Raw genomic sequence first — 55,534 nt, forward strand, 5'->3', positions numbered from 1 at the left:
CCCGGCCCGCTGGCGCGAAGGAGATGCGCCCCTGCGTGACGGTCGAGCTCGAATCGGTTACCTGCGAAGGCCTTTCGATGAATCCGGGATGCGTGTCATCCCGGTCGACATCGAGTCCAGGGTCGCCTGCATGCCCGCCACCCATCCGCTGGCAGCACGCACCGAACTCACCATGGCCGATCTCGACCCCGAACCGATGCTCGACATCGCCAAACGCAAGACCACCTCGCTCGAGGAGAAATTCGAACTCGTCGCCTCCGGCCACGGACTGGTGCTGGTCCCGCTCAGCGTCGCCCGCGCCTACGTCCGCCCCGACCTGGTGCATCGTGCGGTCATCGACGCCCCCGGCACCGAAACGTGCCTGGTCGTCGCCGCGGACAATCGCGACAAGCTGGTCCGGGAGTTCCTCGATATCGCCCTGGCGATGCTGCGGTCTTAGCCGCGGGTTACGCGCTCTCCGAACCGAACTCGGGGAAGAGCGTCACCTGCGGTCGCGACGCCGCCCACTCGCGTACCCACGCCCCGGCCGGACCGTAGATCTCGGCCGAGACCAGCTCCGCGCAGTCGAAGACGATCTCGAGCCACTTCGCGCCCCGCTCGTTGTGCTCCATCGCGGCATCGGAATCGACATACTCCTCCAGCGCCACGTAGCTGCCCGGCACCGTGGAAAACCACCGGTACGTGCGGGTTTCGGGCTCTTCGGCCGCCTGCGCGCGCAGTGCGAGCGCGGCCTCCTCGAACTCCGCCTGCCGACCATCGCGCACATCGAAACGCGCGCACACGAAAAAGCTCATGGCTCATTGCACCAATGCCGCCGTGGAAGATCAACGGGCTAGGCGAGATCGGGGTTGCGGCGGCGCGGTCATCCGAATAGCGTAGACATTCATAATGAATGACGTAAATACTTCTGATTCGGGAATGGCTCGCGGTCCGGATGGCCTGATGTACGACCCGGGCACCCGGCAAGCGATGCAGACGCTTACCGCCGACGAGGCAGACGGCTCGATGGAAGCCGCCGCGGCCCTGCGCCTGGCCTGGCAGTCCGTGGACAAGCTGCGCTCCGCGGGCGCGGGTGGCCGCGGACTCAGCACTGGAGCCCTGGATGTGCTTGGGCGACTGGCGATTTCCGATCACAACCTGAGCATCGGTGAGCTGGCCCGGCTGTGCGGGGTCAGCTCGCGCAATATCACCGGCCTGGTCGACACGCTCGCGGCAAAGGGTTTGGCCGAACGCATTCCGGACCCACGCGATCGACGCGGGGTCCGGGTCGCGATCACGCGTACCGGACGCGAGTGGCTCGAGTCCTTCCGAGAACCGACGCGACGGGCGATGGACGCCATATTCGCCGGATTCACTCCCGACGACCTCGCACAGCTGCGCCACCTGTGCCTCCGGGTCGTCGAGAACCAACGCCGAATTCAGCAGTACCTCGACAACGCCAATCCCCCAGCGACATAGCACTATCCGAGGAGCAGCGATGGACGCATATCGGCGATCGAGCTGATCTTCGACGCGACGCCCTGGCACGCCATCATGGCGTCCTTGCCAAACATCGAATAAGACTGAGTACCAACGGGTTACGGGTCAGTGGCTCGGCAAGACGCTAGCGACGAATTCTTCGGTATCGGTGGCGGACTGCGTCAGGACCGTGAAGTGAGTGGCCGACGGGTAGACCCGAAGTCGGCTGTCGGTCCCACCCTGTTGGAGTTGTTGTTGCAGTGCCAGAGTCGTGGGTATGGGCTGCAACGTGTCCGCGGCACCTTGCAGAATCAGCACCGGTTGGCGATAGCCGCTCGCCGGGACCGCGAGGTAGTCGATCAAGGCCGCTGTGATCGCCGGATCGGAGAGTGGCCGGGAGAACATCTCCCCGATGGGCTGACCCGCCGCAGCCTCCTCGAGTGAGTCCTTGCAATCGATTTCGGCTTGGGCGATGTCCACCAGGTGTCGGCCCAGCGGGCTGAGATAGTCGGTGAGACGCAACTCGGGACGGCTGTGATCCAGCCCGGCCAGCACCATGATCAGCCGGGTCCTGAACCCGTCGAGCACCGACAGTTCCGGTAGGCCCGGTTGGGCCAGCGCACTGATGATCTGTTCGACATTGCTGGTCGGGGCGTAGGCCACGGTGCCGTGCAGATCGAGTTCGGGGGCATAGGTCGGCGACAAATGCGCGGCGAACAGCACCGAATGCCCGCCGATGGAATGCCCGACCAGTACATAGGATTCGGACAGTGCCGGATCCACCGCGTGCCCGGCTCGGACGATGTCGAGGACCGCGTGGCCATCCGCGCGTCCGGCGAGATAGTTGTAGAAGCCCGGTGCGCCGAGTCCGATGTAGTCCGTGGCTTCGACCGCGTATCCCTGGGACAGATAGTGCGTCAGTTCGGGTCGTTCGTTGAACGTATCGGCCATGCCGCCGGTCAGATTGGGCGCACAGCCCTGGGCGATACCGCTGGTGCCGTGCGCCCAGGACACCACTTTCCACCCGCCGGGCGGGGCGGTTCCGGCGGGCAGGAAGATGTTGCCGCCGCTTATCTGCGGCTCACCATTCTGCCCGGTGGTGCGGTAGATGACCCGATAGCTTTGGGCCGCACCGGGAATCAGCTCGGCTGCGGTCAGTGGCTGGGACGACACGATCGTGCCCGGTCCGCTCGATGTCACCGGCTGCGCCGCGGCCAGCGCGGGAACCGCCGTCGTTGCCACGGCGACCAGCGCCGCGAGAGCCATGCCTCGCATGGGAACTCCTTGTTGGAGAGAGATATTCAACTGTGAAGGTGGATAGAGGTCGGCGATGCAGCGGATCCGGTCAGCGACCGGCCGCGTAGCCCTGCATCCCACGGGGATTGGCCGCCGCGGACAGCACGCCCGTGCCGGGATCACGGGCCACGGCGCAGACGCGGCCTTCGGACCACGGCTCACCCACGGTGATCCGATGCCCACGCCTGCGCAGTTCGGCAATGACGTCATCGCCGATGCGCGATTCCACCCCCACGCCACCGGGATTCATCGCGTGCGGATAGAACGAGCCCGGGAAGCTGTCCTGATGCCAATTCGGCGCGTCGATGGCGCCCTGGAGATCCCAGCCGCCACGCACCGTCCCGCGCAGGGCCACCGCCAGGAAGAAGTGCAGGCTCCACTGATCCTGCTGGTCCCCGCCCGGGGTGCCGAACGCGAGCACCGGTTCACCATCGCGCAGCGCCAGCGACGGGCTCAGCGTGGTGCGCGGGCGGCGGCCGGGAACAAGCGAATTCGGCAGACCCGGTTCGAGCCAGGCCATCTGCAAGCGGGTGCCGAGGGGGAATCCCAGCTCTGGCACAACGGGATTGGATTGCAGCCAGCCACCGCTCGGCGTGGCGGCGACCATATTGCCCCAGCGGTCCACGACATCGATGTGGCAGGTGTCCCCGCGGGTCGCACCGGTGCGCGACACCGTGGGTTCCCCGGCTCCGAGTGGAATCGATTCCGCGACAGCGTGAGTGGCGTGCTTGCCGAGGACGGGAACGCGCCCGTCCGGCGAACCGGGCCGCAGCTGATGCGAAGCCTCCGGCCCGATCAGATCCCGGCGGGTGGCGCTGTAGGCCGGGTCGAGCAGTGCATCCAGGGTGATATCCGCGCTATCGCCGTACCAGGCTTCCCGATCGGCCATCGCGAGTTTCGAGCCCTCGATGAGCGCGTGGTAGTAGTCGGGTGTGCCGTACTCGAGCTCCTCGGGCAGCAGGGCGAGCTGTTGCAGGAAGACCGGACCCTGGCTCCACAGCCCGGGCTTGGCGATGGTCCATCCGTTCCAGGTGTAGGTGGCCGGATCCTCGTACGTCGCACGGTAATTGACCAGATCCGCGCCGGTGAGGGTGCCCGCGTGCCGCTGCCCCGAGGTATCCATGGCCGGATTCGCGGCGGAGGCGACCAGCGCCTCGGCGATGAAACCCTCGCGCCATACCCGCCGCGCGGCCTCGATCTGACCGTCGCGGTCCGTGCTCGCGGCTTCCGCCTCGGCGATCACGCGCCGCCAGGTCTGCGCCAGCACCGGGTTTTTCAGCAATTCCCCTGGCGCGGGTGGCTTTTCGCCGGGCAGGTACACCGGCGCGGACGTGGTCCATTCGCTCTCGAACAGGCCTTGCAGCGCCGAGATGGTGGCCGACACATTCTCGACCACGGGATGACCTGCCTCAGCATATCCGATGGCGTATTCCAGCACTCGCGCCAGCGATTTGCTGCCGTGGTCCCGCAGCAGCACCATCCAGGCATCGAAAGCTCCGGGCACCGCCGCGGCCAGCGGGCCGGTGCCCGGCACCATATCGAGGCCGAGGCCGGTGTAATGCTCGATCGTCGCGCCCGCCGGTGCGGGGCCCTGCCCGCACAACACTTTCGGTGACTGTCCGGCCGGGGCAAGGATGATCGGCACTTCACCGGCCGGGCCATTGAGATGCGGTTCGACCACATGGAGCACGAAGGCTCCGGCCACGGCTGCGTCGAAGGCATTGCCGCCGTCCTCGAGCACCGCCATCGCGGTCGCCGAGACCAGCCAGTGCGTGGAGGAGGCCATGCCGAATGTGCCCTGCAAGGTGGGGCGGGTAGTGAACGCGGTCATGTGCGCATCCTTCAGTTGCCGGTGTGATCGAGGATTTCCCGCGCGGCGCGCTGCCCCGATTCGATGGCGCCGTCGATGTATCCGGCCCAGCGGGTCGCGGTTTCGGTGCCGGCCCAGTGCAGTGGGCCGACCGGGCGGCGCAGCTCGGAACCGAAGCGGGTCAGCGTCATCGGGGTCGCGAACGCGCCGTAGCAGCCGAGGGTGTAGGGCTCGGCGGCCCAGTCCTGCTCGATGTAGTGGACCGGGTGGCGTGCCTTGGGGCCGAAATAGGCTGCCAGATCGTTCAGTACCAGTTCGCGACGCTCTTTCAGGGTCAGGCGTGCGGCGGCCTGAGCGTGACCGGCCTCCAGGAAACCCACCAGCACAGCGGGTTCGGCGTCCGGCGGGCTCGCGTCGAAGACGGTGCCGAGCGCGCGCAGATCACTGTTGGCTTGGCCGGACAATCCCTGTGCCCGCCAGAACGCCTCGTCATAGACGACATTGACCTTGATCGTCCAGCCCATCGGCAACCGTTGCAGCAGTTGGGTTCGCGCGGCGGGAAGGCCCGGGGAGAAGCGGATTCGCGACAGCAACGGAGGGGGCACCGCGAGGATCACATGCCGGGCTCGCCACTGCCGATTTCCTGCTCGCACAACAGCTTCGGTATCACTCCAGTCGATCTCGGTGACCGGAGCGTCGAGAACGACGCTGTCGCCGAGCTTTTCGGCCATGGTGATGGATAATCCCTGCGTGCCGCCGACCAGGCGGTCCTGTTGCGCGCCACCGGTCGTATTGATCAGCGCGTCGACGCCGCCGGCGGAGTTGATGTAGAACTGCGCCCACAGTGCCGACATCTCCTCGGGCTCGGCGCACCACACCGCATTGGTCACCAGGCGGAAGAACGCGCGACCGGTCGCGGTGTGCGCATGCTTTTCCAGCCAGGTGCCGAACGTCTGGCCATCGAGTGCGGCGGCGCGCGGGGCCGTCCACGGCGCATCCACCGGAACCTGTCGTGCGGCCCGGTCCAGTCGCAGCTGGGTGAGGCCGATATCGGCCAGTACCAACGGATTCAGCCGGGGTATGCGCCCTTGATAGCGGGTGATCCGCCCGCCGAATTCGCCCAGGTGCACGCCTGAATCATGGGTGGGATAGGTGTCGAATCCCAGTTCGGTTGCCAACCCCAGCACCCGATCCTGGCCGGGGCCGACCCACATGCCGCCCACTTCGACATACGAATCACCGCCCGGGACTTCGACATTGAGCGTGCGCCCGCCCACGCGATCGCGTGCCTCGAGCACGACCACCTCGTGCCCGGCCGCGGTGAGCGCGCGTGCGGCCGTCAGCCCGGCGGCCCCCGCTCCGATAACGATGACATCTTTGAGCTCTACCATTTGGCATACACCTTGCATCTCAAATACACGATGTATGTGAGAGTACTATTGCCGATGTGGCTGTCAAGGGACTACGCGCTGAATACGCCGAAGCGACACGATCGGCCCTGCTCGAGGCAGGGCGGCGGTTGTTCATCGAACGGCACTACACCGAGCTGTCCGCGGAGGAGATCGCCCGCGCGGCCCGCCTGACCCGAGGCGCGCTCTACCACCACTTCGGCGGCAAACAGGGCTTGTTCGAAGCGGTCTTCGAGGAAATCGAACAGGAACTGACCGTGCGCCTCACCGCCGCACTCACCGGCGGCGACCCCTGGCAGGACGGACTGCGCGCACTGGACGCGTTCCTGGATGAATGCACCAGCGTCCCGTATCAGCGGATCGTTCTCCAGGAGGGTCCGGTCGCACTGGGGTGGGCACGCTGGCGTGAACTCGACGAGCGGCACATGCTCGGCCTGGTCCGCGGTCTCGTCGACGAGCTGACCAAAGCCGGGGTCTTCCCGCCGCGTTCGCCGGATCTACTCGTACGCGCGATCTACGGCGCGCTCACCGAGATGGCTTGGGGCATAGCCGAATCGGCCGACACCGCGCTGGCGCGTCACGACGCCGGACTCATTGCCCTGGACATGATCAGCTCACTGCGCCTGAAGAACTCGTGAAATGACCAGCACCTGGCCATCGCGGCGGTGAAGTCAGTGCTTCCCTTGGGAATTGGCGCGCCCGAATCCCTCGCGCTGGGATCTCACGATGTCCAAGCCTGGGTGTCGGGCCTGTAATTCGGCGGCGATATCGTCCAGCGATATCGGGCGCAGCCAACGCTCGGAAATGGTCATCGGGTAGCCGGTGGTGAACCTGCCGACCGGGCCGTACACCCAACGGGACCAACGGCTTCCGGGGAATTTCCGGGTCGGCTGGACCGGCTCTATGGCCAGATATCTCGCGCCGTAGGCGGTGATCAGATGGACGCGGGATATGTCGGCGAGTGGAATCCGGCCGAATGGATTGAACGTCACCGCCTGATCGTCCACGACCAGATCGGGTGCGGGACGGACGATGTGCTGCAATCCGAGCAGCAGCGCGAGTGTTCCGGCAATGATCGGCGCGAGCACCGGAAACGTCAGCGGCGAGCCGGTGCTGGTCGTCATCAGCAACAATAGTCCGCCCGCGATCGCCATCACGCCAAGCACCACTATTTCGGCCCAGCGCACCCAGGACGATCGGAAGATAGTCGATGCTGCCGAAGGTTCCTGACGCTGATCCACGCCGTCGAGAGTAACGCCCATCATTGAGGCTTCCCGGGCGCGGGTTCATTGGAATCTCGTTGGTGGACCATTGGTCCGGCTGTGCATGCTCAGCGAGCCCTTTGGTTCTCAAATCGCTCGGAGCAGAACATGAGCCGCAAGATTCTCGGCGGTGCCATTCTGGCGCTGACCATTACCGCCAGCACCGCCGTCACCGCACTCCCGCACATTGCCGCGCCCGCCGCCGCGGAGTCCGGCTGCGCGGACGAGAAGCTGCCGGTGTACGGCTACGACCACTTCAAGAACATCTTCCCGAACAGCCCCGTGAGCGCGCTTGTCGCCCTGAACGATCAATTCGACAGGGTCCAGCGCGCGGTCTTCTGCCTCACCAATGTCGAACGTGCCAATGCCGGTGTCCCCGCATTGAAATGGAGCGACGACCTGTCCACCAGCGCCGCCGTTTTCGCCCGCCACGCCGAGGGCCGTCAATGGTGGACCGATGGCGCGAACTTCCACGACGACCCGGATCTCGCGGGTGTCCCGGTCAACACCCAGGTCCAGCGCCGCGTGCAATCCAACAACCCCTGCACTTACTACAAAGGCGACGGCCACGACGTCAACCGCTGGTCCGAAAACCTCTACGCAGGTTGGGATTCCACCGATTTCACCACGCCCCAGGCCGCCGTTACCTGGTGGATGAACAGCCCCACCCACCGCGCGAACATCCTGGACCGCAACGTCACCAAACTCGGCGTAGGCGTCCGTGCCGGCGCGGCCCGCCCCGGCATTGACCCCGCCAAGACCGCGGGCACCTTCGTCCAGCAGTTCGCCGGTTGCAGCTGACCTGATCCCGTTGCAGCCCTTGGTCCCCTCGCACGGTTCGCGGCTACGGTGGACGTGATCGTGTTCGCCCAACCGTGCGAAGGTGGTACCGAATGCTGGACTACGGCCTCGACCTATCCGAGGTGAACCGCGATATCGCGCTACCCGACCTGGTAATCGAAGGCCGGGAACTGGATGACCTGGTCTCCTCGCACTCCGACTGGACCCTGCCCACCCCGGCCGCGGGATGGACGATAGCTCACCAGATCGCCCATCTCGCCGCCGCCGACGCGAATGTCCTGATCGCCCTGCGTGACCCGCAAGCCTTCGACGCCGAGCTCAAACGCGCCGATGCCGACGGACCCGACCACGCCGATCTGGTCGCCGACGCAGGGGCGGCGCTACCGAGTTCAGACCTGTTGCGACAGTGGCGCACCGGCCGAACCGAGCTGGCCGCAGCCCTCGCCGAGATCCCTCTGACCCACGAATTCCCTTGGTACGGCTCTCAATTGACCCCGCAACTCATGGTGCCCCTGCGCCTCATGGAAACCTGGGCCCACGGCCAAGACATCTACGACACCCTCGGCGCCACCCACGCCCCGACCACTCGCCTCCGCCACGTGGCCGCCCTGGGCGTCGCAGGCATACCCCTATCCTTCTATGCCGCCCAACTACCCACTCCCCCAAACCCATTCCGAGTGGAGCTGACCGCCCCCACCGGTGAAACCTGGACCTGGGGCCCCGATGACGCCCGGCAACGCGTCCACGGCAGCGCCCTCGACTTCTGCCTCCGAGTCACCCACCGCAGACCTCTCTCCGCCACCGCTCTCACCGCCACCGGTCCCGACGCCCAACAGTGGCTCGAAATCGCCCGGGTGTTCCTGTGAGACGTCCTGAGTGGTCACGCATGCTTTTCCGACAATTGACGGGGACCAAGGTCGAGATCGTAGATCTGATTCTGGCGGAACCTTTCGACGGGATCGATCCGTCAGGGAATCCTATTCTCTCGTCCGAGCGTACGACCGTGTCGGATCCGCAAGAGCGCCAGCGAATTCAGCAGTTTCTGGATGGCGGCGCGCCGATCCTGTGGGCACGTGCCAAATCTCTCGATCTGGTCGATCGGAGCCAGGGCAGAGCTGTTCCGACGATTTTCCGATCCGATGGACAGTGGATTTGGCCAATGGGGATCGGGTACTACCTTCTGGAGTACGACGTGCCGCCGCAGACGAAATTTCTCCAGCACATCCGGGATTGCGGTTATGTAGCAACGGTTCCCGATATGCCACGGATCAAACAGGCGATAAAACTGCTGAACGAGATCAGTCGTTCCGAGTCGAAAAGAAGAGCTCGATAAGAGTCAACCGATCCGGTATCGCATCGACTACCAAGGAGCTTTGCCATGTCTGCCGAGCCATTCGAGGTCAGCATCACCGAAGCCGAGATCGCCGACCTGCGTGAACGATTGCGACGGACACGGTGGCCCGAGCCCGAGCCGGTGGACGACTGGTCACAGGGTGTCCCGCTGGCGTACGCACGGGAGCTGTGCCGCAGCTGGGCCGAGGATTACGACTTCGGATTCGCCAAGCGGCTGAACGCCTTCCCGCAGTTCCGCGACACAATCGACGGGCTGGGCATCCATTTCCTGCACGTCCGCTCGCCGGAACCGGACGCGTTCCCGCTCGTGCTCACGCACGGATGGCCGGGTTCGGTACTCGAGTTCCTGGAGGTCCTCGGCCCGCTGACCGACCCGCGCGCGCACGGCGGCGACCCGGCGGACGCGTTCCATGTGGTCGCACCGTCATTGCCCGGATACGGCTGGAGCGACAAGCCGTCCACGACCGGATGGGGTGTCACCCGCACCGCGCGCGCCTGGGACACGCTGATGGTTTCGCTGGGCTACCCACGCTACGGAGCGCAGGGCGGTGATTGGGGCTCAGCGGTGTCCGGCGCGCTGGGCGAGGTGGCACCTGAGCGGGTAGTCGGCGTGCACCTGAACCTGGGATCGGTGGCAGCGGGCACGTTCGACGACCCGACACCGGCGGAGCTCGCGAATCTGAAGTCCGAGAGGGAATTTCAGCGCACCGGCCGGGGATACTCGGCAATCCAGGGGACCCGGCCGCAGACACTCGGCTACGGCCTCACCGACTCCCCCGCGGGACAGGCCGCCTGGATCGCCGAGAAGTTCTGGGCGTGGACCGACAACAACGGCCACCCCGAAGACGCGGTGTCGCGACAAACCATCCTCGACGAAATCTCGGTCTATTGGTTCACCGCATCGGCCACATCCTCAGCCCGCCTGTACTGGGAGAGCTTCGCCAAGTTCCGAGACAAGGTAACCGCCCCCTCCGGCCTATCGATCTACCCACGCGACATCACCCGCCCGTCCCGGCGTGAAGCCGAACTGCGCTTCACCGACCTGCGCTGGTTCCAGGAACTACCGCACGGCGGCCACTTCGCCGCCCTTGAACAACCGGAGTCTCTGGTCGACCAGGTACGCGGCTTCTTCCGCCTATTCCGATGATCGGCTTGACCTGAACATTGGTTTAGGTAGCAGGATTGGTTTCATGATCTTGGTAACCGGAGCGACAGGCAAGGTCGGCCGTGCGGCCGTCAACCAACTACACGAGGCGGGAGTCGGTGTGCGTGCACTGGTTCGCCGGCCGGAGGCGGTGGATTTGCCGCCGGGGGTCGAGGTCGTTCGGGGGGATTTGTCGGACCCGGGCAGTCTTGATGCCGCGCTGGCGGGAGTGCAGGCGGTGTTCCTGGTGTGGCCGACGCTGGAGGCGGATTCGGTTGCGCCGAAGGTGATTGGGCGGCTGGCCGCGCAGGTGCGTCACATCGTGTACCTCTCCGCCAGGGGTGCGGATGAGCGGGTTGGTGCGGTGTTGGGGTCGCACGGCTATCTCGAACGGCTCATTCGGGAATCGGGGGTGGACTGGACCTTCGTGCGTGCGGGTGGGTTCGCGGGTAACGACCTCGGTTGGGCGGAGTCGATTCGCACGGAAGGTGTTGTGCGCGAACACTACGACCAATGGGCCAGGTCGGTGATCCACGAGCGGGATATTGCCGCGGTGGGTGTGGGGGCGCTGCTCGAGGGGCGGACCGGCACGGTTTATGACGTGACCGGACCCGAGTTGCTGACCGCCCCGCAGCGGGCTCGGGTTATCGCTGACGCGCTCGGGGTTCCGGTGCGGTTCGAGAAGATGCCCAGGGAGCAGATGCGGGCGTCGATGACCGCGTGGATGCCGGCCGAGGAGGTGGACAAGGCGCTGCTGGAGATGGACGAGCTGACCGCACGGCCGGAACCGGTGCTGGCCACCGTCGCCGAGGTCACCGGCGCACCCGCACACACCTATCGGGAGTGGGTCAACGACCACCTTGCCGATTTCCGCTGACCGCCAACCGAGGCGGTTTGATGCGACGACAGGCAGGGTCAACGATCAATGGGCCGAGATCGATTTCGATAATTGGTCGGTGCGGCGTCGCGTAGATTCGAATTGTGGTGGCGTACTTGGAGTTCCCGGCGAGTTTGTCGACCGAGCGCCTTCGACTCAGGCGGTGGCGTCCCGCGGACGCGGAGGCGCACCGGGCCTTGTGGGCGGAGCGCGATGTGCGGGCCGTGCACAGGATCGACGCGGACGGGCGGCCGACGATCGAGGACATGCGGGAATGGCTGCGGGCCAATCCCCTTGGTGGCGACCCTGGCCTGGGGCTCCTTCCCATCGAGCGTCGCGACACCGGTGAGTTCATCGGGTACTGCGGTCTGATCGTCGGCCAAGCCTCGTATGACGAACCCGAGATCGCCTACGAGCTTGCCCGGCGAGCACACGGGAATGGGTACGCCACCGAGGCCGGCCGGGCGGTCGTGGAGGCTGCCGCCCAGACGGGGCGGCGGCGATTGTGGGCGACAGTCCGGGAATGGAACACCCCATCCTTCCGAGTCCTGGACAAACTCGGCTTCGAGTCCAGCGGCCGAGTCGACCCGAATCCCGAACGCGGGGACTCGATCTGGATGACACGGGAGCTCGACCCGCCATCCCTGTAGACGCATGGCATGCCGGTGCGATCGTCTGCGTTACGTCCCAGCGACGCGCTCAGAGGAAAGCCTCCAGCGCAGCTTCGCAGAAGGCGATGTCGACCGCGTCTTCGGCGATGAACCGGTCTGCCTCGATCAGTAGCGCCAGTGCCCGGTCTGTCACGTCCGTGCGCACGTATTGGTCGAGCTCGTGACATGCCATGCCCTCCCAGATGAGTTCCCGAGCCCTGTCGCGAGGTTCATGGTCGCGAATGTCCCGCCACACGATGTCCAGTCGCGCGGTCGCCCCCAGCTCATCGAAGATTCCGAGTCGCCATGAGCGTCCGATCACTCCGCAGACCGCACTCCAGAACTCCAACGGCGGCAGTTCGCCCAGGTCCCGCTCCGACTGCACTCGCAAGTGCCGGACGGCGTCGTCGACACTCGGGCGCCAGATCGCGGGCATGGCGGCCAATGCGAGGGCGGCGGGCCATTGGCCACCCAGTGCCACAGTGGGTTTGGCGATATCCATCCAGTCCACATTGTCGAAATGGATCCCGAACTGCGGATCGGTCAGGGAGTGAACCACTTGCGCCAGACCAGATCTCACCACCGGCCGGAGCGTAGCAGCGGCACGTTCTCCGACCTGAATCCGGGCGAATGACGAGCACCGGATCCCTGGTTCTGGCCGTGCGTACCCACCGATACTCATCGAGCAACCGCCCGAAACGGCTGAACAGGTCGGAGATTTCGAGTCGGTCGGCGATCAACGTTTCCATTACAGGACGCTCATGTGGTTTCCGTAACGACCATGCAGGGCGTCTTTTGCGGCGTCGGCGACGAGCTGACGGCTGTCCTGTGAGCAGCGGCGGAGAAACGCCTGTACGCGAGGCCCGGACCAGCCAGCCGCCGCGACGGCCGGCCAATACGGCAGGGACCTATGGTTGAGATCGTCGAAGTGGGCCTCGGCGTAATCGAGTACTTCTGCGACCGCGGTGTCGGGGAAGTCCAGTCGCAGCATCGCCACCGCGCGCACCGCGCCGTCGGCGAGAAGTTCGACATCTTGTCGCAGGCACCACAGGGCAGGAGTCGGGTCGTTGTCGGTCTCACGACCGATGCGGACAATCGCGTCACCGAGGGCAGCGTTGACCGCAAACGCGGAACGCGGCTGCAGCGCAAGTCTTTTCAACACGTCGATGTCGTCTCGGCCACCGGTCATCCCCAGCGCCATGATCAATTGGTATTGCGTCTCCCAGGTGCGCCGATCCAGCATTTCACGTTCGAGCGCGGTGCGGATCGGGGCCGCGGTTGCCGGGTCCGCCAGCGCGCGAAGCCTTTTGGCGCCGCGTCGTCGTCGCGCTGAGAGCGGGTCTGTCAGTAGCGCCAATGCCTCATCGCGCGTCAGTGTCATCCATTCGGCCTAACCGTGTTTGCTGCGTAGTCGATCCATCGCGCATGGTTCCACGTCCCACCGACAGGGAAACTCGCCCCGCAGGGTGCGGGTACTGAATGGCTCTCAGGTGGTGCGGGTTTCGAGGGTTTCGGCGATCTCGGTGAGGATGTCGGTGGCCGCGGTGGTGTGTTGCGGTGTCCACGATTGCCGGAGGTCGCGGGTGAGGTCGTCGAGACGTCGCAGGAAGTCCGTTGCGAGTGTGCGGCCGGTGTCGGTGAGTTCGATCATGCTGACGCGGGCGTCGTGGTCGCCGGGGCGGCGGGCGAGCAGGCCGCGAGTGGCGGCACGGTCGACGAGGTGGCTGACATTGGATCGGTCGCAGTGTAGCAGCCCGGCGAGTTCTCCGATTGAACGCGGAGTTAGTGCGTAGCAGAGGAGTTCGGCCTGTTGCGGGGTGAGTCCGGCTTCGCGGCTCGCGGTGCTGAAGCTGTTGTTGAGCGCGACTCGCAATCGCCCCAACGCTTGGGGGACCGAGAGTGCCGCGGGCGCCGGAACATCGCTCATGGCGTCATTCTATCCAGATTGGGTGACAGCATCACGCATTTACGTGATATCGTCACTCATTATTAGGTGATGACATCACCCAATCTGGATGGCGGCGACCTTGCCGGTAGCGACAAGCGCCAGCCGACCTCCGCGTGCCGATTCAGGAGAAGGCAATGATTCGAGCCCAGCGTCCGACCGCCGCGTCCAAAATCGTTCAGCTGGAACGGAATCCGTCACCGTGGAGGACAGGGGGCATCGTCTTCGCGGGCGCCGCGATCACCGATCTCCTCATCTACGGCATTGCCGAGCTCGCGGGAGCCGACATGGTTGTCACGCCCCACGGAGGCCGGACCATGACCATCGGGATCGGTGTAATCGTCGGGGCGTTGTTCGCTGCCATCGGAATCGCCACTCTTGTTCTGGCGCTCCTCGCCAAGCGCGGAGACTCGGTCAGGCGGTTACTCGCCGCGGGAGGACTTGCCGCGGGTCTCCTCAGCATCATCCTCGTGCTCACGGCCGAAGCAACGGTCGAGACCAAGATCGCGTTGGCATCGATGCATACCGTGGCCGGGCTGATCTGGTTCGCCGCGTTGTGGCTACCCGCCGCACGATCGCGTATCGGTCGAAAATAAACGGGGCGTTGGTATCTCAGCGTTGCGGGCTCAGCGCGCGCGGGTATCGATCGCCGTCGTTATGCCGAGAAGGTCGAGGTTGGGTGCCTGATCGGGGTTGCCGGGCCACCCGGTGACAGTTAGTTCCCCCGGCGCGACGATGTTCAGGACTTCGCGCATCGTGGCGACGATGTGGGTGGTGAGGTCACGGTAAGCGCTGATACGCGCCGGCCACCCTTGGAATCGGGTCCAGCTATGGCCGCGTTGCGGTGGACCCCATCCGTCGAGCAGCAACCAGTGTTCATTGTCCGGCGTCAGCTGATGAGGCGGTGCGAGGTAGTCATTTCCCACCAATTCGCACGCCAAGAAGTGGTCGGACATGAGGAAGGCGATCCAGCGGTTCTCGCCGGCCTCGATCGCGATGTTGGACCAAGCGGGCATACGCGCCAGCACCGAGGCCAGGGCCGGCGAAAACCGTTGCCAGTCATCGTCATTCCGCAGTTCGGTCATAGCCCGCCGCCTTGCTGCTCGGCTCGGATCCAGGGCAGGACCTCGTTGTCGTAATGGTCCTCACGCTTTTGATACTCGGGACTCAGCAGGTGGAGGCCCACCATGCTGTCTCCCCGCGTGTTCAGGCGGACGACCACGTTCGGCAGGTCCCACCTGATCACCGGTTCGCCCCCGGGAGTTCTGGTGGTCGGCTCGCCGAGTTCGTCGAGCATGAAGATACCCAGTGCGGCAAAGAGATCCAGCACGGTGTCCGGGTCATTCGGCTCGCCGGTCATCGCCGCGTCAAGAACAACAACGCTGAGGTACTCGAGCTCATCCTGACTCGTGTACACCGACGCAGTCGGATTCGTGACGTCCAAGTCGGTGGCCAGAGTCGCTCCGTACGCGGAGCGGCGCGTCACCGTCCAGCCGGTAACCGCGCAGAGCCGGTCCAAATCCGAAGCCGTCCAAGACCAATCGAGCCGCACCGCGGCACGAACAAAATCCCGGACCCGGGAAGCACTGGATCGCACCACGTGACACTAGCGGCAAAGGCGGGGCGCCGCGATGGCCTCCCACCGGGAACAAGAAGGGCGGTGGGAGGCCATCGGGCACGGCGAGCCGGGTCTCGGAGCTCGCCGTGGCCGGGACCGAGGGGCATTCCGGCGGCCGGACATCGCCCGATGCCGGGCAGGGCGCGGGGATGATGGCGCGACGGGATGAAGACGGTTCGGTCCCGGCCCGCGATCGCGGTGATGTGGAGCACCGCGAGCGCGAGATATATTCGGCTACAACGCAAGCCGAAGAACTAGGGGCGGTCGGCGTACGCCGAGTGCGTGCCGAAGGTGCGGTGGCCGTAGACCAGTGGGGCGGCGCGGCGGGTTTCGGCGGCGGTTACCTCACCCAGCAGCAGGATGTGGTCCCCGGCGTCGATGGCTTGGTGCAGGTGGCAGACCAGCCAGCCGGGAGCCTCGGACAGGCGCGGTAGATCGTTGTCGAATTGCCAAGGGACGTCGGCGAATCGGTCCGCACCGCGCTGGGCGAAGGTGATCGCTATGCGGTCGTGACCGGAGGCCAGCACATTGACGCCGAAGCGTTCGGTGCTCAGGATCGCGGGCAGCAGCCCCGAGCGGTGGTCCAGAGCGACGCTGATCATCGGCGGGGCCAGGGACAGCGAGGCGAAAGAACTCACCGTGACACCGAACGGGATGTGATTGTCGGTGGTGGTGACGACGGTAACCGGGCCGCAGACACCGGCCATGAGATCGCGGAAAGTACTCTCCGACAGCATGTTCGATCCGATCAGGTGAAGTTCTTGGTGGCCTTCTCGCCGGTAGCACGGCCCAGCAGAACCTGTCCGGCCTGGGCGAGCATGCCGTCCTCGTCGATGGTGAGATGCCCCAGGATCACTTCCACATCGCGCAGGAAATGCTGGGTGGGGTCCTGGGTCCGATAGATCGCCGCGCCGGAACCGCGCACGGCGGTCTGGATGGCGTCCCACGCCAGGCGGCCTACCGAGAGGCAGTCGAGTTTGATGTTCGCGCGCATCTCATCGCTCATGGAGGCGCGGGAGGCGGCGTTGACCTCGATGGTTTCGCGAACGGCGCGGTCGAGCGTGGCCTCGGCGGTTCGAAGTTGGGAAACCGTTCGCGCGTAACGCAATTGACCGGCGTCGGTATCGCCGGTGATACGGGAACCGAAGGCTTCGCGGCGGGTGTCCAGACGATCGCGGTAGTCCTGGACCACCGCTTGCGCCGCGCCCAGCAGCAGTGCGGGCAGCAGGAACACCAGCAGATCGCGAATGTCGTAGGAGTACAACGGTTCCGGGTAGAGACCGGCGGCGGGATTGTCCCGGGAGAGCCAATCGTGGAGTTCGAGGCTGAAATCCTCGGCGACGAATTCGCCGTCCACGATGACGTTATTGCTGCCGGTCCCCTTCATTCCGGCCATATCCCAGGTGTCGGGCACCTCCACCGCGGAGCGCGGCAGCAGGAACAGCCGCAGCTCATCCTCGCCTTCGATCTTGGCGGCCAGCTGCACCCAGTTCGCATTGAGCACACCCGAGCAATACGCCCAGCGCCCGGAGAGCTCGAATCCGCCCTCCACGCGCACGGCCCGGCCGGGCGGATTCGCCGCGACCGCCACCAAATGCGGTCCGGGCGTTGCGAATACCTTCCGCTGAGTCTGCTCGGGCCACCGGGCCAGCATCCAGCCGTGCGCGATGAAGAACGACAGCGTCCAGGCCGCCGACGGATCGCCCTGCGCCAAAACCCTGAGCACGTCGACGAATTCGCGCGGTCCCGCGCCCGCGCCGCCGAGCGCCTCGGGCAGCAGCAGTCCGAACAACTCTTCGCTATCGCGCACGGTGGCATCGGGCAGTCGGCGCAGTTCCTCGGTCTCGGTGATGCGCCCGCGCAGCACCGGGACGAGCTGCCGCGCCCGCGCCACCAGCGGATGCCCCGCGCTGAGCTGAGGCTCCAATACGTCTTGCATGACTCTCCCGTCGAAAGATGGCGCTGACCCGAACTCCCCCGTCGGTCCGCCGCCGTAACTGTGATGCACCCCCATGAGACACCACAGATGTGCGCAACGTCAACCAAGTTTCGAAAGTTCATTAAATATGCGCGTCTGCGAGATCGGCTACAGTACGCACATGTCCAAGGTGAAAGGCGCAGGCTCACGTGCCGATACGGTGACCGCGGCGATCCGTGCGGACATCCTGGCCGGGCGTCTGACTCCCGGGCAGCGACTGACCTTCCCCGAGCTGGGCGCCGCGCACGCGGTGAGCGTCGGCGTGCTGCGCGAAGCGCTGGCGCGCCTGGTCGAGCAGGGCATCGTCACCACGGTGAGCAATCAGGGCTTCAGCGTCATCGCCCTGTCCGCCCGCGATTTCGCCGAGCTCACCCAGGTCCGCACGCTCATCGAACCGCAGTTCATTCGCGTCTCGGTGCTCGCGGGATCCACCCGGTGGGAATCGGAAGTCGTTGCTGCCCATCATGTTCTGCAACGGACCCCGTACTTCGCCGAGGACGGCACGGCATTCAGCCCGGCCTGGAATACCGCGCACACCGATTTCCATATGACCCTGCTGGCCGGATGCAGCAACGTCTACATGCACGACGGCACCGCGCGCCTGCGCGATGTGTCCGCGCTGTACCGGCGCTGGTCCCCCATCCGCAGCCCCGCCGATGAGGCGTTGGCGCGCATCACCGCCGAGCACCGCGACCTGATGGACGCGGCGCTGGCCCATGACGCCGACCGCGCGGAAACGCTACTGCGCGAACATATTCAACGCGCGGCCGACGAGATCGTCATCGCACGGGAACTGCCCGCGCCGTCCGCGACCGCGCACGGATGATCAGGGCAGACCCGCCGATCAGCGCAAGGGCTGCCGCGCCGAGCACATAGCCCGGCGCGGTGAATCGCTCCAGTCCGAGCGCATGATCGAGGGAGTAGCGCCCGGGCCCGGCGAGCCCGGCTCCGAAAGCGGTGAGCCCGTACAGCAGCGCGAGCTCGCAACCACCTTTGCTGGCCCACAACCCATTTCCCGCCGTCATCGCGACCGCGACCACCATGGTGCCCACGATCAGCGCGGTCCCGGCGGCGGTGAACAGCCCGGCCGCGAACAGCGCCGCACCGAGCACCTCGGTCGCACCGGCGACAACAGCCAGCAACGGTCCCGGCCCCAGGCCCCATTTCTCGAACAAGGCGCCGGTACCCCGCGGCCCGGAGCCGGAGAACCACCCGAAAAGCTTCTGGCACCCGTGGCCCGCGATGAGCACAGCCAGTGCCACCCGTAGAAACAGCAGTCCCGCATCCATTGTCAGCGTCCTTCCGCGAGGCCGTACGCGGCGGCCCCATTGAGATCGAGAATCGCGGCCTTCTCCGCCGCCGTGAGTTGTTCGGCATCGCGCACCAGGTCGACAGCGACGGTCGCCGGTTCACGCGGAGTGTCGCTGCCGAGCACCAGCCGATCCAGTCCGAGCGAATCACGCAGCGTGCCGAATAGATACGGGTCCTCGATGAGGCTGGTGTCGTACCAGAACGTGCGCAGCTGCTTCAGCACACCGCCGAGTTCGGCGTGCAATTCGGGATTGGTGGCACGAAGGCCGCGATCCCACCGCCCGAACAGATAGGGAATCGTCCCGCCGGTGATCCCGCCGATCACCCGGATATTCGGAAACCGCAAGGGCACCTTGGCCGCAACGAGTCGGCACAGCGCGATCGCCATCTCGGTCGGCCCGCAGAACGCGGGGGTGAGCATGAAGTCGGCCGATCCTGGGGCCATCTGCGGCGTCGCGCCCGGATGCAGGAACACGGTGGCCGCACGCTCGTCCAATGCCGCCCAGACATCGTCGAACTCGGGCGCGTCGAGGGGCCGTCCGGCGACCGAGCACCCCAGATTCACGCCGCGGAAACCACATTCGTCGAAACAGAAATCGATCTCGGCGAGCGTGGCGGGGATATGCGGCAGCGGAAGGCTCCCGAACGCGCCCAATCGACCCGCTCCGGCAGCGACGGCCTCGCGCATCATCTCGTTGGCGAATCGGGTGCCGGTGATTCCCGAGCCCGCGTCGGGAAAGTAGGGCTGCACCGCGCCCACGCTCATGACGGTGAGATCGATTCCGGCGCTATTCATTTCGCCGATCCACTGATCTATGAACGCGGCGTCGCCCGCGGCGAACTGCCGCTGGGCCGAGGCGGTGAGATGTGCGCCGTAGTGAGCGAAGGACTCCACCCGCGCACGGGCATCGAGCGAGTCCATCGTGTCGAAGAAGCGCGGTGGGAGGTAGTGACTATGAACATCTATGCGCATAGTCGCGAAGGATACGCACATTCAGCAAACATTCGAAAGTATTCACAAAGCATGCCCAGCTCCGGGCCATCCGCACAGATGTGCGAGGATTGACCCGTATCCGATCGGAAGGTACTGATCCGCAGTGAACATGGGCCTGGTTTTGGGCGACCGCCGCTTCCGCGCTACGGCACAGGAGCACGTCGCGTCGCCGCACTTCATTCGAAGGTAGCCACGCCCTGCTCCCCGCCGAAGCGTCGTCGGCCATCGACACCTTCGACCCGTACGGGAGCCACACATGTCCACGATCAGCTGGACCGAGAACGACACCGTCCACACCGCCCGCTGGCATTCGGAGAACGGAACTCCCGCCGCGGCGCACATCGTCGTGATCGACGATCGCACCACGGCGAACCATGCCCTGCGCCTGGCCCGTTCCGGCACGGGACTGCTCTGGCGGGGCGACTTCCACAATGCCCGGCATCTGCTGCGCGCCATGGATCGCCGCCTCGCGCGGAAGTCCCCCTCGGCCGCAAAGCATGTCGACCTGGGCGCGATTTTTCACGCGCAGCGCGAAGCCCGATCGCACCGAGCCACACTGCTGGGAAGCGTGCTGATCGAGCTCGAGGGCGATCGCTCGATTCAACTGGGCCGGGCGCCCGATGTGCACGCGGCATACGAGCACGCCTACGGGGAAGTGCCGGCGGAGTCCGCCGAAACCCCCAGCGGGACAACGGTTATCTCACTCCCCGAACTGCTCGGCGTCATGAGCGCATACGAATGGCATCGCAAAGGAATCGATATCGGCGCCGTCGGTGGCCGCCTGCACCCCGCCTACGGCGTCTTCGCCCCCACCCGCGACGAGTACATCGATCTCCTTGCGGCCGTTCCCTTTCCGGTCGATGACCCGCTGATTTTCGATATCGGCACCGGCACCGGAGTGCTCGCCGCGGTCCTGGCGCGACGCGGCGCACGACGGATCCTCGCGACCGACCTGAACCCGCGCGCGGTGCGCTGTGCGCGCGAGAATATCCGCCTGCTCGGCCTCGACGACCGCGTCCACGTGACGAAAGCCGACCTGTGGCCCGATGACACCACTCGCGCGGACCTGATCGTCTGCAACCCGCCCTGGCTGCCCGGAATCCCCACGTCGGCATTGGAATTGGGCATCTACGACGCCGCCTCCGAGATGCTCAACCGCTTCCTCGGCGAACTCGCCGAGCATCTCACCGCGCAGGGCGAAGGCTGGCTCATCCTGTCGGATCTGGCCGAACACCTGGGCCTGCGCACCCGCGAGGAGTTGCTCGCGCGCATCGCCGCAGCCGGACTCGAGGTGCTCGGCACCGACGAGACCGCACCGCGCCACTCCCGTGCGGCCGATGGCACCGACCCGCTGCATGCCGCCCGTGCTCGCGAGCGCACCATGCTGTGGCGACTGGCCCCGCAACGCTGAACCGGGCCGGCTGGAACCATCGGTCCAGGCCTGGAACCGATGGTCCGGCAACCGGTGCCAACTCAGGAACCCCCGGTCACCTCGGCCGGGGCATCGAGTGCACGTGCGGTATCGCGCACCAGCGTCCGGAACCACTGATGCCCGGAATCGAAGGTGTGCACCGAATGCCACCACAGCGCTTCGTTGATCGGCCCGGCGTCGAACGGGCACGGGATCACCCGCAGCGTGGGCGGCAGGTCGATCGCGCGCGTGAGCCGCTGCTGGATGATCGCGATCCGATCGGTGCCCGCCACCAGCAACGGCAGGGCCACAAAGCGATCGATGACCGCGCGCGGCCGTATTTGCACACCGCGCTCGGCGAGTCTGCGCATCATGAAGGTCGGCTCGCCGGGCTCGTATTGCCCGAGCACCCAGTGCAATTCGGGTAGCTGTTCGGTGGTGGGTGGATGCTGCGCGATCGGATTGTCTCGATCGACCAGCGCCACCCACGCATCGGAGAACAGCTGCAAACTGGGCACCCCGAGCGGAAACGCACCGTGTGGCGCGATCAATCCGTCCTCCGATCGCGCCGAGGCATCGGAGTGCAGTTCGTTCGGTTTGACGAACTGCCGCAACCGCAGCGAGGCACGCGGTGCCTGCGCCTCGAAGGCCGAAAGCAGGCTCGGCCCGAGCACCGCCACCAGATAGTCCGAGACGGTGAGTACGAATTCGCGATCCGAGGTGGCCGGGTCGAACTGGGATTTGGTGTCGAACAACCGGTCCGAGAGCTGCATGACACCGCCCGCCTGCTCACGCAATTGCGTGCCGAGCGGCGTCAATTCGTAGTGGTTGCCGACCCGCGCGAGCAGATCGTCGTCGAAGTGCCGCCGCAACCGGGCGAGCATGGCGCTGGCCGCGGGCTGGCTCACCCCGATCCGCGCGGCGGCCCGGCTGACATGGCGTTCCTCGAGCAGCGCATGCAGTGCGATCAGCAGATTCAGATCCGGGCGAGCAGACATCAAGTCAGGGTATCAGCCGTGGTGATAGCCGGATACAAATCAATGATTTCACGAATAACCCCAGCTCAATAACACTGGATTGCATGGTTGACATCACCGCCGTGCTCGATGGCGTGCACGGACCGGTTCTCTATGCCGTGTTCGCCGCCTTGACCCTGCTGCTCTTCTGGATACCGACCGGGATGATCATTCCGGGCGAACCCTTCTTCGTCCTGGCCGGAATTCTCGCCGCGAGCGGCCAGGTCTCGCTGCCCCTGGTGCTGATCGTCATCATCGCCAGCGCAATCGTCAGCCCGATCGGCGCGTACGCCGCAGGGCGACGATTCGACGGCTGGATCTCCAGCCGTCCCGCGGACTCCAAATTCCGCCGCCTGCTGACCAAGGGCGAGGCGGCACTGCGCCGCCACGGCGCACCCGCGGCCGCCTTCGCCTGCTGGATCCCATTCCTGCGCACCACGATTCCACTGATGATCGGCGCCTCGCGCTATTCCTTCGCGCGCTTCGTGGCGTTCAGTGCCACCGGCACCACGCTCTGGAGCGCACTGTTCATCATCGGCGGCTACTTCGCCGGGCCGTTCTTCCAGAAGTTCGCGATCTACGTCGGCATGGGCCTGCTCATCCTGCTGGTGCCGCTGATCCTGTTCAAACTCATCCGCCGCATCGTGCGCGGACCCGCCGCGAAGCAGACGGCGCAATGACCCTGCCTGGTCACCGGAGGCATTCCGGCCCAACCACATCCATCGAGAGGATTCCCATGACGAGCAATCCAGCGACCGCGTACACGCGCGCCCTGCTGATCGACGGCACCGGCAAACCCGCACTCCCCGCCGCCACCATCGTGGTCGCCGACGGCGAGATCATTGCCGCGGGAACCGATGTCCGGATACCGGATGACGCGACGATCGTGGATCTGAACGGCAGGACGGTGCTACCCGGATTGATCGACGCGCATGTGCACCTGGGCGGGCTGGGTTTCGGCAATACACCCGCGTTCGGCGGCCGCGCAGCCACCGACGATTACGCCGCGGCGCGCGCGGGCGCGCTCCAGCACGGCGTCACCACCGAACGCAGCCTGGGCGACTTTCTCACCGACAGCCTCGCCGTACGCGATGAGATCAACCGCGGTGAACTGAGCGGTCCACGAATTCTCACCAGCGGCCCGAGCTTTCAAGTCGAAGGCGGGCATCCGAACGGCAGCGTCTGGTTCAACGACCCGGTCGCGTTGCGCGAAGCGGCTCGGGTGCCCAAGACCGCAGCCGAGGCCAAGTACGCGGTCGACGAATTGGCCGATGCCGGTGTCGATCTCATCAAAATCATCATCTCCAACAACGCGATATTCGGCCCGCCGCGCCCCGAGCTGAAGATGCCGTGGGAAATCACCGACGCCATCATCGACGCCGCGCACGCACGCGCCCTGCGCGTGGTCACCCATACCGAAACGCTCGAGGACGCTCTGCGGGCGGTGCGCGCGGGGTCGGACGATATCGAACACCTACTGATGCGCGCACCGGAACCCTTGGACCCCGGCGCTTTCGACGAACTCTTCGAGCTGATGGCCGATCGCGGGGCGTACCTGGTCGCCACCATGGTCGCCCATCAGCACCAGTCCACACCCGAAACCGACGCTCGCACACTGCGATACGGCAATCAGCTGGTCAAGCGCGCCTACGACAGCGGCGTGACACTCGGCGTCGGCTCGGACGCGCATTCGGCGGGCATGCACGGTTGGGCACTGCGCAATGAACTGGTGATGATGGTGCACGATCAGGGCATTCCCGCCGCCGACGCGCTCGTCGCGGCGACCCGGACCAATGCCGAACTGCTGGGCCGGGCCGACACGATCGGCACCGTCGAACACGGAAAACGCGCCGACCTGCTGATCATCGACGGCGACCCGATCGCCGACATCACGGTCTTGGCCGATATCCACCAGGTCCTGCGCGACGGCGTCGTCGTTGTCGACAACGCGTCCCGATAGCTCGAAAGGAGCAGCCATGACAGCGCGAACCCACCGCGGCACAGAGTCGACCATCATTACCGAAACCCATAACGGCGAACAGTTCGATGTGGTCTACAAACCCGCGCGCCGCCCACCGGATCTCGGCGACGGCGGCGATGACGAATTCGCGGGCAACGGCTACCTGGGCTACTGCCCGCCTTTCAACACCCGAAGCTACCTGGCCGCGCCGGGAATTCGGTGCGATCAGGACCAGCCGGTGACCCTGCGCGACGGCACGGTCATCTACACCGACATCTACCGTCCCGATACCGATGTGCCGGTCCCGGTCATCATCTCCTGGAGCTATTTCGGCAAGCGCCCCGGTGACGGCTTGACCCAATGGGACGTCAAAGGCGTTCCGCCCGAAACGATCTCGCTGCTGGCCAAATTCGAATCAGCCGATCCGGGCTACTGGTGCCACGTCGGATACGCGGTCGCGAACGTCGACCCGCGCGGTATTGGGCACTCGCAGGGCAATATCAACTTCCACGGCTCCCAGGACGCCCGCGACGGGTACGACTTCGTCGAGTGGCTGGCCGAACAACCCTGGTGCAACGGCAAAGTCGGGATGGCGGGCAACTCGGGCGTCGCGGTCACCCAGTGGGCGATCGCCGCGCAGCAACCACCACACCTGGCCTGTATCGCACCGTGGGAGGGCACCTCGGATATTTTCACCGAGGCCATGTACGAGGGCGGCGTCCCGGGTCTGACCTTCCATTCGGCTCTCGTTGGGTTTCTGACCGGGCCGGGCTTGGTCGAGGACATCGGCGAAATGGGCCGCCGCTACCCATTTCTCAATAACTACTGGCGGGACAAGATCCCCGATCTGACCAAGATCCAGGTGCCCGCCTACATCACCGCCTCCTGGAGTCATTTCCATCTGCACGGCGCGTTCGAGGGATTTCGGCAGGTGAGCGATGAGCGCAAATGGATACGCGCACATCGGGATTTCGAATGGTCCGATATGTACTCCCCGCACAATATCGAGGATCTGCGCCGATTCTTCGACCGCTACCTCAAGGGCATCCATAACGGCTGGGAGCTGACCCCGCACGTGCGGCTCGAAGTCATGGACGCGCTGGACTGCGATTTCCAGGTCAATCGCCCCGAGAACGAATTCCCGCTCGCGCGAACGCGATACGAGAAGCTGTACCTCGATGCCGCGACCGGTTCCCTGCACCCCGACCCGGTGGCCGCGCAATCGAGCATCGCCTACGACGGGGTCGAGGGAGTCGCCACCTTCGATATGACTTTCCCCGCCGATACCGAGCTGACCGGGTATTCGACCCTGCGGTTGTATGTGGAGGCCGACGGCCATGACGAGATGGATCTGTTCGTCAATATCCAAAAGCTCAGCACCACGGGCGAATGGATCCCGACCAACGTGGTGGACCTGCCGCATCCCGGTGCGTGGGGCAAACTCCGCGTCTCCCGCCGTGCACTGGACGCGGCCAAATCCACCGACTACCACCCGGTGCTCACGCACGCGGGCGAGGAGAAACTGGCTCCGGGTCAGATCGTGGCGGTCGACGTCCCCATCTGGCCCACGAGCCGAATCTGGCACGCGGGCCAGCGTATTCGCGTCCAGATCGCCGGGCACTATATCCGCGGCGAATGGTTCGAACCGCTCACCTGGCAGACCGACAACGCCGGACGACACATTCTGCACACCGGCGGTGAGCATCAGGCCTATCTCCAGATCCCGGTGATTCCACCGAAATTCACCGATGCGGGCCACACCTACCGCTAGTCCCGAACACCTATAGGAGAACCCATGACCAGAATCGATGTGCACTGTCACTACCTGCCCGAGTTCTATCGAGAAGCCTTGGCCGCCAACGGGCATTCGCAGCCCGACGGCATCCCCTTCATTCCGCAGTGGAGCGAGAGCGCGGCGCTCGCGGCCATGGACAGCCTCGGCGTGCGCAAGTCGTACCTGTCGATCTCCTCCCCCGGTGTGCACTTCGGCGATGACGCCGCCGCCCGGGAGATGGCGCGCCGGGTGAACGAGGAAGGCGCGCGACTGCACCGCGCCCACCCCGATCGGTTCGCATTCTTCGCCTCGACTCCCCTGCCCGATGTCGACGCCGCGCTGGCCGAAATCTCCTATGCCTTCGATGAACTCGACGCGGCGGGTGTGGTCTTCGAGACCAACTTCGACGGCATGTACCTGGGCAACGAGCACCTCGCACCGGTGTACGCCGAACTCGATCGACGGGGCGCGGTGCTGTTCATGCATCCCACCAGCCCCGCCGGGGTGTGCACGGGTGCTGCCGAGCCGCTGCGCTATCCGCGCCCGATGCTCGAATTCCTCTTCGACACCACCCGTACGGTCACCGATCTGGTGCTGTCGGGCACCCTGGAGCGCTATCCGAATATCCGGGTGATCGTTCCTCATGCCGGTGCGGTGCTGCCGATGATCACCGCTCGCGTGGATGTGATCGGGGCGAAGATGGTCGGCAAGACCGATCCCATGCGAACCGCGTTGCGCCGTTTGCATTTCGATCTGGCGGGTATGCCGGTTCCCGAGCAGCTGCCCGCGCTGTTGAGCGTCGCCGATCCCGAGCACATCCACTACGGCAGCGATTTCCCGTTCACTCCGCTGCCCGAAATCGATATCAACGCAAAGCGTCTGGACGCGGCGGAGATTCTCGAGGGCGGACTGTTGGACAAGGTCATGCACGAGAACACCGTGCGACTGTTCAGCTGAATCCCCCTCCACATGAATGATGGCCCGCACCGGATTCCGGTGCGGGCCATCATCGTTCATATTGTTACTGCTGGACGAGCGTCTGCTGCTCGGCGACAGGGCGCTGCACCGCCGGCTGCGGCGCGTTGATGGTGTTGAAGAACTGCGACGCCGCCGCGATACCGACCGGAATACCGACCAGCGCGGCACCGGTGGCCGCGCCGAAGCCCCCCGCCATCGCCCCGCCCGCAACGCAACCCGCCGCCGCGGCGGGCAGCGAGAGCGTTCCGGCACTCACCGGAATGAACAGCGAGCCGCCGGTGAACGCGCCGAGCACGCACCCGCCGACCAGTCCGATGGTGCCGCCGACCAGGGACCCGATCCCGGTCGCCAAGCCGAACTGGGTGGCTGCGGAGCCCAGCGCGCGCTGGTACCGCTCCTGCGGATCGACAGCATCGCCCGGACCGGCCACGGGCGCGACAGCGGCGACGGCATCGACCGACGTCTCCGGGGTCGAATCCGCCTGTGCGGCAGCGGCTACCGGTGCGGCGAATTGCTCACCGACCACGGTGGCCCCGATCGGGTCCTGTACCTGGAACTGGCCACCCTGGGTGGTCAGGGTGCCGATGGGTGAGCTGAGCACCACCGAGCCGTCGGACAGATCGCTGGTATAGCGAACGCCGGGCAGGATGTCCACGCTCAGGCGGCTCGGATCGGTGTTCGCGGGGGCCGCGTCAGCCTGTGCGGTGCCCGCGGTCGCCACTGCGGCGGATACCGCGATGGCGGCGATCACGACGGCCCGGTGGATTTTTTTCGTCGAGGTCTTCATCGGCCTCATCTCCATCTCTCTGGATATTCTCTTCTCGGCGCGCGCGAGGGCTCCAAATATGCTGGGCGCCGGAAGTTTTCCGCGAATCGCATAATTCGAATTCGCTCGGGATCCGATCTCTTTGACGTGTACCGGATCACATTCGAAACTATCAGGTGATCTACGGCACTTCAAACCTATTTCGAATTCGAATAAGAGTATTCGGGAGACGAATAGCGCCTCTGGTTGAACGCCGTACGGAAACGCCGAATAGCCCCTTCCGCATTGTGCGAAAAGGGCTTTCGGTGGATGGAATTCGGTCGGGTTAGATCGTTCCCGCACGCAAGGGAATGGCCGGAGCTCCGGCGACGATGCGGTTTTCCAGTACGCCAAGGCCCTCGATCGAGGCGGTGACGACATCGCCCTCACTCAGGAACGGGAACTGTTCGGGCGAATGTGTTTGGGACAGTTCGTTGATGCAGCCGGTGCCGCAGGTGCCGCTGCCGATGACATCGCCCGGGCGCACCTCGGTGCCGCGCGAGGCATAGGAGATCATCTCGGCGAAAGACCAGTACACATCGGACCACACGGCCTCGGTGTACTTCTGCCCGTTGACCTCACAGCGCATCGCGAGCCGGTAGCCGGTGCCCTCCTTGAACGCCGCGAGTTCATCGGGGGTGACCAGCCACGGTCCGAGGCTGGTGGCGGTGTCCTTGCCCTTCACCGGGCCCATGGACAGCGTCATCTCGCGTTTCTGGAGATCCCTTGCGCTCCAGTCGTTCAGGACACAGAAACCGGCGATAAGCCCCTCGGCTTGTTCGGGAGTCACATCACGGCCGTAGCCACCCAGCACCGCGGCGACCTCGAGTTCGAAGTCGAACTTGGTGCTGCCCGGCGGAATCGGGATGTCGCCGCTGCCGGTCGCGGCATACGGATTGGAGAAATAGAACACCGGGATGCGATACCAGTCCGGGTCCATTTCCAGACCGCGCCATTTGCGTCCGGCCCGCACGTGCTGTTCGAAGGCGTAGAAATCGCGCACCGTCGGGGGTGTGGCGATCGGTGAAAGATATTGCACCTCTGACGGGTTCAGAATCTCGCCGGTCGTGCCCCGCGCGAGTGCGGCCTCGGCGAGCGAGCGATCCGGATCGTCGAGCAGCGGTGCGATATCGTCCAGGTCGTTGAGCAGATGGATACCGTCGGACTCCACGATGCCAACGCGGACGACTCCGGCGGCGGTGCGAATGCGGGTCAGTTTCACGCGGATTCTCCTGTGTTGATTGCCTTTACGTTGTGGTTGGTGGTCCACTCCACGTACGAGGGCTCGGTGAAACCGGTGCTCCCGTAGCGATCCACCGAGGCGCGGATGCGCTCGAGCAGCTGATCCAGATCGGTATCGAGGTCGATGTGCTCGATGAAGGGTTGGCGTGCCTCGAATCCGGTCTGCCAGTACACCTCGCAGCGATTGCCTTCGGGGTCGTAGAAGTACACGCCGACGGCATTGCCGTGCGAGACCACCATGTCGAGCCGCACACCCTGATCGCGGAAGCGCCGGAAGAAGCCGATCACGCTCTCGAGCGAGGCGCAGCGGAACGAAACCTGTTGGATCAGTTGCGCGTCCGCCGCGGCGGTGCGTCCGGCGGCGAGCAGAACTTCATGGTGTTCGGTATCGGGGCGCGCGGACAGGAACCAGACGCCGAGCTTCTCATCGTGGTCGGTGACGGTCAGGCCCAGCGTGCCGGTGTAGAACTCGAGCTGGCGCGCGATGTCGAAACAGCGGATGCCGACGTGGCCCAGTTCCGCGATCGCGGGAGTGAAATCGTTTGTCATTGCTTACCTTTCGCTGCGGAGATGGTTTCGAGGAGTCGGCCGGTGCCCAGCACCGCGCGCAATCGCGCCGCGGTCGCACCGGCGTGTTCGGACGGGAAGACCGCCGCGACATAGCGATCGGGGCGTAACAGGACGAATTTGCCCGCCGCCGGGTGCAGCAGTGCTTCTAGTTCGCCGTCCGCATCGCCGATCGCGGCGCGCGGTCCGCCGGTGCGGGGCCGTCGATCACCGAGTACGACATCGACGCAGCGCATGGGAAGTGGTCGCAGCGCGGCGATGGCGCGGTCCCAATCCTGTTCGGTGACATCGACTCCCAACAGGTTGAAGCGGTCACCGAGTGCGCCGTCCAGTCGCCGGGTGGTGCCGTCCGGGCGCAGGGTCCATGGCTGGTCCAGCGCCGAGCCCACGAGCGCATCGGCGGGCGAGCCGTCGCGCACCACCAGCCCGGTACGAAAGCGCGGTCTGGGCAGATACTTCAGGTGCACGAGATACCGCTGCCCCCGGGGAATCCGGAGCATGGCCGCTATCACCGCATCACGGACCAGAGCAGCCGTGCGGCTCGTGGTCATCACGATTCGGCCCTGCATGATCGAGGCGCGCACGGTGACCTCGGCGTGCGGTTTGCGTTCGGCCGCATAGGAATCGAGCAGGGTTTGCGAGGCGTACCCGCTGTCGAGCAGTGCCAGCTTCCAGCACAGATTCGCCGCGTCGCGGATGCCGGAGTTCAATCCCTGGCCCGCGAACGGGGGCATCATGTGCGCGGCGTCGCCGAGCAGGAACACCCGCCGGTCCCGCCAGCGCTCGGCCACCAGACCGCTGAAGCGGTAGTTGACCGCCCGCTCCACCTGGTCCGGGGTGATGGTGCGGTACGGGGCCAGCAACCGCTGGATCAGTTCGAAGGGCGGCTGTTCGCGGGCGTCGCCCTCGCCCGGGCGGAGCAGGAATTCGTAGCGGCAGCGGCCCTCGCCGCCGGGCACGATCACCCGGGGCCGTTCCGGATCGCCGAAGTGCATGCTGCACCGGTCGTCATGGCTGTCGCCGACCGTGTCTACCACCAGCCAGACATCGTCGAAACTCTTGCCCGCCATGGTGATTCCGGCCTTTTTGCGCACGGTGCTGCGACCGCCGTCGCAGCCCAGCAGGTAGTCCGCGTACACGGTGTTCTCGACCCCGCCCGCGCCGCGCAACGTGACCTCGACTCCCTCGGCGTCCTGGCGGTAGGACACCAGCTCGGTGCTCATGTGCAGGGTGACGTGGTCGCGGCGGCGCAGCTGCTCCATCAGCACCTGCTCCAATTCCGGCTGGGAGAACTGACTTTTGATCGCGTACCCGTACACATACGGGCGTGCTCCGCGTGCCTGGAACAGTCGTTGCCGGCGTCGCCCGTAGAACCGCACCCCGGTGCCCGGCGCGATCACCGCGTCCAGGCGCGCACCCAGGCCGAGGCCGTGCAGCACGCGCAGCGATTCGGCGTCCATGCTGATCGCCTTGGCCTCATCGCTGGTCGAGGCATTGCGTTCGACCAGCACCACGTCCACGCCCGCGGCGGCGAGCAGATTCGCCGCCGTCAAACCGACCGGGCCGCCGCCCGCGATCACCACGCGCAGTGAGGATTCGCCCTGCGCCAGTGGAGGATTCATATTCGATTCCGATCTCTGTGCCGTACGCGGGGCCGCGAAGAGCTACCCGGCGCACTCGATCGACGCTCACTCTGTTCTGTAGAGCGGATCATGTTCTGCACAGTAGCCACTTTTGGTGGCTTGCGTCAAGAAATCGGACTCTTGCGCTGTTCCGTACACAGGTATACGTTCTGTGTAGCAGAACACATGGCTTGCCCGATCGCGGCCCGGAGGAATCGTCCCGGGCCAGCTCGAACGCGCCTATCCGGCCGAAAACGGCACCGGGAGTTCGGCATTCACGGTGGCCGCAGCGTCGCGCTCCACCCTGGTACGAGAGGTAGTCCCCGCATGTCCACCGATACCCGACCGACGCTCGACACTCCGCCCGGCAATCCCGCAAACCCTGCGAGATCGCGCCGGATCTTGGCTCTCGGCGTGCTGATCATGATGCTCGAGGGCTGGGACCTGGGCGCACTCGGCACCGTCGGGCCATCGCTGCTGGACTACGCGCCGTGGCAGGCGACCGATGCCACGATCGGGATGCTGGGCAGTGTGCTGGCTGTCGGAATGCCGATCGGCGGTTTCCTGGCCGGACGGGCCGCCGACGCCTGGGGTCGCCGCGCGCCGGTGCTGGTCTGCCTGGCGTGGGTGTCGATTGCCATGATGATCAGCACCTTCGCCCCGGGGCTGGCGATATTCGCCGTCGGGCTCGGGTTGACGGGTATCGGGATCGGCGGTCTCACCACGCTGACCATTACCTTCGTCGCCGATGCTGCTCCGGCCCGGCGCGGGGCGTTCTATGTGGGAGCCGCGCAGTGCGGTGTCGCCCTCGGCGGAGTGATCGTCGCGTTCGTCGGCCGGGCGGTGCTGCCGCAGTGGTCATTTCAATGGTTGTTCCTGTTCGGAGCGCTGGCACTGCTACTGATTCCGGCGTGCTGGTATCTGGTGCCGAACCTGGCCGCGAGCCTGGAAGCCAAGGAGCACGCACCGCTGCGCGCGCTGCACTCACCGCGGTTCCGCCGCCTCACCGTGCTGTTCTCCACCGCGAGTTTCTTTGTACTGCTTCTCGTTTCGGCTGTCGCGGTATGGCTTCCCACGCTGCTGGTGCATAGCGGCCACGATCTGCACTCCGCGTTGGGCTTCACCGTCGCCTTCAATGGCGGCGCGATCGCGGGCACCCTGATCGCGACACTGATCGCCGATCGCGGCTGGACCAAGGCAACGATCATCGCCTGCCTGGTCTGCGCATCGGTGGCCATGCTCGCCCTCAGCGTGGTCGGCGCGACGTGGCTGATCCTGCTCATGTCCGCGGCCGCCGGTATCGGCGCGTTCGGCACGCAGAACCTGCTCAACGCCTACATCACCGGCTCCTATCCACTTCGCCTGCGCGGCACCGCACTCGGGCTGATCATGGGCCTCGGCCGCATCGGCGCCATCGCCGGACCCGCGTACGTCAGCGCCGTCACCGGAACCTGGTCCGCCCCGGCCATCGGCTTCTACGCGCTCATCGTGCCCGCGGTAATCGCCGCGGCCTTCGTCGGCCTCATTCGTCCCGCGTCCCAGTCCGAGTACAGTGTTCTGGTCAGCAGAACACCCTAGACCGATCGCACGGTCGCATCAGCAGGAGGAACCGTGGCCGTAGCCGCCGGATATCCCATCGAATCCGTGGACACCGCCATTCGAATCCTGTTGATGCTCAAGGACGAACCCGAACTCCGCATTGCCGCCGTGGCGCGTGAGCTGGGCGTGGCTCGTTCCACCGCGCACCGCATGCTCACCACCCTTCAGGCCCGCGACATGCTCCGCCAGGACCCCGCCACCAAGGCGTTCGGCGCGGGCCCGGCGCTGGTGGAACTCGGCATCGCCGTCATGGGCGCGGCGGACCTCAAAGCCGCGGCCCGCCCCATCCTCGAGCAACTCGCCGAACGCACCGCCGAAACCGTGCACCTGGTCACCCTCGAGGGCACCGAACTGGTCTTCGTGGACGGCGTGGAAGGCAAGCAGGTCATCCGCGCCGGTCTGCGTACCGGCCACCGCACTCCCGCGCACACCACCGGCGCGGGCAAAGCCCTTCTCGCAGTGCTGGATTCCGCCGAATTGCGCCGCCGCTATCCCGCCGCCCGCCTCACCGGCGGCACCGAGGACGCGGTCCACACCCGCCGCGCCCTCGAATCGGAGCTCGACCAGGTCCGAGCCCGCGGCTACGGCATCAACCAAGCCGAATCCGAAACCGGCCTCACCGCACTGGGTTCGGTCATCCACGACGCGCGCGGCGGCGTCCGGGGCGCGTTGTCCCTGTCCGGTCCGTCCTTTCGGATCCTACCGGCCAGGATCGACGAACTCTCGGCCGAATTGCGCTGGGCCGTCGAAGAACTCACCACCCGACTCGGCTGAACCTGAGACCACCCGACATGAAGAGACACATGCTATGAATCCGCTCGACGCCCTGATGGACGAGATAGCACGCAGCGGGCTGCTCAGCTCCCCGCAGATTGGCGACGGATTCATTCACGGAACTGCCCGAATTCCCAGCGCCGCAGTCGATGTCGCGGTCAATGTGGATCCCGAACTCGACGACTATCCGACCCCGGACTCGACCGCCCTCGTGGCCGCGATCAGGCAACTGCTCACCATTACCCCTGAGCGCTGGCAGTTGATCACCGATTCGATCGCTCGGGAGATCGAGGAAGCGGTCGCCGACCAACTCATCGTCGAATCCACCGACCTGCGTGAGGACCTGACGCTCACCTCCAGCGTGGTCTTCCACGATGCGATCCTGCTGTCCTTCGCCGCCCCGAAGCAGTTCCCCGACAGCTGGATTCGAGTCCAACTCGATGAGGACCTCCTCGTGGACGGCGTCATGGTGGACGACCGGGACGACGACGTCGAGACCATGGAATTCGACTCGGTCGACAACCTCCTCGACCATCTCGGCGGGATCGAGAACCGCTAGCCCGCGTGCCGCCCGGCTCACGGCCCGGGTTGTCCGACACCCTGGAGAGTGAGAAGATGAGTGGGAAACCATCTCAACAACTCATCAGGGGATATGATGGTACGACCGATTCGATCCGCCGAGACGCCGCGGATCGAAGCAGTAGCGGCGGATCCGGAGGCGATCGAACGCCGCCGGCAGTACATGGTGGGCATCGGAGCGCTTATGGGCGGTGCGGCGAATGTGATCATGCAGCTGAGCAATCCACCCGTTGGGCGCGGCGTGTACGAGAGCATGGTCGAAAGTGGCCGGTACGACCTGCATCCCCGCAAGCGGGGGCGCACCACGCTGACCTATCTGGCGGTGGCGATGCTCGGCACCGAGGAGGACCGACGGCTCTATCGCGCGGCCACGAACACCTCGCATCGCATCGTCAAGTCCGCTCCGGACAGCAGCGTCGAATACAACGCGTTCGATCCGAAGCTGCAACTGTGGGTGGCCGCGTGCATCTATCAGGGTGTGCGCGACTATCAGGTGCTGTTCTACGGCGCACTCGACGAGGCGACCGAAGACGACCTCTACCGCGAGTCGGCACGATTCGGCACCACGTTGCAGATGGGTGCGGACCTGTGGCCGATCGACCGGGCGGCATTCGCCGAGTACTGGAACACCTCACTTCGCGAGATCTCGGTGGACGCGGGGGTCAAGAAGTATCTGCTGGACCAGGTCGTGAACCTCGGCCCGTACGAACGCAAATACCGTCTCGCGCTCGGCCCACTGAACCGTTTCCTCACCACGGGCTTTCTCCCGCAACGCTTCCGGGATGAACTCGGCCTGGAATGGAGCCCGGGCAGGCAGCGGGCGTTCGAGATTCTCATGCGCACCACGGGGCGGGTTCTGGTCCGGTTGCCGCAGCGGTATCGCCTCTATCCCTACGAGAACTATCTGCGCGATATGCGCCGACGCCACGCGCTGGGCAAGTCGCTGGTCTGACCGGCAGCACGGTGGCCCGCCATGAAGCGGGCCACCGTGCGCTATGGAAACCGATTGTCACACCAGCGACTGCTGCTTTCGAATCCGGTGTCGCACATAGCCGATCTGCGGTCCGCCGACATTGCGCAGGAACTTGGGCAGGAATCGATTGACGAATCCCACGAACTGGAAAAGATGCTCGAACCGCCGCTGATCCGCCGCGCTCCACGCCACGCCCATATGCTCGCGCATATGCGGGGCCAGGAATCCGGCGGTCAGGAAACGCAGCAGTCCGCCGAAGAACAGCCGCAGATACCAGTGGATCATCCGTAGGTGGAGCAGGTCGTCGACATATGCGCGCACCTCCTCGTCGATACTCACCCGCCGGCAGGCGTCCACCCAGTACGCGTCGAAATCCGCCCGGGTCTTCGGCCACATATCCGGATGCACCTGCAAGGTGGTGCCGAGCGTCGCGGCCGTCGAGTAGAACGCCTCGGCCTGTTCGGAATCCATTCTGCCGTGCAACATCTGGTAGGAATCCTCGAAGCCGACGTACAGGCACGCGGCCACCCACAGCTGGGTACTGCGGTCGAAGGCGTTGTATTTCACCTGCGCGCCGGGCTGGGACCGCACCTGCCGATGCGCGACATTGACCGCCTCACGGATGGCCCGCTTCTCCTCATCGGTGCCCAGAATGGCCACGGCCAGGTAGGAAGCGGTGGTGCGCAGCCGTTTCCACGGATGCTTCATGAGCGCACCGGATTCGACCGTGCTCTCCACCACGCCGCGCCCGACCTCCGGCCACGCCATCTGCATGGCCACATTCGCCGGTGCGTTGGACAGCCCCCAGAAATCGAGCGCATCCGGCAACTGAGGCAGTCGTTTGCCGCCGACCGGGTGCGCGGACGGAATGTTGATACGGGTTCGTTCCAAGGTCAACGGCGGCGCGCTGCCGGGATCGGGAGATTTCGCGACTGACATACGGCGATGCACGGTGGGTGCGTGGTCTTCCTGAATGTACGAATCACTGTGTGGATCATCGTAATTCGGCTCCCAGCGCGGTGTGTCCAGGGGCATGGTGGTCCTTTCTCGAATCAGCGCGCGACTCCGGCCGGAGCGACGCGGTCGGTGAAACTGCCGTGAAATCCGGGAAATACGTGCCCGTGCAGACGTGCGATCGCGAGCGGCGCACGTTCGATGTCCTTGGCGTCCAGGATGATCAGCGCGGTGCGATGTTCGGCCGCAAGGTAGGTCAGGGCCAAGATCCAGCCGTCGTCTTCGGCGGCCGTGGCTGATCGCGGGACGAAGATCGGCTCACCCGGGAACTCCCCGGCGGTGAATTGGTGGCGGCGTTCGATTCCGGCTCGATGGTCGAATTTGACTATCGCTCCGGCACTTTCGGGGTGATAGGCGGCGAAGTAGCTGAACCGGTGCATCCTGCCGGTGCGTCGCTCATCGTGCATGGGGAATTCGACCGAGGTGAACTCGCCGAGATCCTCACGTTCGACACGTCCGGTCCGGCTGATCCGCACCCGCACCGGACGACCGACGGCGGGTAGGCCGTCGCGGAATTTCTTCAGTGCGCCGGTGAGGAATTCGAGCGATTCGTGGCGCACCACATCGAGCACCACATCGTCGCCATCTTCGTAGGCGTTGTCGATGTGCACGTAGATGAAGGGTTCGCATTCGATGATCCGATGCCTGCCGCCGTCACGAGGCATCAGAACGATGCGCATACCTCGCTCGGGCCGGTAGTCGGCGGCATCACCGTGGGTTCCGCGGCCGAGCATGGCCAGTCCCGCCCGCACGGGATCGACCGTGATCGGTGCGAGCGCGAAGACCAGGAAGTGTTCGGTGATCGCGAAATCATGCTGCACGATGACGTCGTCGAGCGGGATCACCCCGAGGGTGCGCGCCCGCCCCGAAGGATCCACCCGGTAGCAGCGCAGCGACGGCGAGATCTTGCGCCCCACAGCCAGATCCAATCCGAAATTGAAGAGTTCGCCGGTCACCGGATCGATCTTCGGGTGCGGTGAGAAGCGGGACAGGCGCGAGAGCGTCCCGCCGAAATCGCAGGGGCCCTTGGTACTCAGGTCAACGGGGTCGATATCCCACGGGCGGCCGACATCGCTGAGTGCGAGCAGTCGATCGGCGTGCACCACGGCGTGGGTGTTGGCGTTGTCGGCCGGCGGGCGGCCGAGGTTGGCGCGCAGCCCGGCGGCCTGGCTGTACAGACCGCGCACGCTCGCGCCCCGGTTGCGTTCCTCGGCAAGGAATTTCGGTGTTCGCACGTATCGGGACCGGAACCGGACGGCGCCGGCGTCGATGACGAACTTGGTCACCAGGCCATCACCGTCGAAGGGGTGTTCGGCGCGGAAGCCCCCGGCCTCGAACCGCGCCGGGCCATTGCGATACAGGGTGCCGCGCAGCTCGGGCGGAATCGCGCCGGACACCTCGAGTTCGACTTCCTTGGGGCATTCCAGCGCGGGTTCGAACGCACGCGTGAGCGTATTGCGAGTCTCGGCTACCGGGGACATGAGCCTTCCTCTCCCTCTGGTTCGGCTCTACCCGGCCGTCATTTCCTCAACATGGCCGACAAGAGACGTTGAGATGATTTCCGCTTCAGTCTCTCAGCGTTCAGTGTTCGAGTCAACGCGTATGTTGATGTGAATTCCTCCCCTGGATGACCCGGCAGCGCAGGTGTCGATCAGCCTGTCGGGGCACCAATTGTGCAGTTCCGCACAACATTTCGTCCCCCTCCCCCATCGCAACGGTCGATTCCGCCGCCACCGTCGATCACGTCGTCACCCGGACCGCCGTCGATGCTGTCATTCCCGCGACCACCCGATATGCGGTCATTGCCGCCTCCCAGGGTGTAGCCGAACAGCCCCGGCAGATACCCGGTGAGCACCGAGACCGGGATCGGCATCCGCTGCACCCCGGGCATGCCGAGCAGTCCGAGCACCAAGCCGTCGATCGTGACATCGAGCGCGGCGACGATATTGTCGCCCTTGACCGGAGCCCCGAGACCGTTCGGCCCGTCGCCCAGCACGATGACATCGTCACCGCCCGGGCCGCTGACGGTGGGCCCGAGCGCTGATTGATTGTCACCGGCCACGAATCCGGATCCGCCGGGCGGACCGGTCAGAAAGTCGTTGCCGCCCAACCCATTCGCGCCGTATAAGCTGGTGTTGTCGCCGTTCATCGAGAACACCGAACCGGAGGAATCGGTGATGGTGTCGTTCCCGCCCGGTCCGCTCGCGATGCCGGTGATGGCGCCGTTGTCGCCGACGAAGATCTCCAGATCGCCTGCGGCGTCGGTCAATTCGTCATCGCCGCCCGCACCGGAGGCATTGCCGCGGAACGAGGCGTTGTCTCCGTGCAGGATGTCCAGGTTGCCGGGGCCGCCGTCGAGAAGGTCGTTGCCACCGTGACCCGAGACATCGCCGACGATGATCGCATTGTCCCCGGCGATAATGTCCAGATCGCCCGGACCGCCCAGCACCGTGTCATTCCCGCCGTCGGCGTCGATATTTCCCACCAGCGCGAATTGATCGCCGATAACCGCGTCGGTACCCGCCTCGCCGTCGACGAGATCATCGCCCAGGCCGCCGATGACGAAGTCATTGCCACCCCCGCCGCAGATGATGTCATTGCCCGCGCCGCCGTCGATCCAGTCGATGCCGTCGGACCCGACGATCACATCGTCACCCGGGGTGCCCCGGATGTACCCGGCCCCGACGATGGTGGCCGGGTGACCGTGGCAGCTCGGCGGCTGCGCCGCGGCCGGTCCGGTCGAAAACACTGTCCCCACAATCGATATGGCGAGCGCGACCAGCACTGCGCCACCTCGCGCGCGCCTCATCCGATGTCCAGCAGGTTCGGTTGCCCCGCCAGATACCGTGCCCGGTCGACCGCTTTGAAGGGTTCGAGTTCGGGTGGCCGGTAGCCGTCGAACAGCGCCGCGTGCGGTTCGCGTGAGCCCGCCGCGTCCAGCAGTGCGTTGATCGCGTGCCGAGCGGCTTCATTGGCGGCCTCCATCGAGGTGAAGTCGATATTCTTCGGTGTCTGAACGTAATCCGCGGCCAGGAAGAGATTGGGAATCGCGGTCCGCGCGCTCGGGCGCAAGTCCCACGAGCCGACGGTATTGAGGAAATAGCGTTCATCGTTGTAGGGCTCATCGGTGCCCAGATCCTGTGCCGCCGGATCGATGAAGTACGACTCGATCATGTCATCGGTCAGAATGTCCGTGCCGGAATCGTTGAGATGCATCTTCATCTGCGCCCACGCGTCATCGGCGATCTGCTGCGGGGCGCATCGGCTGGCCGGTTTGCCGTACAGCACACCGGGTTCCTCGACCCAATCGGAGATCACCACCGACAGGCAGTCCTGCTCGCGACCCGATCCCCAGGTCTGACCGAAGTTCTCCTTCCAGATCTGTCCCTGCGGCAGCGAGACCAGTTTCCACGGCGAGTCGATATGCGCGACATGACCGCGCAGCACCGCGGGCTTGCGGTTGAGATAGAACTGGATCCCGTTCGACCATGAGGTCTGCAATTGCGTCAGCTTCTCGAATTGCGGGTCACGCGAAGATAATTCGGAGTCTGTCAACAAGGGTGTGGCCCGTTCCAGCGGGACGGCCAGCACGAACCAGTCCGCGCGCACCGATTCGATCCCGCGGGGGCCGCGCACCCGCGCCCCGCCGATCCGATCACCGTCCAGATCCAAACCGACCACCTCTGCGGGCATGCGGAACTCGACCCCGATCGATTCGAGATACCGGATCCACGGGTCGATCCACGCCTCATTGGTCGGTGCGTTCATCACTCGGTTGAGCGGTCCGGAACTACCCGGGAGCTGGAGGTATCCGGAGAACAGGATCGATTCGATGCCCTGTCCGGCCGTACGAGCGCTGGCCACATGGGCTTTGAGCGCCTGGATGATCTGCGCGGAGCCGCCGAATACCCGCTGATAGTCGATCGATCGTGACGGCGCGCCGAGGTAGTTCCACCACGACACGTGCTCCCACTGCCCGTATCGCCGCTCATCGCAGCTGGTCAGATACACCAGAATGCGGTCCACCACGTAGGCGGCCTCCCACGGCGGGATGAAGACAGCGTGCGCGATAGTGCCGATCAGCATCTGGCGCAAACTGTCCAGATTGATCTGACCGGGCGTGTGCACGGGATCTTCCAGCACCCAATCGGGCAGCCGCCCGGCGCGGGCGAGGCTGACATCGGCGAGGGTTTCCAGATTCCCCAGTACGCCATTGGTATTGCCGGGGAACGGAATTCGGCCGAGGGTGTCGGGCAGATGGCGGTAGAAGCCGAAGTAGCCGCGGTGCCCGTGCTCGCCGGGCAGATCCCGGCGGCCATCGGTGCCGGTGCCCGGCACGTACATGCTTTTGGCCTTGCCGCCGAAGGCTTTTCGCTCGTACACGGTGACGGCGAAGCCGCGCTCGGCCAGTTCGTGCGCGGCACTGAGCCCGGCCACGCCGCCACCGAGCACCGCGACCCGGCCCGCATCGGCCGCCGCACGCGCGGTGAATCTGCGGGTTCCGGCCAGTGCCGTTCCCCCCGCGGCCGCCCCCGCGACCTTGAGCAGGGTACGACGAGAAAACGGTGAGACACCCTTTTCCGGGCGCGTCGAATCAACCATCCCATTCTCCAACTGCGTGATGATGGCACCTGCCATGCGCGAAAGGCCTGGCAGCGCTGCGGAATTGCTCGGTCGACCGGTACGAGCCACATCGCTCGCCGCGGCAGGATCTGCGCGGTCCAGCAGCAGGAAGTTACCTACAGTTCGTCATGTCGAGACCCCACCCAACGTGCATCAAATACTACCGATACCCGTGTTAAGTTAGTAATCATTCTTCTGCGGTTCAAGGTCAAGTGGCTGGGGTCACAACCGCCCGGCGCACCCCATAGCAGTCGCCTTGACAGCGCCAAAGAGTATGCGTGAGTGCCGGATTCAGCGGGCGCTGCCCAGCGCGGGATCGGTGTGGCTGCCGCGCTCGAAGCGTTCGTGTAGCGCGGTGTCGATCTCGGGGTAACTTCTGTTCTTGGTTTCGGGCACGAAACGGGTGACGAACATCAGGCCCAGCAGGCAGATGACACCGAAGATCAGGAAGGTCTGCCCCTGCCCGAGCGCACCGGCCAATGGCAGAAATGCCTGACTGACAACGAAATTCGAGAACCAGTTGACCGTGGTCGCGACGCTGGAGCCCTGGGCGCGCAACCGCGGTGGGAATATCTCACCCACGATCACCCAGAACACCGGACCCAGCCCGCCGGCGAAGCACGCGATGTAGAGCACCATGAAGACCAGCGACAGCGTCGAATTCAGCTGCACGATGAAGGTCAGCCCGAGCAGCGAGACGGTGATCAGCATCCCGAGCAGTGACGCGATCAGCAGTACACGACGGCCGAACCGGTCGACGGTGCTCATCGAGACCACGGTCATGATCAGATTGACCAGGCCGATGAACACCGAGTAGAAGATCGAATTCGAGGCGCTCAGCCCGGTCTTCTCGATGATCGTCGGCGCGAAATAGATGATGGTGTTGATGCCGCCGAACTGTTGAATCGCAGCCATCGTCACCCCGACGATCAACGCCGGGCGCACCCGAGGCGCGAGTAGTGCGCGCATCCCGACGGACTCGGAGTCGTCCGCCGCCCGCTGTTCGTGGAATCGCTCGATCAACCGATCCGCCAGCTCGGTCCCCGCGACCCCGGCTACCAGTCCATGCGCCTGCTCCTCACGCCCGCGCGCGAGCAGCCAAACGTAGGACTCGGGAACCACGAACAGCGCGCCGACGCATAGCACCGCCGCCGGAATGAGTCCGACCGCGAACATCGCGCGCCAGTTGCCGCTGCCGGAAAAGCCCAGGTCGACCAGGTAGGACACCACGATGCCGACGGTGATCAAGAGCTGATTCAGGCTCAGGATCCGGCCTCGGATCTCGGCGGGCGATATCTCCGAGAGATAGACCGGCACCGTCGCCGAGGCCGCACCGACCGCCAGCCCGAGTACGACGCGCGCGATCAGCAGCACCCAGTAGTCGTGCGCCGCCACCGCGAGCAGTGTGCCGCCGATGAACACCGCGCTCTCGACGGCCAGTGCGCCGCGGCGTCCGAGGCGATCCGCGATTCTGCCCGCGGACATCGCGCCGACCATCGCGCCGATCAGCAGGACGCTGACGATGCTGCCCTGCTGCGCCGAATTCAGGTCGAATTCCGCGCTGATATACAGCAGCGCACCGGAGACGACGCCGGTGTCGTAACCGAAAAGGAAGCCACCCACCGCGATGACCGTCGCCCACGCCACAACCTTGCGCTTACCGGCGGCCGGAATCTGCTCCAGAGGTCCGCGCACTCCCGCGTCCCGCGAGAATCCCTGCATAACGCCGCTCCCGTCACCTGGCTATCGCTGAAGGCTGGGTAGAACGCGGTACCGATCGTGTGCGTACCGACAAACTCTATCGGAATGCGCGTTCCGGGTAGCGCTGCGGCGGTGCCGGAGTCGTTCGAACTGAAGACAACATTTTTCACATCGATATCGGATGTTTATCGATACCCGCTTTCTGTCCCGCCCATTGAATTCGGGGCACGAAAGTCGCTGATATGAAACAACTTTCGTTGATAGCGTCCGGGCGTTGGTTCAGCTCACCGAACGAAACGAGATCCCTATGCTTCGTCTTCCCCGCATCCGCCGCGCGCTGGCCGCGATCGCGCTGGTCGTACCAGCTCTCACGGCGCTCACCGGCACCGCTGCCGCCGATGCCGATGCCGAGGCGACGACATGGACCGTCACCAATCCCAACGCGGACGGGGCATTCACGGCGACCTCGGGCAAGCTCACCGTCAAGAACAGTTCGGGGACGGTGCTGTTCACCTGTGCGAGCCTGACATCGAGGGGCAAGATGGCGGCGGGCACCCGGACGCGGACCGCGCTGGGCACCATCGACACCACGACGGCTACCCCGTGTAGCGCCCCGGATGGCACGGTGTGGAATGCCACCGGCGTCATGATGGGCGAATCCAGGTTGGTCGGCAACAGCTACAACGCCGCGACCGGCACCACCTCGATCACCAACGGCCCCGACGGCGTACCGATCAACGTCGCCTTCGCCAGCAAGGACACCGTGAACAGGTGCGCTTTCTATACCTATGCGACCGCGATGACCTACACCAACGCCACCTCCGCATTGAAGGCCACCACAGCGAAGGTCAAGATCTCTGCCGCGAACGGTGTCCCGAATTGCGTCGGACTGCTCACCCAGGATGAGACGATCACCTACGCCCTCGAATACAAGGTGACCCCGGCAATCAAGATCACCGCATCCTGATCGGAACCTCCAGGCGGACTCGGGAATCGCGCGCCGAACCGTGAACCGCGATGAATCCTGCTGTCCGGTAGGGAGTCCGGGGTAAGATCTGTGGCCAGCGTGGCCATCGTAGGTTCGGGTCCACTCTCGAGCGGCTCGACGGTGGTTCGCCAGACCGAGGGATGCGCCGATGTCCGACCTGCGCGCTTACGCAGTCTTGACCGCAGTGCCCGCCCTGCTCGCGTTCGGAACGGGCACCGCGGCAGCGCAATCCGGCGATCTCCAGCCGCCCGCGGTGGATGGTCCGCAAATTCCTGCCGCAACAACTGATCCCGGTTCGTTGCGATTGGCAGCGCATACTATCCCGTTGCCGGACGGCATCGACCCGAGGCTTCGCGATCAGGTCCAGGACTATGTCGACGGTGCGCAACAGCAGATCGTCAACGCGTACAACGGAATCGGGCTGCCCCGGGTCCAGACCAATCGCTCCGACTCGACAATGGCGGGGCAGGTCATCGGCGCGATCATCGGCAAGATCGCGGTCTTCCCGCTCGAGATTGTGGGATGCGGGGTCGGCGCGACGGTTGGCGCGATCGCCGGTGGCGTCATCGGTGCGCTTCCGACCGTGGGTGCGGGGGCACCCGTCGGGGCCGCGGTCGGCGGCGTCGCCGGATGCCTGATCGGCGGTCTGGCGGTAGCCATTCCCGTGGATGTGGTCGGGCTCGCCGGAGGTGCCGCGCTCGGCGGGCTCGTGGGTAACGCATTGGGAGTGGACCCGGCCCCGGCGTCGCTTCCCATCGCGAATGTCACAGCGCCCCAGGCTGATCCGCTACCACCCGCTCCCGTAGCGGCAGCCGCGGCTGTTGCAACGATAGCCCCGGCCGCCGACACCGCGGTTACCTCGTTGCGGACCGCGATCGCGGCGCTGCCCCCACTCACTCCCGACGCTCTCGGTCCGCTCACCCAGCCCGCCAATGATCTGCTCGCGGCGGTACAGGCGGCATTCTAACCCTGACCCGCGACGGTATTCGGTTGCAGTCGTGGCGAGTTCGGGTCAGTCGCCTTTCAAGGCACTGAAAGCCGCGATCCAGTCGGCCTGGTCGGGACCGTCGTACACCTCGAAAGTCTTGCCCCGAGACTCGGTGTGCAGCAAGGCCGCGACCGCGACCCGGGCAACGGTCTCGCGGCTGACGCTGCCCTCGCCGTGATCACCCTGTTCCAGATGTACGCCGCTACCAGCCGAATTGGTGAGCCACCCGGGCCGCACGATCGCATACGGCGCACCACTGTCCCGCAACGCCTGTTCACCGGCCCCGCGAGCAGTGATGATGCCCGCAAGCTCCGGATGCTCGTTCGCCCGCGTGATATAGATCTGCGACACCAGCACAACGCCGATCCCCTGTGCCGCAGCAAGTTCCGCGATCCGTCCGACCCCCACATTCATGACCGCGTCGGCACCCGCATCATCCACCGGCGGCTCCACCGAGATCATGACCCCGTCGATCCCGCTCACGATGCCGGGATCAACCGTATTCGCCAGATCAACCACAACGCTCTGATCGTCCCGTGGACGCCGAGTACCGACAACCACTTCATGCCCGAGTTCACGAAGCAGATCAACCGCCCGCCGCCCGGTACGCCCCGTGCCCCCGATGACCAGATACCTCATGAATCTCCCAGTAGTGCTTCCGATCCGGCAGGAACCGGATCACCGCAGGCCAACCTACCGTCGATTCTCTTCAACGGCTGGATCATCCACGGGCACCGACCACGTCGGGTTGCGTAAGCGCTCGACGAGAATCGGTATGGCGCAACAGATCACCGTTCCACCGGCGACAAGGGTCACGTACAGCGCTGGGCTTCCGATCGGGAGTTGCTCGGGTGGCACGAATGCCGTGGTCAAGGCGAAAACCATGGCTGCGAAACCGGTTCCGGCGAAAAACCACATCCCTGATCTCCCTCCGGGGACCCGGAAGGGGCGCGGCAGATCGGGGCGGGTGTACCGCAGGTGGATGGCCGCCGCGTACATGAACAGGTAGATGATCATGTCGAGTCCCGCCGCCACGGCCACGATGAGGAATAGCGCCGTGCCGACATCGCCGAGCACGAAGTACGGTGTGCACAGCAAGGTCACGGCGACAGCTTGGGCGAGCAGGATGTTCGTTTGCACGCCACGGGAATTCACCCGGCGCAGCACCGGCGGAAGCATGCCGTCGCGCGCGGTGGCGAGCATGCCGCGGCTGGGACCGCTCGTCCATGCCAGCGCGCCCGCGATCGCACCGTAGGCGCACATCGCGCCCAGAATCAGGACCGGCCAGCCGATGCCGAACAGAGTCCCGAATCCCGCGTGCAATGCGTCGAATACCCCGGAATTCAGGTTGATTCGATCGGCGGGCACGATGCCCGCGACCGCGAGCGCGCCGAGGCTGAACAGCACGGCGGAAATCACCGCGGCGATCAGGATGACGATCGGATACTGCCGTCCGGGCTCGCGGAGTTCGGTGGCGTGCACCGCTTGGGATTCGATGCCGGTGAAGTTCTCGAGGATGTTCCCGAGGAAGGCCAGCCCCGACAAGCCGATCAGAGCGGGCAGCACGCGCGGCGCGTCATGCCCGTCGCGCTGCACGGTGACCGCCGGATCGGTGGTGTGCTCCCAGCCGATGGGATGACCGGCAACCAGCCACCACCCGAACAACCCGATCAGCACCATTCCGGGCACCGCCGTGCCGATCAGGAACCCAGCCTGGGTCACCCTGGCCGCGAACCGATTTCCCATCAGCGCGATCGCGGTACACAACCAGATCCCCACCACGGCGAACACGCCCACGAACACATGGTCGCGGGCCAGATCAGGCCGATCGAGGGCGAACGCCACCCCGGCGGCGGCAAAACTCAACCCGGTAGGCAGAAAGACCATCGCCTGTATCCAGGACAGGAACATCACCGCGAACCCGGCACGCTTGCCGAAGGCACCCCCGATCCACGAATAGAGGCCCCCGCTCTCACCGCTGTACGCGCTCCCGAGTTCGGCCGACACCAGACCGGCCGGAATCAGATAGAGCAGGACCGCGAATCCGATGTAGAAGAACATGGTCAGCTCTTGCTCGGCCATCGCCGGCAACCCGCTCAGGCTCGTCACGATGGCAGCGGCCGTGGTGCAGCCCAATGCCGCGGTGCTCAGGTATTTCCCGGCGCTCGATGTGTGGCCGCCAGCCGCCGAACCGCTGGTCACAGCACCTCCGATCGCGAATCGGCCGGTCGTCCCGGGACACCGGAATTGGCATGGCGCAGGTATTGTCGGCCACCGATCACCAGCGATGACGATCGCCACGCCGTGCAGTTCGGCGACCATATCGTCGTTCAACCGCGCTGAATGTCTACTGGCACACTGTGCGTGTGGGGAGCACTTTCACGATTCGACAGGCAGCAACCGACGACTACGACGCCATTATCGCCGTGGTCGATCTCTGGTGGGGGCGGCCGGTTGCGGCATCGCTGCCGAGGCTGTTCCTCGAACACTTCGCGCGTACCAGCCTGATCGCCGAGCAGGATGGTGAGCTCGCGGGCTTCCTGATCGGGTTTCCGTCTCCGGACAATCCAATTGAGGCCTACATCCACTTCGCGGGAATTCACCCTGACCATCGCGGCACCGGTCTGGCCCGGCAGCTCTATGACCGCTTCGTCACCACGGCGAAAGCCGCAGGGCGACAGTCGATTCGAGCCATCACTTCACCGAACAATGACGCCTCCATCGCATTTCACAAGGCGATGGGCTTCGACGTGGCCGGCCCGATCATGAACTACAACGGTCCCGGGAAGCACATGATGACCTTCACGCTCCACCTACCGGGCTAGCTGCGGCCAACAGTTCTCGCATCCTTGTAGTAAACCGATTGGTGTACTAGATTTCGCTTCAGCCGTGGCACGGTCGCTGCGGAGTGAGGAGGCATGTGTGCGCCGGATTCTGTGCACGATCCAGCAGGGCAGTCTGACGTCCTCGCAGTTCCGAGCCGCGGAGCGGGCGCTCGGCGAGGCGTATCGGCAGTCGCTGGGAAGCACCGACCGCACCGTGGTGGTGTGGTGTGAGATCCCGAAAGGGCAGTCCTACACCGAGAATCGTCCGTCGACCATGTCGTGGGTACTGGCCGAAACCGATGACGGTCTCGACGCCACGCGCCGCGAAAACGCCATGCGTGCGATGAGTCGATCCTGGAACGCCATCACCGGCGCGGGCCCCAACGACCTCATGCTCGCCCTGGTCGACAGCGCGCTCTTCAGCCGCTACCTCGAACTCAACCGCGCCCGAATCCGCCCGACCGCCCGGCCCATGTTCCTGCTCCGCACCCTCACCCACCTCGTAACATCCCGGCTCACCCGGGGCCACCTGGTAATCGCCGCGAACCAGCACGGGAGCTGACATGCCGCTCTACAACGTCGCCTGCCGAGCCCTCCCCGACACCATCGCCCACCAGTCCATCGTCGATGCAATCACCAACACCCATTGCGAAATCACCGCCGCCCCACCCGAATTCGTCAGCGTAGTCTTCCTACACGGACACCCGATACGCACCGACATCGAACTATCGGTGATCGCAGGCGTCCGAGGCGGCGGAAACCGCAACGCGGACCTATTCACCCGCCTCGAACGCACCCTGCAAACCACCATCGCCGCAGCCGCCCACCTCGAACCGCCAGCCGTCGAAATCGCCCTGATCGAATTCGCCGCCAGTTGGATCATGGAAGGCGGGGTCGTTCTGCCCGAACCCGGCGAGGAAGAGAACTGGCAGCGACACTGAATCAGTTCAGGTAGTCCTCTTCCAGCCGCTCCACCACCCACGCCCAATACGCCGACTTCGCCCATTCGTGGCCACGGATCGCGGCGATCAGCTCGCGCGCGGTTTCGTCGGAGTTCGGAACCTCCAGTCGCGCTGCGAGACTTGCGATCAGTGCGACCGCGCCCGCCGCCTCCCGTACCGATGTGAAGGCGATGCCCTGGTCACCCTCGCCGTGATCCCATCCGTCCGGCGCGTAGACCTGTACGACGCCGGTCTCGCCGTCGAGCATCAGGGTCCATTCGCCGTAGAACGTGCCGAGGCCGTAGGCGTACTTCGCGGGGGGAGAATCATCATCGGGATAGCGGCGGCCGAACAGCTCATCCGGGTCGGCCTCCCACATGCCTTTCTCCGGCAGGTTCGCCGAGTCGAACCATTCGCCGTCCACGGCCACCGCCGGAAAGCCCACCTCGGAGAAGAAAGCACGGGACTCGGCGTGCTCCAGCCGCTCAGGCAACTCGGCCGGACGCCACAGCGCGTCACCGCCGACCTGCACGGCCAGCCACTCGGGCGTGGGCTCGGCCGCCTTGTTGATCTCGATCGCCATGGGGCCATTTAACATCGGGTCCACTCCGGGGCACCGCATGGGACAGGATGGGGTGATGACGTCGATTCCGGAAAGCCGTTCACTCCCAACTGGTCCCGTGCCGGTCAGCGACTACGACAGCATCGCCGAGGGGTATACCGCCGAGAACGAGACCAGCCTGCTGAACGCGTACTACGAGCGGCCCGCGATGCTGGAGTTGGCCGGGAATGTGCGGGGTCGGCGGATTCTCGATGCCGGTTGCGGGTCGGGTCCACTGTCCGCCAAGCTCCGTGATCGCGGCGCGATCGTGAGCGGAATCGACGCGAGCGCCGCGATGGTGGAGCTGGCCCGACAACGGCTCGGCTCCGACGCGGATCTGTGGATCGCGAATCTCGCTGAGCCACTGCCGTTTCCGGATGCTGCGTTCGACGATGTGGTCGCGTCCCTGGTGCTGCACTACTTGCGCGACTGGGGACCAGCACTGGCGGAACTGCGCCGCGTACTGACCCCCGGCGGGCGACTCATCATCTCGGTCGAGCATCCATTCGCGATCTTCATCGGGCAACGCGAGGCCGGGAACAAGACCAACTACTTCGACACCCGCAGCCGAGTCGAAGAATGGACCATGGGCGGCCAGACCGCCCAGCTGACCTTCTGGGACCGACCACTGCACGAGATGACGGCCGCCTTCATCGCAGCGGGCTTCCGCATCGACACGATCAGCGAACCCCCGGCCGTACCCGCAGCCCGCGACCTGTTCCCCGAAGTATTCGGCGAGGCCACCGGCACAAGCTTCCTGGCCTTCCTATTCTTCGTCCTACAGTCCGACTGAGCCCCACCAGTGGATTCCGCGGTCGTCGACCCGGAGGCTGTTCCGCACCGATCCCAGCTCGCCGAGGTCAACCCTGAGCGGTAATTGCTTTGCCTGGCGAAAGTCTCGCTGGTTAAGGTGAGGCCGTGACCATTTCTCGCGGGAAGGGCGCCGCACGCCCGAGCCGGTAATGCCATCGAAAGATGCTGGGCGCCACGGCGAGTCGCGAATCGACTATTCATCCAGGCGTGGGGGTTGCCGCTATATGTCCGGTCCGTTGTCAATTCGCCGTGTCCCGGGTGACCGCCCATTCGCCGAGATCGGCAGGCCGTCGGCTGTCGTTGTCAATGCTCGCCATGGCCTGGTTGCGATAGGCGGCGACATGGGTTACCTGCAATGGTCCGGTTGCGGCACTGCCGACAGCAGGTTTCGGCAGTATCGGGTGGGAATCTATGGCGCGTACGACCTTCGATGCCGGTGGGTCGCGCAGTCCAGGTGGCCGGTGCATTCGATCGCCTTTCATCCGACATTGCCGCTTGTGGCCGTTGGCACCGGTGCGTACGACGGCGGATACTCCTACGACGGTGAGTTGCTGATTTTCGAACTGTGGTCGGGCCGGTCGACTTCGGTATTGCGTTGGCCGCGTGAGATATTGCGGGTCGAATGGGCCGGCGAGCGGGCCGTGCGGCTGCTGTTGGCTCCGAACAGCGACTTTCCCGATGGTGAATACGACGAGAAGGCTTACAGGACTGCCTTTTCCGCGGTCGTGGAAAGGCCGGACTGGACCGCTGTCGCCGCGGACTCGGTGGACAATGACGAACTCGGCGGAGTTCGAATCGACTTTTCCCGTCCCGCAACGGAATTGCTAACCGACCAGGCCGCGTCGGCGCTCGCGGGATTGACCGGCCGGCGGTTCGAGTCGCACCTGCACGTGTGGGATGTCCAGCTGCTGCCGGACGGTCGTGTACTGGCCTGCGCGGATGGCGTGCTGGCCGAATCATGGCTCCCCGATGGGCAATTGGAGTGGCGCATCCCGGACGAGGAGGGCGGTCGGCAAATCGCGGTCCGGGACGGACAGCTCGACGCGTGGGTCAATGCGGAGCGGAGGGTGCGCTGGATACATGACGAACGGGGAGCCGCAGAGCCGATCCTGGTCCGGATATCCCTCGCGGACGGCAAGCAGCTCGACACGCTGCCCCTCGAATCCTCCGTGGTCTTCACCACCCGAGAGGATGGCTGGCTCGCGCTGCGTCCGACAGAGCATGAGCGCAAAGCGGACTGGGTAGCGCTGATCGAACCTTCGGCGCACTCCCCCGAAATTCGTTTTCCACTAGGCAGTTTCGACCTCTTCAACCATCCTTTCCCGATCCGTCGCAGCAGTCGGCTCCTATTTCTCCAGGGCAACGACAACGCTGCGCCATGGCAGGACAAACGCGTGGTCAGCATCGACCCGACGGACTGCGATGACGAGCGTTCCGTGCGGGAGCTATTCCCCCTCGAATGGGATAGCGAGCGCGCCGGACACCTTTTCGGTGGTCCGGGTATCGAGATCGATAGCCCGGGGAATAAGGACCTCGTGCACGCCGGAGCCGTCCACAACGGGGCAGGGCTGCTGCCGGGGAACGCCTTCGTCGTTCGGCGGAACGGCGCGGACGGGGCCGCGCGCTGGGTCTTCACGGCGGATTTCCCGGTCACCGCCCTGGACGGCGACGAGAATACGATTTACGCCGCCTTCAATTCCGGTGAGCTGGTGGCCATTCGAACCTCGGATGGAACGGTGCGCTGGCGGCAACACCTCGAGGTCGACCGCCAGGGCGTGGTTCCCCTGTCGCTCACCCTCGCCGCACCGGGACGACTACTGATCGGAACCGTGGACGGGCGCATCCTCGATTGCGCGGTCGAATAGAACTACGAGGCCGACTGACCAAACGGCGAACTCGCATGTCGACGAGGTTCAGCGGTGGCAGCGCCGGGGGCCAGCGGTTATGGTCGCGCCGTGTCATCGACGATGAGGAACCACACGTGACCAACAGTGCGTCCCCCGGTTCGTCGACGGGGCAGCTCGCTCGTAGCCTCGGCACGGGCGATGCCGTGGTGGTCGGGCTCGGCGCGATGATCGGGGCGGGGATATTCGCCTCGCTCGGTCCTGCCGCGCACGCGGCCGGGTCAGGTCTGCTGGTGGGGCTGGTCGTGGCGGGTGTGGTCGCGTACTGCAATGCGACGTCCTCCGCGCGGCTGGCGGCGCGGTATCCGGCCTCGGGTGGCACCTACGTCTACGGTCGTGAGCGGCTCGGCGAGTTCTGGGGTTATCTGGCGGGCTGGAGTTTCGTTGTCGGCAAGAGTGCGTCGTGCGCGGCGATGGCGTTGACGGTCGGCGTGTATCTCTGGCCGGGGCACGCGCATGCGGTTGCGGTGGCGGCGGTGGCGGGTCTGACCGCGATGAACTACGGCGGAATTCAGAAGTCCGCGTGGGTGACCCGGGTGATTGTCGGGGTAGTGCTCGCGGTGCTGGCGGCGGTGGTCACCGCCGCGTTCACCAGCGGTCATACCGATACCGCGCGCCTCGGGATCGACGGCGACACCACGGTCACCGGCGTCATGCAGGCAGCGGGACTGCTGTTCTTCGCGTTCGCCGGATACGCGCGCATCGCGACGCTCGGTGAGGAAGTCCGCGATCCCGCGCGCACCATTCCGCGGGCCATCCCGATCGCGTTGGGGATCACACTGCTGGTCTATGCGACTGTGGCCATCGCGGCCCTGCTTGTTCTTGGACCACAACGACTCTCGATCGCGGCGGCTCCACTATCCGAGCTGGTGCGGGCATCCGGTCACCAATGGCTGGTGCCGGTTGTACGAGTAGGCGCGGCGGTCGCGGCGCTGGGCTCGCTGCTGGCGTTGATCCTGGGCGTTTCTCGCACTACATTCGCGATGGCGCGAGATCACCATCTGCCCGCGGCACTCGCCGCGGTGCATCCGCGATTCCGGGTCCCCCATCGCGCTGAGCTCGCCGTCGGCGTGGTGGTGGCAATCGCTTCCGCCACAACCGATCTGCGTGCCGCGATCGGTTTCTCATCCTTCGGTGTCTTGCTCTACTACGCCGTCGCCAACGTCGCTGCCTGGACCCTCACCGCGGCTGAGCGCCGCCCGCCACGGGCGATCCCGATCATTGGGCTCATCGGTTGTCTCACACTGGCTTTCACACTCCCGAGGGGATCCGTGCTGACCGGTGCGCTGGTGATCGGTATCGGTGCGGCGATCTACGCATTACGTGGATTTAGAGCTCGAGTCCGCGACAAGTCGTCGCCGTAGCACTGCCAGCTGTTGCGCGAGGTCGGCACGGTCGGCGACGACACCGGAATAGGCATCGACGAATTCGATGTACAGCCCGATCAATTCGTCGCTGAGCAGCGCTTCGGCGGTCGCGTCGAGTCCGCCGTACCGCCATTGTCCGGCCGCTCGAACCAGCCGGTGATGCCGCCCTCGATACCAGTCGATCGCGTCCTCATTGCGTCCGATTCTCGAGGTGTCGAGAGTGTAGAGAAATCGCACCGGGAACAAGACCCTCTTGGTGACCACGCGCACGCCCTCGGTGATCAGTCGCGCCGGGTCGTGCAGCTCCGCGCAGTACGTGCGATCGATCTTGGCGAGTGCGAATTCCACTGAGTTAGTAAGCAATTCATCGCGACCGGGCACGACGGCAGGCCCTCGATAGTCGCTTCCATGCAGCAGCCGTCCCGATTGCAACAGATCAAGCCGGTCAATCGCGGGAAGCCGATGCCCCGGAGCCGCACCCCGCCGCACTCCCGACCAATCCGACCAGAAGATCGACAACCGTTGCGCCAGTAGATCATCGACCTCAGCCTCAACACCATCCACGACCCGCGCGACCCCCTCCCACAGGTCAACCGCCGTCGCGTCGTTCAACACGATCGCCAGATCGACATCGCTGACCAGCGGAGCGAACCCACCGTGCGCGAGACTCCCGATGGCGTAGCACGCAGCCAAATTCGCCCCGAACTCCCTGCGCGCGTGCGCCACCGCCGCCACCAGAACCCGCTCACCGTCCCGCGTACCAGTCCCGTCCACCGCACCATTGTGTCCCGCCCGGGAAGTACAGTGCCAAGGTGGCAGTCACCGTGGAAACCCTGACCGTGGTCGATGACGAGATCGTCGAGGCGTTCGACCGCCTCCTCCCTCAACTCTCGACAACCGCACCCCACCTCGATCGAACAGCCCTCACCCGCCTGGCCGCCGCAGAATCAACCACCGTCCTGATCGCCCGCTCCAACGGAAAGATCGTCGGCACACTGACTCTGGTGATGTTTCCACTCCCCTCGGGCCTCCGAGCACGAGTCGAAGACGTCGTAGTAGACGACTCCGCACGCAGCCAGGGCGTAGGCGGAATTCTCATCGAGGAAGCGAAATCCCGAGCCGCTGCCGCCGGCGCCCGCACCCTGGACCTCACTTCCCGTCCCTCCCGAACCTCCGCCAACCGCCTCTACGAATGCCTCGGCTTCCACCCCCGAGACTCCCGCGTCTACCGCTTCACTCCGGCTACTTGAGCCCACACGTTGGTACGACACCTCGTACCTGCGGATTGTGGTAGGCAGGTGATGGAGCTCCAGAGCGAGGCTCGGAGCGATGAGCTTCCTGGGGGCAGGATGACCGCGATAGCCAAGTTCGGGGCGATCTCGCTTGATAGCAGGGATCCGCATGCGCTGGGGCAGTTTTATAAAGCGTTGTTGGACTTCGAGATTCGGTATGAGACCGAGGAGATTGTGGTGTTGCGCGGGGGTGGGGTGATGTTGACGATCGAGCGGGTGGTCGATCATGTTGCGCCGGATTGGCCGGGGAATGGGGTGCCCAAGCAGATGCATTTGGATTTGTTTGTGGCGGAGTTGGATAGTGGGGAGGCGGCGGCGATTGCGATTGGGGCGGTGAAGCCGGAGTTTCAGCCTGCGCCGGATCGGTGGCGGGTGCTGTTGGATCCGTCGGGGCACCCGTTCTGTTTGACGGTGCCGCCCGCCGTTTGAGTTGTGCCGCTAGTCGATTCGCGTCGTCGGGAGCGGTAGCGCCTCGCGCGGGACTATGCGGCGGGTGTGGGCATAGACGGCGGCGTGGACTCGGTCGCGGACGCCGAGTTTGGCCAGGACGTTGGAGACGTGGGTTTTGACTGTTTGCTCGCCGACGCCGAGGATGCGGGCGATTTCGGGGTTGGTGTACGCGTTGGCTATCAGGAGTAGGACCTGATGTTCACGGGCGGTGAGGGATTCGAGTTCGGGGGCGGCGGGGAACGGGTCGATGCCGGTGGCGAGGCGGGCCATGAGGCGGCGGGTCAGGCTGGGGTCGATGAGGGCGGTGCCGTGGGCGGCGGTGCGGATGGCGGAGAGTAGGCCCGCCGCGGGCAGGGTTTTGCTGAGGAATCCGGCCGCACCGAGACTCATTGCGCGGTAGAGGTTTTCATCGGATTCGTGGTTCGTGAGCGTCAGGATACGGGTGGGGCTCTCCGGCGCGCTCGCGGCGGACTCGAGGCCGGGCATATCCAGGCTGAGCAGGGCGACATCAGGTTGCAGACGCTGGATTTCGCGTAGGGCGGCAGCGCCGTCACCGACCTCGGCGACGCATTCGATATCGGGCTGGGAACTGATCACCGAGCGCAGCCCGGACCGGAACACCAGGTGGCCGTCGGCGATCAGCACCGAAATGGTCGACAGCGCCGCGGCATCGGGGGCCGCGGGGGTGTGCTCGGCCTGGCTGGCGACCTCGACGGGAGCGGGGAGCGGCGCATTGCCGACCGTTCCGCTGACCGTGAGGGTGGCCGCGGTGACCGCGACCGCGAGTGATGACGCGGCCCGCAGCAGTGGACGTCCCGACG

59 protein-coding genes (2 of these 59 running past the window's edge) are annotated in these 55,534 nt (G+C 65.4%); 30 read left to right on the forward strand and 29 right to left on the reverse strand.

The genetic code is table 11. The features are described 5' to 3' along the window. A protein-coding gene (locus ACFVUS_RS24390; RefSeq protein ID WP_387770683.1) for a LysR family transcriptional regulator crosses the window boundary here: on the forward strand, positions 1–439 show its 3' portion. Its footprint begins 368 nt before the window's first position; 439 of the gene's 807 nt are visible here — the last part of the coding sequence; its start codon lies beyond the left edge, outside the window; its stop codon occupies positions 437–439. A gap of 7 nt (positions 440–446) precedes the next feature. On the opposite strand, the gene ACFVUS_RS24395 is transcribed toward ACFVUS_RS24390, so the two are convergent. Then, complete coding sequence (locus ACFVUS_RS24395; protein WP_387770686.1) at positions 447–794, reverse strand: antibiotic biosynthesis monooxygenase; 348 nt, start codon at positions 792–794, stop codon at positions 447–449. 124 nt (positions 795–918) lie between these two features. On the opposite strand from ACFVUS_RS24395, the gene ACFVUS_RS24400 reads away from it, so the two are divergent. Beyond that, on the forward strand, positions 919–1,458 hold the full coding sequence (locus ACFVUS_RS24400) for a MarR family winged helix-turn-helix transcriptional regulator (RefSeq protein ID WP_387770689.1): 540 nt from the start codon (positions 919–921) through the stop codon (positions 1,456–1,458). 126 nt (positions 1,459–1,584) lie between these two features. On the opposite strand, the gene ACFVUS_RS24405 is transcribed toward ACFVUS_RS24400, so the two are convergent. The 3 genes from ACFVUS_RS24405 to ACFVUS_RS24415 form a co-directional block, all read right to left on the reverse strand. After that, a complete protein-coding gene (locus tag ACFVUS_RS24405) occupies positions 1,585–2,733 on the reverse strand; it encodes an alpha/beta fold hydrolase (protein ID WP_387770691.1) in 1,149 nt (382 codons plus the stop codon). A gap of 70 nt (positions 2,734–2,803) precedes the next feature. Next, positions 2,804–4,585 carry a gamma-glutamyltransferase family protein gene (locus ACFVUS_RS24410; RefSeq protein ID WP_387770694.1) on the reverse strand — a complete coding sequence of 594 codons (1,782 nt, stop codon included), beginning with the start codon at positions 4,583–4,585 and terminating at the stop codon, positions 2,804–2,806. 11 nt (positions 4,586–4,596) lie between these two features. After that, on the reverse strand, positions 4,597–5,955 hold the full coding sequence (locus ACFVUS_RS24415; protein ID WP_387770697.1) for a flavin monoamine oxidase family protein: 1,359 nt from the start codon (positions 5,953–5,955) through the stop codon (positions 4,597–4,599). Positions 5,956–6,011: 56 nt separating this feature from the next. On the opposite strand from ACFVUS_RS24415, the gene ACFVUS_RS24420 reads away from it, so the two are divergent. Further along, the gene (locus ACFVUS_RS24420; protein ID WP_387770700.1) at positions 6,012–6,611 is read left to right on the forward strand and encodes a TetR/AcrR family transcriptional regulator; all 600 of its coding nucleotides are present in this window, start codon (positions 6,012–6,014) and stop codon (positions 6,609–6,611) included. Between the two features lie 33 nt (positions 6,612–6,644). On the opposite strand, the gene ACFVUS_RS24425 is transcribed toward ACFVUS_RS24420, so the two are convergent. Then, positions 6,645–7,097 (reverse strand): hypothetical protein, encoded by a 453-nt coding sequence (locus ACFVUS_RS24425; protein ID WP_387770703.1) that lies wholly within the window; start codon positions 7,095–7,097, stop codon positions 6,645–6,647. 246 nt (positions 7,098–7,343) lie between these two features. Between ACFVUS_RS24425 and ACFVUS_RS24430 the strand changes: the two genes are divergently transcribed. The 6 genes from ACFVUS_RS24430 (at position 7,344) to ACFVUS_RS24455 (ending at position 12,060) form a co-directional block, all read left to right on the forward strand. Then, positions 7,344–8,036, forward strand: coding sequence for a CAP domain-containing protein (locus ACFVUS_RS24430; protein ID WP_387770706.1), 693 nt, complete (start codon positions 7,344–7,346; stop codon positions 8,034–8,036). A gap of 92 nt (positions 8,037–8,128) precedes the next feature. Then, positions 8,129–8,902, forward strand: a complete 774-nt coding sequence (locus tag ACFVUS_RS24435) for a TIGR03084 family metal-binding protein (RefSeq protein WP_387770709.1) — start codon at positions 8,129–8,131, stop codon at positions 8,900–8,902. Next, positions 8,899–9,369, forward strand: coding sequence for a hypothetical protein (locus ACFVUS_RS24440; RefSeq protein WP_387770712.1), 471 nt, complete (start codon positions 8,899–8,901; stop codon positions 9,367–9,369). The genes ACFVUS_RS24435 and ACFVUS_RS24440 overlap by 4 nt, the downstream gene beginning before the upstream one ends. 45 nt (positions 9,370–9,414) lie before the next feature. Beyond that, positions 9,415–10,536 carry an epoxide hydrolase family protein gene (locus tag ACFVUS_RS24445; protein WP_387770715.1) on the forward strand — a complete coding sequence of 374 codons (1,122 nt, stop codon included), beginning with the start codon at positions 9,415–9,417 and terminating at the stop codon, positions 10,534–10,536. A gap of 43 nt (positions 10,537–10,579) precedes the next feature. Next, positions 10,580–11,410: an SDR family oxidoreductase gene (locus ACFVUS_RS24450; RefSeq protein ID WP_387770718.1), complete on the forward strand. Its 831-nt coding sequence runs from the start codon at positions 10,580–10,582 to the stop codon at positions 11,408–11,410. Positions 11,411–11,517: 107 nt separating this feature from the next. Continuing rightward, positions 11,518–12,060, forward strand: a complete 543-nt coding sequence (locus ACFVUS_RS24455; RefSeq protein ID WP_387774666.1) for a GNAT family N-acetyltransferase — start codon at positions 11,518–11,520, stop codon at positions 12,058–12,060. A 49-nt stretch (positions 12,061–12,109) separates the two neighbouring features. Here the strand turns inward: ACFVUS_RS24455 and ACFVUS_RS24460 are convergent, their stop codons facing one another. The 3 genes from ACFVUS_RS24460 to ACFVUS_RS24470 form a co-directional block, all read right to left on the reverse strand. Then, a complete protein-coding gene (locus ACFVUS_RS24460) occupies positions 12,110–12,643 on the reverse strand; it encodes a hypothetical protein (protein WP_387770721.1) in 534 nt (177 codons plus the stop codon). A 165-nt stretch (positions 12,644–12,808) separates the two neighbouring features. Further along, positions 12,809–13,441 carry a hypothetical protein gene (locus ACFVUS_RS24465; protein WP_387770724.1) on the reverse strand — a complete coding sequence of 211 codons (633 nt, stop codon included), beginning with the start codon at positions 13,439–13,441 and terminating at the stop codon, positions 12,809–12,811. A gap of 105 nt (positions 13,442–13,546) precedes the next feature. Continuing rightward, positions 13,547–13,987, reverse strand: a complete 441-nt coding sequence (locus tag ACFVUS_RS24470; protein ID WP_387770727.1) for a MarR family winged helix-turn-helix transcriptional regulator — start codon at positions 13,985–13,987, stop codon at positions 13,547–13,549. Positions 13,988–14,142: 155 nt separating this feature from the next. On the opposite strand from ACFVUS_RS24470, the gene ACFVUS_RS24475 reads away from it, so the two are divergent. Next, positions 14,143–14,601, forward strand: a complete 459-nt coding sequence (locus ACFVUS_RS24475; protein WP_387770730.1) for a DUF6069 family protein — start codon at positions 14,143–14,145, stop codon at positions 14,599–14,601. A 30-nt stretch (positions 14,602–14,631) separates the two neighbouring features. Here the strand turns inward: ACFVUS_RS24475 and ACFVUS_RS24480 are convergent, their stop codons facing one another. From ACFVUS_RS24480 to ACFVUS_RS24495, 4 genes are all read right to left on the reverse strand, one after another. Beyond that, on the reverse strand, positions 14,632–15,090 hold the full coding sequence (locus ACFVUS_RS24480) for a hypothetical protein (protein WP_387770733.1): 459 nt from the start codon (positions 15,088–15,090) through the stop codon (positions 14,632–14,634). After that, a complete protein-coding gene (locus tag ACFVUS_RS24485) occupies positions 15,087–15,602 on the reverse strand; it encodes a DUF6301 family protein (RefSeq protein WP_387770736.1) in 516 nt (171 codons plus the stop codon). The genes ACFVUS_RS24480 and ACFVUS_RS24485 overlap by 4 nt, the downstream gene beginning before the upstream one ends. 275 nt (positions 15,603–15,877) lie before the next feature. Further along, on the reverse strand, positions 15,878–16,360 hold the full coding sequence (locus ACFVUS_RS24490; RefSeq protein ID WP_387770739.1) for a flavin reductase family protein: 483 nt from the start codon (positions 16,358–16,360) through the stop codon (positions 15,878–15,880). Between the two features lie 11 nt (positions 16,361–16,371). Then, complete coding sequence (locus ACFVUS_RS24495) at positions 16,372–17,562, reverse strand: hypothetical protein (RefSeq protein ID WP_387770742.1); 1,191 nt, start codon at positions 17,560–17,562, stop codon at positions 16,372–16,374. 160 nt (positions 17,563–17,722) lie between these two features. Here ACFVUS_RS24495 and ACFVUS_RS24500 point away from each other — a divergent pair, with 160 nt between their 5' ends. After that, complete coding sequence (locus ACFVUS_RS24500) at positions 17,723–18,427, forward strand: GntR family transcriptional regulator (RefSeq protein ID WP_387770745.1); 705 nt, start codon at positions 17,723–17,725, stop codon at positions 18,425–18,427. Here the strand turns inward: ACFVUS_RS24500 and ACFVUS_RS24505 are convergent. After that, positions 18,381–18,890, reverse strand: coding sequence for a DoxX family protein (locus ACFVUS_RS24505; protein ID WP_387770748.1), 510 nt, complete (start codon positions 18,888–18,890; stop codon positions 18,381–18,383). The genes ACFVUS_RS24500 and ACFVUS_RS24505 overlap by 47 nt on opposite strands. A gap of 2 nt (positions 18,891–18,892) precedes the next feature. Continuing rightward, positions 18,893–19,885, reverse strand: coding sequence for an amidohydrolase family protein (locus ACFVUS_RS24510; protein ID WP_387770751.1), 993 nt, complete (start codon positions 19,883–19,885; stop codon positions 18,893–18,895). A 277-nt stretch (positions 19,886–20,162) separates the two neighbouring features. On the opposite strand from ACFVUS_RS24510, the gene ACFVUS_RS24515 reads away from it, so the two are divergent. After that, the gene (locus ACFVUS_RS24515) at positions 20,163–21,317 is read left to right on the forward strand and encodes a methyltransferase (RefSeq protein WP_387770754.1); all 1,155 of its coding nucleotides are present in this window, start codon (positions 20,163–20,165) and stop codon (positions 21,315–21,317) included. A gap of 62 nt (positions 21,318–21,379) precedes the next feature. On the opposite strand, the gene ACFVUS_RS24520 is transcribed toward ACFVUS_RS24515, so the two are convergent. After that, positions 21,380–22,315 carry a LysR family transcriptional regulator gene (locus tag ACFVUS_RS24520; RefSeq protein ID WP_387770757.1) on the reverse strand — a complete coding sequence of 312 codons (936 nt, stop codon included), beginning with the start codon at positions 22,313–22,315 and terminating at the stop codon, positions 21,380–21,382. 83 nt (positions 22,316–22,398) lie between these two features. Between ACFVUS_RS24520 and ACFVUS_RS24525 the strand changes: the two genes are divergently transcribed. The 4 genes from ACFVUS_RS24525 to ACFVUS_RS24540 are packed head-to-tail and all read left to right on the forward strand — an operon-like array spanning position 22,399 to position 27,024. Then, entirely contained in the window at positions 22,399–23,013 is a 615-nt protein-coding gene (locus ACFVUS_RS24525; protein WP_387770760.1) for a DedA family protein, read from the forward strand. A 56-nt stretch (positions 23,014–23,069) separates the two neighbouring features. Then, complete coding sequence (locus ACFVUS_RS24530) at positions 23,070–24,293, forward strand: amidohydrolase family protein (protein ID WP_387770762.1); 1,224 nt, start codon at positions 23,070–23,072, stop codon at positions 24,291–24,293. A 16-nt stretch (positions 24,294–24,309) separates the two neighbouring features. Then, the gene (locus ACFVUS_RS24535; RefSeq protein ID WP_387770765.1) at positions 24,310–26,064 is read left to right on the forward strand and encodes a CocE/NonD family hydrolase; all 1,755 of its coding nucleotides are present in this window, start codon (positions 24,310–24,312) and stop codon (positions 26,062–26,064) included. Between the two features lie 24 nt (positions 26,065–26,088). Next, positions 26,089–27,024 (forward strand): amidohydrolase family protein, encoded by a 936-nt coding sequence (locus ACFVUS_RS24540; RefSeq protein WP_387770768.1) that lies wholly within the window; start codon positions 26,089–26,091, stop codon positions 27,022–27,024. 64 nt (positions 27,025–27,088) lie between these two features. On the opposite strand, the gene ACFVUS_RS24545 is transcribed toward ACFVUS_RS24540, so the two are convergent. The 4 genes from ACFVUS_RS24545 to ACFVUS_RS24560 form a co-directional block, all read right to left on the reverse strand. Continuing rightward, the gene (locus tag ACFVUS_RS24545) at positions 27,089–27,832 is read right to left on the reverse strand and encodes a hypothetical protein (RefSeq protein ID WP_387770771.1); all 744 of its coding nucleotides are present in this window, start codon (positions 27,830–27,832) and stop codon (positions 27,089–27,091) included. Between the two features lie 304 nt (positions 27,833–28,136). After that, positions 28,137–29,072 (reverse strand): fumarylacetoacetate hydrolase family protein, encoded by a 936-nt coding sequence (locus tag ACFVUS_RS24550; RefSeq protein ID WP_387770774.1) that lies wholly within the window; start codon positions 29,070–29,072, stop codon positions 28,137–28,139. Next, positions 29,069–29,641, reverse strand: coding sequence for a VOC family protein (locus ACFVUS_RS24555; RefSeq protein ID WP_387770777.1), 573 nt, complete (start codon positions 29,639–29,641; stop codon positions 29,069–29,071). Before ACFVUS_RS24555 ends, ACFVUS_RS24550 begins: the two co-directional genes overlap by 4 nt. Continuing rightward, entirely contained in the window at positions 29,638–31,281 is a 1,644-nt protein-coding gene (locus tag ACFVUS_RS24560) for a bifunctional 3-(3-hydroxy-phenyl)propionate/3-hydroxycinnamic acid hydroxylase (protein WP_387770780.1), read from the reverse strand. Before ACFVUS_RS24560 ends, ACFVUS_RS24555 begins: the two co-directional genes overlap by 4 nt. A gap of 327 nt (positions 31,282–31,608) precedes the next feature. On the opposite strand from ACFVUS_RS24560, the gene ACFVUS_RS24565 reads away from it, so the two are divergent. The 4 genes from ACFVUS_RS24565 (at position 31,609) to ACFVUS_RS24580 (ending at position 35,185) form a co-directional block, all read left to right on the forward strand. Continuing rightward, positions 31,609–32,859 carry an MFS transporter gene (locus ACFVUS_RS24565; RefSeq protein ID WP_387770783.1) on the forward strand — a complete coding sequence of 417 codons (1,251 nt, stop codon included), beginning with the start codon at positions 31,609–31,611 and terminating at the stop codon, positions 32,857–32,859. A 33-nt stretch (positions 32,860–32,892) separates the two neighbouring features. Beyond that, positions 32,893–33,654 carry an IclR family transcriptional regulator gene (locus ACFVUS_RS24570; RefSeq protein ID WP_387770786.1) on the forward strand — a complete coding sequence of 254 codons (762 nt, stop codon included), beginning with the start codon at positions 32,893–32,895 and terminating at the stop codon, positions 33,652–33,654. Between the two features lie 34 nt (positions 33,655–33,688). Next, a complete protein-coding gene (locus ACFVUS_RS24575) occupies positions 33,689–34,213 on the forward strand; it encodes a cytochrome C5 (RefSeq protein WP_387770789.1) in 525 nt (174 codons plus the stop codon). Positions 34,214–34,309: 96 nt separating this feature from the next. Further along, positions 34,310–35,185 carry an oxygenase MpaB family protein gene (locus ACFVUS_RS24580; RefSeq protein ID WP_387770792.1) on the forward strand — a complete coding sequence of 292 codons (876 nt, stop codon included), beginning with the start codon at positions 34,310–34,312 and terminating at the stop codon, positions 35,183–35,185. 57 nt (positions 35,186–35,242) lie between these two features. Here ACFVUS_RS24580 and ACFVUS_RS24585 read toward each other — a convergent pair whose 3' ends face one another. The 5 genes from ACFVUS_RS24585 to ACFVUS_RS24605 all read right to left on the reverse strand — a co-directional run bounded on the left by ACFVUS_RS24585 (position 35,243) and on the right by ACFVUS_RS24605 (position 42,565). After that, positions 35,243–36,145: an oxygenase MpaB family protein gene (locus ACFVUS_RS24585; protein WP_387774669.1), complete on the reverse strand. Its 903-nt coding sequence runs from the start codon at positions 36,143–36,145 to the stop codon at positions 35,243–35,245. Between the two features lie 113 nt (positions 36,146–36,258). Continuing rightward, on the reverse strand, positions 36,259–37,701 hold the full coding sequence (locus ACFVUS_RS24590; RefSeq protein ID WP_387770794.1) for a carotenoid oxygenase family protein: 1,443 nt from the start codon (positions 37,699–37,701) through the stop codon (positions 36,259–36,261). A 170-nt stretch (positions 37,702–37,871) separates the two neighbouring features. Beyond that, positions 37,872–38,969: a calcium-binding protein gene (locus tag ACFVUS_RS24595; RefSeq protein WP_387770797.1), complete on the reverse strand. Its 1,098-nt coding sequence runs from the start codon at positions 38,967–38,969 to the stop codon at positions 37,872–37,874. Positions 38,970–39,025: 56 nt separating this feature from the next. Next, entirely contained in the window at positions 39,026–40,822 is a 1,797-nt protein-coding gene (locus ACFVUS_RS24600; protein WP_387770800.1) for an FAD-dependent oxidoreductase, read from the reverse strand. Between the two features lie 312 nt (positions 40,823–41,134). Next, positions 41,135–42,565, reverse strand: coding sequence for a sugar porter family MFS transporter (locus tag ACFVUS_RS24605; RefSeq protein WP_387770803.1), 1,431 nt, complete (start codon positions 42,563–42,565; stop codon positions 41,135–41,137). 286 nt (positions 42,566–42,851) lie between these two features. Here ACFVUS_RS24605 and ACFVUS_RS24610 point away from each other — a divergent pair, with 286 nt between their 5' ends. Together ACFVUS_RS24610 and ACFVUS_RS24615 are read left to right on the forward strand one after the other, a co-directional pair. Next, entirely contained in the window at positions 42,852–43,511 is a 660-nt protein-coding gene (locus ACFVUS_RS24610; protein ID WP_387770806.1) for a hypothetical protein, read from the forward strand. 346 nt (positions 43,512–43,857) lie between these two features. Beyond that, positions 43,858–44,499: a hypothetical protein gene (locus tag ACFVUS_RS24615; protein ID WP_387770809.1), complete on the forward strand. Its 642-nt coding sequence runs from the start codon at positions 43,858–43,860 to the stop codon at positions 44,497–44,499. Positions 44,500–44,544: 45 nt separating this feature from the next. On the opposite strand, the gene ACFVUS_RS24620 is transcribed toward ACFVUS_RS24615, so the two are convergent. Both ACFVUS_RS24620 and ACFVUS_RS24625 read right to left on the reverse strand, forming a co-directional pair. Further along, positions 44,545–45,159, reverse strand: coding sequence for an SDR family oxidoreductase (locus ACFVUS_RS24620; RefSeq protein WP_387770812.1), 615 nt, complete (start codon positions 45,157–45,159; stop codon positions 44,545–44,547). Between the two features lie 54 nt (positions 45,160–45,213). Continuing rightward, positions 45,214–46,722, reverse strand: coding sequence for an amino acid permease (locus tag ACFVUS_RS24625; protein WP_387770815.1), 1,509 nt, complete (start codon positions 46,720–46,722; stop codon positions 45,214–45,216). A gap of 158 nt (positions 46,723–46,880) precedes the next feature. Between ACFVUS_RS24625 and ACFVUS_RS24630 the strand changes: the two genes are divergently transcribed. From ACFVUS_RS24630 to ACFVUS_RS24640, 3 genes are all read left to right on the forward strand, one after another. Further along, positions 46,881–47,345 carry a GNAT family N-acetyltransferase gene (locus ACFVUS_RS24630; protein ID WP_387770818.1) on the forward strand — a complete coding sequence of 155 codons (465 nt, stop codon included), beginning with the start codon at positions 46,881–46,883 and terminating at the stop codon, positions 47,343–47,345. 97 nt (positions 47,346–47,442) lie between these two features. Next, positions 47,443–47,907, forward strand: a complete 465-nt coding sequence (locus ACFVUS_RS24635) for a hypothetical protein (protein WP_387770821.1) — start codon at positions 47,443–47,445, stop codon at positions 47,905–47,907. A 1-nt stretch (position 47,908) separates the two neighbouring features. Next, positions 47,909–48,286, forward strand: coding sequence for a 4-oxalocrotonate tautomerase (locus ACFVUS_RS24640; protein WP_387770824.1), 378 nt, complete (start codon positions 47,909–47,911; stop codon positions 48,284–48,286). 1 nt (position 48,287) lies between these two features. On the opposite strand, the gene ACFVUS_RS24645 is transcribed toward ACFVUS_RS24640, so the two are convergent. Beyond that, positions 48,288–48,869, reverse strand: coding sequence for a hypothetical protein (locus tag ACFVUS_RS24645; RefSeq protein WP_387770827.1), 582 nt, complete (start codon positions 48,867–48,869; stop codon positions 48,288–48,290). A 55-nt stretch (positions 48,870–48,924) separates the two neighbouring features. Between ACFVUS_RS24645 and ACFVUS_RS24650 the strand changes: the two genes are divergently transcribed. The 3 genes from ACFVUS_RS24650 (at position 48,925) to ACFVUS_RS24660 (ending at position 52,968) form a co-directional block, all read left to right on the forward strand. Next, entirely contained in the window at positions 48,925–49,680 is a 756-nt protein-coding gene (locus ACFVUS_RS24650; RefSeq protein WP_387770830.1) for a class I SAM-dependent methyltransferase, read from the forward strand. Between the two features lie 517 nt (positions 49,681–50,197). Then, positions 50,198–51,565: a hypothetical protein gene (locus ACFVUS_RS24655; protein ID WP_387770833.1), complete on the forward strand. Its 1,368-nt coding sequence runs from the start codon at positions 50,198–50,200 to the stop codon at positions 51,563–51,565. A gap of 116 nt (positions 51,566–51,681) precedes the next feature. After that, on the forward strand, positions 51,682–52,968 hold the full coding sequence (locus ACFVUS_RS24660) for an APC family permease (protein WP_387770836.1): 1,287 nt from the start codon (positions 51,682–51,684) through the stop codon (positions 52,966–52,968). On the opposite strand, the gene ACFVUS_RS24665 is transcribed toward ACFVUS_RS24660, so the two are convergent. Then, positions 52,924–53,706, reverse strand: coding sequence for a hypothetical protein (locus ACFVUS_RS24665; protein ID WP_387770839.1), 783 nt, complete (start codon positions 53,704–53,706; stop codon positions 52,924–52,926). The genes ACFVUS_RS24660 and ACFVUS_RS24665 overlap by 45 nt on opposite strands. Positions 53,707–53,783: 77 nt before the next feature. Here ACFVUS_RS24665 and ACFVUS_RS24670 point away from each other — a divergent pair, with 77 nt between their 5' ends. Together ACFVUS_RS24670 and ACFVUS_RS24675 are read left to right on the forward strand one after the other, a co-directional pair. After that, positions 53,784–54,221, forward strand: coding sequence for a GNAT family N-acetyltransferase (locus ACFVUS_RS24670; protein WP_387770842.1), 438 nt, complete (start codon positions 53,784–53,786; stop codon positions 54,219–54,221). A gap of 99 nt (positions 54,222–54,320) precedes the next feature. Beyond that, positions 54,321–54,692, forward strand: a complete 372-nt coding sequence (locus ACFVUS_RS24675; RefSeq protein ID WP_387770845.1) for a VOC family protein — start codon at positions 54,321–54,323, stop codon at positions 54,690–54,692. A gap of 9 nt (positions 54,693–54,701) precedes the next feature. Here the strand turns inward: ACFVUS_RS24675 and ACFVUS_RS24680 are convergent, their stop codons facing one another. Next, on the reverse strand, positions 54,702–55,534 hold the 3' portion of the coding sequence (locus ACFVUS_RS24680) for a LuxR C-terminal-related transcriptional regulator (RefSeq protein ID WP_387770848.1). Its footprint extends 13 nt past the window's final position; the window shows 833 of its 846 coding nt (coding positions 14–846); its start codon lies beyond the right edge, outside the window; the stop codon is at positions 54,702–54,704.

It is taken from the genome of Nocardia sp. NPDC058058 (genome assembly GCF_042885355.1).
Classification (GTDB): Bacteria; Actinomycetota; Actinomycetes; order Mycobacteriales; family Mycobacteriaceae; genus Nocardia.

What these genes read in the sequence shown, in the direction of transcription:
- ACFVUS_RS24395 (WP_387770686.1), bottom strand. Translation starts at nt 794, where the DNA reads ATGAGCTTTTTCGTGTGCGCGCGTTTCGATGTGCGCGATGGTCGGCAG.
- ACFVUS_RS24400 (WP_387770689.1), top strand. Translation starts at nt 919, where the DNA reads ATGGCTCGCGGTCCGGATGGCCTGATGTACGACCCGGGCACCCGGCAA.
- ACFVUS_RS24405 (WP_387770691.1), bottom strand. Translation starts at nt 2,733, where the DNA reads ATGCGAGGCATGGCTCTCGCGGCGCTGGTCGCCGTGGCAACGACGGCG.
- ACFVUS_RS24410 (WP_387770694.1), bottom strand. Translation starts at nt 4,585, where the DNA reads ATGACCGCGTTCACTACCCGCCCCACCTTGCAGGGCACATTCGGCATG.
- ACFVUS_RS24415 (WP_387770697.1), bottom strand. Translation starts at nt 5,955, where the DNA reads ATGGTAGAGCTCAAAGATGTCATCGTTATCGGAGCGGGGGCCGCCGGG.
- ACFVUS_RS24425 (WP_387770703.1), bottom strand. Translation starts at nt 7,097, where the DNA reads ATGACGACCAGCACCGGCTCGCCGCTGACGTTTCCGGTGCTCGCGCCG.
- ACFVUS_RS24430 (WP_387770706.1), top strand. Translation starts at nt 7,344, where the DNA reads ATGAGCCGCAAGATTCTCGGCGGTGCCATTCTGGCGCTGACCATTACC.
- ACFVUS_RS24435 (WP_387770709.1), top strand. Translation starts at nt 8,129, where the DNA reads ATGCTGGACTACGGCCTCGACCTATCCGAGGTGAACCGCGATATCGCG.
- ACFVUS_RS24445 (WP_387770715.1), top strand. Translation starts at nt 9,415, where the DNA reads ATGTCTGCCGAGCCATTCGAGGTCAGCATCACCGAAGCCGAGATCGCC.
- ACFVUS_RS24450 (WP_387770718.1), top strand. Translation starts at nt 10,580, where the DNA reads ATGATCTTGGTAACCGGAGCGACAGGCAAGGTCGGCCGTGCGGCCGTC.
- ACFVUS_RS24465 (WP_387770724.1), bottom strand. Translation starts at nt 13,441, where the DNA reads ATGACACTGACGCGCGATGAGGCATTGGCGCTACTGACAGACCCGCTC.
- ACFVUS_RS24470 (WP_387770727.1), bottom strand. Translation starts at nt 13,987, where the DNA reads ATGAGCGATGTTCCGGCGCCCGCGGCACTCTCGGTCCCCCAAGCGTTG.
- ACFVUS_RS24475 (WP_387770730.1), top strand. Translation starts at nt 14,143, where the DNA reads ATGATTCGAGCCCAGCGTCCGACCGCCGCGTCCAAAATCGTTCAGCTG.
- ACFVUS_RS24480 (WP_387770733.1), bottom strand. Translation starts at nt 15,090, where the DNA reads ATGACCGAACTGCGGAATGACGATGACTGGCAACGGTTTTCGCCGGCC.
- ACFVUS_RS24490 (WP_387770739.1), bottom strand. Translation starts at nt 16,360, where the DNA reads ATGCTGTCGGAGAGTACTTTCCGCGATCTCATGGCCGGTGTCTGCGGC.
- ACFVUS_RS24495 (WP_387770742.1), bottom strand. Translation starts at nt 17,562, where the DNA reads ATGCAAGACGTATTGGAGCCTCAGCTCAGCGCGGGGCATCCGCTGGTG.
- ACFVUS_RS24500 (WP_387770745.1), top strand. Translation starts at nt 17,723, where the DNA reads ATGTCCAAGGTGAAAGGCGCAGGCTCACGTGCCGATACGGTGACCGCG.
- ACFVUS_RS24505 (WP_387770748.1), bottom strand. Translation starts at nt 18,890, where the DNA reads ATGGATGCGGGACTGCTGTTTCTACGGGTGGCACTGGCTGTGCTCATC.
- ACFVUS_RS24510 (WP_387770751.1), bottom strand. Translation starts at nt 19,885, where the DNA reads ATGCGCATAGATGTTCATAGTCACTACCTCCCACCGCGCTTCTTCGAC.
- ACFVUS_RS24515 (WP_387770754.1), top strand. Translation starts at nt 20,163, where the DNA reads ATGTCCACGATCAGCTGGACCGAGAACGACACCGTCCACACCGCCCGC.
- ACFVUS_RS24520 (WP_387770757.1), bottom strand. Translation starts at nt 22,315, where the DNA reads ATGTCTGCTCGCCCGGATCTGAATCTGCTGATCGCACTGCATGCGCTG.
- ACFVUS_RS24525 (WP_387770760.1), top strand. Translation starts at nt 22,399, where the DNA reads ATGGTTGACATCACCGCCGTGCTCGATGGCGTGCACGGACCGGTTCTC.
- ACFVUS_RS24530 (WP_387770762.1), top strand. Translation starts at nt 23,070, where the DNA reads ATGACGAGCAATCCAGCGACCGCGTACACGCGCGCCCTGCTGATCGAC.
- ACFVUS_RS24535 (WP_387770765.1), top strand. Translation starts at nt 24,310, where the DNA reads ATGACAGCGCGAACCCACCGCGGCACAGAGTCGACCATCATTACCGAA.
- ACFVUS_RS24540 (WP_387770768.1), top strand. Translation starts at nt 26,089, where the DNA reads ATGACCAGAATCGATGTGCACTGTCACTACCTGCCCGAGTTCTATCGA.
- ACFVUS_RS24545 (WP_387770771.1), bottom strand. Translation starts at nt 27,832, where the DNA reads ATGAAGACCTCGACGAAAAAAATCCACCGGGCCGTCGTGATCGCCGCC.
- ACFVUS_RS24555 (WP_387770777.1), bottom strand. Translation starts at nt 29,641, where the DNA reads ATGACAAACGATTTCACTCCCGCGATCGCGGAACTGGGCCACGTCGGC.
- ACFVUS_RS24560 (WP_387770780.1), bottom strand. Translation starts at nt 31,281, where the DNA reads ATGAATCCTCCACTGGCGCAGGGCGAATCCTCACTGCGCGTGGTGATC.
- ACFVUS_RS24565 (WP_387770783.1), top strand. Translation starts at nt 31,609, where the DNA reads ATGTCCACCGATACCCGACCGACGCTCGACACTCCGCCCGGCAATCCC.
- ACFVUS_RS24575 (WP_387770789.1), top strand. Translation starts at nt 33,689, where the DNA reads ATGAATCCGCTCGACGCCCTGATGGACGAGATAGCACGCAGCGGGCTG.
- ACFVUS_RS24580 (WP_387770792.1), top strand. Translation starts at nt 34,310, where the DNA reads ATGGTACGACCGATTCGATCCGCCGAGACGCCGCGGATCGAAGCAGTA.
- ACFVUS_RS24585 (WP_387774669.1), bottom strand. Translation starts at nt 36,145, where the DNA reads ATGTCAGTCGCGAAATCTCCCGATCCCGGCAGCGCGCCGCCGTTGACC.
- ACFVUS_RS24590 (WP_387770794.1), bottom strand. Translation starts at nt 37,701, where the DNA reads ATGTCCCCGGTAGCCGAGACTCGCAATACGCTCACGCGTGCGTTCGAA.
- ACFVUS_RS24600 (WP_387770800.1), bottom strand. Translation starts at nt 40,822, where the DNA reads ATGGTTGATTCGACGCGCCCGGAAAAGGGTGTCTCACCGTTTTCTCGT.
- ACFVUS_RS24605 (WP_387770803.1), bottom strand. Translation starts at nt 42,565, where the DNA reads ATGCAGGGATTCTCGCGGGACGCGGGAGTGCGCGGACCTCTGGAGCAG.
- ACFVUS_RS24610 (WP_387770806.1), top strand. Translation starts at nt 42,852, where the DNA reads ATGCTTCGTCTTCCCCGCATCCGCCGCGCGCTGGCCGCGATCGCGCTG.
- ACFVUS_RS24620 (WP_387770812.1), bottom strand. Translation starts at nt 45,159, where the DNA reads ATGAGGTATCTGGTCATCGGGGGCACGGGGCGTACCGGGCGGCGGGCG.
- ACFVUS_RS24640 (WP_387770824.1), top strand. Translation starts at nt 47,909, where the DNA reads ATGCCGCTCTACAACGTCGCCTGCCGAGCCCTCCCCGACACCATCGCC.
- ACFVUS_RS24645 (WP_387770827.1), bottom strand. Translation starts at nt 48,869, where the DNA reads ATGGCGATCGAGATCAACAAGGCGGCCGAGCCCACGCCCGAGTGGCTG.
- ACFVUS_RS24650 (WP_387770830.1), top strand. Translation starts at nt 48,925, where the DNA reads ATGACGTCGATTCCGGAAAGCCGTTCACTCCCAACTGGTCCCGTGCCG.
- ACFVUS_RS24675 (WP_387770845.1), top strand. Translation starts at nt 54,321, where the DNA reads ATGACCGCGATAGCCAAGTTCGGGGCGATCTCGCTTGATAGCAGGGAT.